Origin of the sequence: Rhizobium sp. BG4 (assembly GCF_016864575.1) — a bacterium.
Taxonomy (GTDB): domain Bacteria; phylum Pseudomonadota; class Alphaproteobacteria; order Rhizobiales; family Rhizobiaceae; genus Rhizobium.
In genome coordinates, this window is record NZ_CP044125.1 from 1,507,980 (window position 1) to 1,564,136 (window position 56,157).

The window sequence follows — 56,157 nt, forward strand, 5'->3', positions numbered from 1 at the left end:
CAAGGGCTACAAGCTGATCCTGACCATGCCGGAGACGATGTCGGTCGAGCGCCGCAAGATGCTGGCGCTGCTCGGCGCCGAGCTGGTGCTGACCGAGGGGCCGAAGGGCATGAAGGGTGCGATCGCCAAGGCCGAAGAACTGGCCGCGACGCTGCCTGACGCGATCATTCCGCAGCAGTTCGAAAATCCTGCCAACCCCGAGATCCACCGCAAGACGACGGCCGAGGAAATCTGGAACGATACCGACGGCAGCGTCGACATTCTCGTTTCCGGCATCGGCACCGGCGGCACGATCACCGGCGCGGGCCAGGTGTTGAAGTCGAAGAAGGCCAGCATCAAGGTGATCGCCGTCGAGCCGGAAGAATCCCCGGTTCTCTCCGGCGGCCAGCCAGGCCCGCACAAGATCCAGGGCATCGGCGCCGGCTTTGCGCCCGCCATCCTCGACACCAAGATCTACGACGAGGTCGTCACCATCAACAGCGGAACGGCGATGGAAACCGCCCGTCTGGTTGCCAAGCTCGAAGGCGTGCCGGTCGGCATCTCCTCGGGTGCTGCACTTGCCGCAGCCATCAAGGTGGGCAGCCGCGAAGAAAACGCCGGCAAGAACATCGTGGTGATCATCCCGTCCTTCGCCGAGCGCTACCTGTCGACGGCGCTGTTCGATGGGCTTGGGGGCTGATCAGCGAATAGCGAATAGCGAATAGCGAATAGCGAATAGCGAATAGCGAATAGCGAATAGCGAAGCTTGCTCGGCGTCACCGTCTGGCAAGCTTTTCTTTTTCTATTCGCTATTCGCTACAAACTATTCGCTCTTTCACGCTGCCGCGGTCAGCCGCTCTCCTGCGATGCGATAGGAAATCGCTTCGGCGAGATGGATGCGGCCGACGGTTGGCTTGCCGTCGAGATCTGCGAGTGTGCGCGCCACTTTCAGGACCCGGTGATAGCCGCGGGCGGAGAAGCGCATCTTCTCGGCGGCATCGCGCAACAGCTGGAGACCTCCGGCATCCGGCTCGGCATATTTCTCGATCAGTGATGTCGAGCAGCGGGCGTTGGTGGTGATTGTATTGAGGCCTGCAGCGATGAAGCGGTCGGCCTGCAATTCGCGGGCGCGGGCGACGCGGGCGGCGATCGTGCTGCTTGCCTCGGCCGGCATCGGGCGGATCAGGTCCGCCGCGGAGACGGCCGGGACATCGATGCGGATATCGATGCGGTCCATCAGGGGGCCCGAGATGCGCGCCTGATAATCGGCCTGGCAACGGGGACCGCGGGCGCAGCTATGGCCGGGCTCGCCCGCCATACCACAGCGGCAAGGGTTCATGGCGGCGACCAGCTGGATGTTGGCGGGATATGTCACGCGGTGATTGGCGCGGGCGATGATGCATTCGCCGGTTTCCAGCGGCTGGCGCAGGGCATCGAGCGCTTGCGGCGAGAATTCCGGGAACTCATCGAGGAAGAGAATGCCGTGATGGGCGAGCGAAGCCTCGCCGGGACGGGCGCGGAGCCCGCCGCCGACCATGGCGGCCATCGTTGCCGAATGGTGCGGGGTGCGGAACGGGCGCCGGTCCGAAAGCTTGCCGCCGGAGAGCTGACCGGCGATCGAATGGATCATCGACACTTCGAGCAGCTCGGCCGCCGACAGCGGCGGCAGGATCGAGGGCAGACGGGCGGCAAGCATCGACTTGCCGGAACCGGGCGGCCCGACCATCAGGAGATGTTGTTAACCCGTAGCTCATCTGGTCACATAGTTTCACCCTCACGAACCTGACATGTTTTATTCAATATCGTTAGAGATATTTTTGACCCGATCGTCGCCTCCAAAGAGCTGTGCCAGTTGCCTCACAATCGTCTCGATATGCGCAGCTTGACTTATCGGCTCCCGAGCGACCAGCAGCGCGCTACTTATGATAATTTCACGGCAATAATCGAGCAAATCTTGATTACTTGCGACATGCCCGAGTAATTCAGTGAGTAGTAGAGAGCAATCTACTTTACTTGCCGACAGATCAATCCACTGCAATGATCGCCGAGCGACAAGGATTTGTAGTTCTGCGTCGGCATTTCCAGTCCAGCAACACGGCGCAAGAGCCCGACACAAATCTCTTGTAACGGAGTGATCTTGCGACCTCGAAATCCATTCAACCGCTGAGAGGATAATGCTGGAGTGTCCTCTGTTTTTGTTTAGCATATTCCGCAGCAGATTTCCGCACACCGCATATTGCTTGTTATGCGAAATCCAATCTAATGAAAAAGAAATAAGCTTTGTGCTGTTCGGAGATTCTTTCAGTAATGTCTCGAGCAAACTCGCCACCGCTCTCGAATTATAATTGGCCTCTATCCAAATATATGAAGCGTCCTGAACCTCCACATCAGCGGGAAAAACTCTGAGTGCAGTATTTAATATTTGAGAGCACGATAATGTTTTTGGATGTCGGCTTACCCATTTCATCGCCTGTGAGAGATTATTTCTGCCGCCGCCATCGCTCAACTCAAGTATCGACTGCAATACGTTGCCGCAGGAAGAATGGTGGTATCTGTCAACCCAATCAAGTGCGAGTGCCACTATCTCCGGACTTCCCTTTGTGACCCCGATCAATCCAGCAAAAATATTGGCACATCCTGCTAGGTGATCATTTAACTTGAGCCAATTCATAGCCTCAGCAATAACCGAAGTGGTCCCACCGACAACACTAAGAAGCGTCGCGAAAACGTTACTTGAACTCACAGCATAAGGATTTTCCGCAACCCATGACAGTGCTAGAGCAACGATATCATACCTACCGTTTGTAGCGCGCAGAGCTGCGGAGAGAATGCCTCCGCAATACTTGGAGTTCCAATTGACCTCGATCCACTCGACGGCAAGCGCGACAACTTCATTCTGCCGCTCCTGAGTCGATATTAGCGAATTTAGTAGAAAGCCTAAGTTTAAGACATGTTCATGGGTCTGAGCGATAAGAATCGAAAGGTCTATTACTCGTGGTTCCTTTTGGAAACGAGCAACGATCTGCACGGCGGCATCCACCTTTTGCGCATAAGGTGGCGAGCTTTCCATCCAATTTATAAGCTTGTCTAAATATTCTCGGGGCATACCCTGTGCGAAACGAGACAAAGCGCCCAATGTCTGCTCAGGTTCACGAGCCAGAAGCTCCATAAATCTCTCAGCATACATTTCTTGTTCATGTTTGGCTAAGAGTGGACAGTAGATCAGATACGCGTATATAGCGCTCTTTTGTGCCGTCTTGGTCTCCTCTGCTTCAATTTCAATTTTTGCAGCTTCTATAATACGTTCGTTTGCTTCCGAAATATCTTTACGTTGGCTTGCTGCCATCTTTGGATGGTTTAGAAGATGAAGTGAACGCTGAATAATATAGGATCGACTGTCGGAATTCGACCTTATCAAGTATACCAATTTAGACATTATTAAAATAGACATGGATATGTCATTTTTTTTGTCGCCACCTCCAGTTTTAGTCAAAAGCGTTTGTTCAATGGAATTGAGAACTGCCCTTATATAGTTGACGTTCCGTTTCGGAACCGCTTCAATGAGTGTTGCCAAGTGTTCTGCTAGAAAATCTACGATAGAGTGCGATGTTCCTCCCATCGCCCAGATTTCGAAAAGCCGCCATGCGATGCGGCCATGAACGATTCGAAAGCCAGCGACTTCAAGCGAATTGCCGAACTCGAAATGCAGGTGATCAACTTCCGCCATTTGCCGAATGAGTGCGATCTGTCGAGCATTTTTGAGCAAGGTGTTTGGTGCGAACAAGTCCAAGATGTTTGCAACTAATGCGGAGGATACACCCTCAAGTAAGCCGACGCTTCTAAGGCGCTCGCCAAATTTTCGGGCGAAGTTGGAAATCGGCTCGCCGATGCTCAATTCAAACAAAAACTCGACCAAAAGGGAATTATCTGCAACTTCGATTTTGCTGTCTTCGTGCCCGAACCAAATGGCCAACTCCGTCCTGTCCGTGCTCGACACGGACGGCACCATGCATCGAGTTATTTTGGTCGATGGGCTCCGATTCTCGAACTCTTTACTCTCCGGTGTTGTGCCACAAGCCAGAAAGGCAAAGCGCAGGGTTCCGGCAGTCGCGCAAGCCGTAATTGCCTGATTCCAAGACTCGGTATCAACGAGTCGATGAGGATCGTCGACCACAATCAGGTTAAGCGTTTGCGCTGGCTGGGCGTGGGTGAGAAAGTGAAGGAGGTCGGATATTCTTTCTGGAGTTGCAAGCTGAAATAACTTTCTGTCTGGGCCTTCACTTAGTAAATGATGAGCCAACTGCAGCAAGGCAACAGATTTTCCGTCGCCGGACCTTCCATCAACCCAGAAAACGGGTGCATCGCCTAGAGCGAGCGCTGAGTCGATCGTCTCGCTCCAAGCTTTGAATTCTGTTAACAAATGCATAAGAACGTGTGGTCTCGGGGCATACGTTCCAGCCGACATGCGCTTCCAAGTTACCAAGCCGCCAACGTTTGTAAGTCGATCTGGCACTGCGCATAGGGCGATCGGTGCGAAGGAGAGTTGGCTCCCAATCTGGGGATTCAGAATTTCGTCGGATGCGCGGAGCAAGCGGCTTGCTTCGTTATTTGAATCACGTTCAGCTTGGGCTCTGCAGTTAGCAATCTCACCTGGGGTGATCCCTAAAGCTCGAGCGTATTTGCGAATGGTGACGGCCTGAGGATTCGCGGTGCTGCCGCTCTCTAGTGCGCTGATCTCGGTTCGCCTAGAAGCTGGATCATGATCTTCGTCAGCGATCCGAGACTTCCGATTAGAGGTTAATTTGCCTTCTTTTTCGCGAGCGAAAACCTTGGCCGCTAGCTTTTCCTGCGACCAACCCCTCTCCACGCGCCGAAGGTACACCAGACGTCCGAAATATGAACCGAAATTTCCCATATAATTGATAACACTACATTTTATTGAGGGTTCGCTACATTTCACTACGTTTGAGCACGCCTCAATGTGCTCGGCAAAGTCCAAAAGATCGTCACACCCGCTGATGGGTGAAGATGAAAGGGAATGGACATGATCAACATACCGCACCTCTACCTCTATCTCAGCATCGGCATCGCCTATGCAAGCGCGTACCTGCCTTTTGAAAACTTCCTGCTGCACGGCGAACTTGCACTTCTGTATGTGCTGCTAGCAATCACTAAGGCATAACTGTTCAAGAATACTATCGCTCAAAGCCCGGCTCAAGCCGGGCTTTCTATTTCTGGCCTGTACAGCCGCAAGCCACTGGACGGGCCTCGGCTCACGGAAACTCATAGCGGGTTCAAAACGCCGTATTGGTCTCCATCGTGGCAACTCCCCTCGATGTCTTTATGTCGAGATTCCAGCATATTAATGTAGCACAATGTTAGCAGGTTGTGGCTGCCGGCAGCCGCCACCTCCAGCGCGCGCTTGGCGCTTTCCTGGCCCTTGATGTCGGCGAGGTCAGGAAGGTTTGCGGCATTGGCGCGGATCGACGGCTCCGGCCGCGAGAGAACCTGCGTGCCGCGGAAGTGGTTGGCGAGCGCGATTAGGCTCCGCGGCGCGAGGATATCGAGTTGCGTTCCGGCCCAGGCGGCTTCCGGGCCGCTTTCGGCCGGGCAGATCAGCCCCTTGCCGAGCGCATTGGCGCCGATCGCCGCAGGCAGCGCACCGGCAACGGGTGCGATCGTGCCATCGAGATTGAGCTCGCCGAGAACGACATAATCAGAGAGCGCATCCGCCGGAATGGCGCCGAGAGCGGCCATCAGGCCGAGCGCGATCGGAAGATCGAAATGCGAGCCTTCCTTGGGAAGATCGGCGGGTGCCAGATTGACGGTGACCCGCTTGGCCGGAAGTGCCAGCCCGGATGCGTGGAGCGCTGCCTGCACCCGCTCGCGGCTTTCCGCAACCGCCTTGTCGGGAAGCCCAACGATCTGCATGCCGATCTTGCCGGGAGCGACCATCACCTGGACCTCGACCGGAACGCCTTCAATGCCGTGGAATGCAACCGTACTGACGCGTGCGACCATGCCCCTGCCCCCGCAACCAACTACATCGCGTATTGCGACCCTTCATGGCCGCGGATTGCAATCTGGCATAGTAAATAGAATAAAACAAGAACAATAAATGAACAGATTCACGTCCCCGCTGCACTCAGGTTGCAGCGGGTTGTATCAGGCCCTCAAATGAGAACAAAAGTCCTGAAAAATCAGGCGCGCTTGCGCTCGATCGCATCCCAGAGGAGGCTGGCGATATCGGCGCCGCCGAACTTCTTGACCTCGCGGATGCCAGTCGGAGAGGTGACGTTGATCTCGGTCATGTAGTCACCGATGACATCGATGCCGACGAGCAGGAAGCCGCGTTCGCGCAGGGCCGGGCCGATGCGCTTGCAGATTTCCTGCTCGCGTGCGGTCAGTTCGGTCGCCTCGGCGCGGCCGCCGACATGCATGTTCGAGCGGCTGTCGTGCTCTGCCGGGACGCGGTTAATGGCGCCAACGGGTTCGCCATCGACGAGGATGATGCGCTTGTCGCCCTTGCGCACGTCAGGCAGGTACTGCTGGGCAATGAAGGGCTCACGGAAGAGCTGGCCGAACATTTCGAGCAGGGAGGAAAGGTTGCGGTCGTCCTTGGTCGAATGGAAGACGCCGGCGCCGCCATTGCCGTAGAGCGGCTTCAGGATGATGTCGCCCATCTCCTCGCGGAAGCGGCGGATTTCGGCGGCATCCTTGGTGATTAGCGTCTTCGGCATCAGGTCGGCGAATTCGGTGACGAAGATCTTCTCCGGCGAATTGCGGACCCAGGCCGGATCGTTGACGACGAGCGTCTTCGGATGAATGCGCTCGAGAAGATGGGTCGAGGTGATGTAGGACATGTCGAAGGGCGGATCCTGGCGGAGCAGGACGACATCCATGGTCGAGAGATCGACACGCTCGGGCGCGCCGAGCTCGAAATGATCGCCCTTGACGTCGCGCAGGATCATCGGCTCGACGGAGGCGAAGACCTGGCCGTCGCGAAAGCTCAGGCGATCGGGCGTATAGTGGAAGAGCTTGTAGCCCCGGGTCTGCGCCTCAAGGCTCATGGCGAAGGTGGAATCGCCTGCGATGTTGATGCCCGAAACATGGTCCATCTGGACCGCTACGTTCTTGATCTTGGCCATTTCCGTCCCTCACTGAATGCCGGACAGATGTAGGTCGCAAGAGGGTCGAACGCAACGGCCAATCAAGGACTTCGCAGCATCGCGATCAAGGATTTTTCAAGCGGCGAGGCCCTGCTGGCCGCTATTGCGCAGCATGTTGCGAAGACGATAGGCGAGCGCCACGGGCTTCGGGAAGGGCTTGCGCAGGAAGGCCACCTTGCGGACGTAGGTGTCGACACGCCAGCTGGCCCAGGTGCCACCGGCGAAGAAGGCGACGTCGCCGGCGCGAAGTGTGCGCTCGGTTCCGTCTTCAGCGGTGATATGCACTTCGCCTTCGAGGATCATCACCGTTTCGTCCCAGCCGAAGAACCAACGGAATTCGCCTGCCGTGCAGTCCCAGATCGCCGTCAGCGAAGCTTCGTCGTGGCCGCGGGAATGCTCGGCGGTGCGCGCCTGCGGGTCGCCGCTGACGATCCAGTCCGGATTGATGGGCGTCGATTTCATCGGCAGGTGATCGCTCGAATGCGCGATGAAGGATTTGCCGCGCGGCATCGCCACGGCATACGGCACCGTGCGCGCAGCCATCGCGACCGCACTTGCAAGCATAAGCTTCCAGGCCATGAAACACCCCGTTTACTACCCCAATGTTCGGGCAATAACAGAGGAGTCGTAAGAGAGGCGTTCAAGCGGCCGCTAAAATTTTAACAGATCCTGTCGATGCCTATTGCACGGCTTCAGCGGCAACAGCCACATTCGCCGACTGCGCAACACCATTGCCGATCCGCTTGCCGGTATCTGCGGCAAAGAAATGGAGCTTTTCCGGCGGGATGACGAAGCGCATTTCAGCGGTCATCGGCGTTTCCGGAGAGACGACCGCGGTCAGCTGCTGGTCGCCGAGCAGGCCGTGGACGAGACGCTGCGAACCGAGCTCTTCGACATATTCGACGGTGAGCGGCATGGCGTATTCATCCGGCTTGGCGAGGCGCAGATCTTCGGCGCGCATGCCGATGGTGACCGGGCCGGATGTCGGCGCATTGCCTGCGAGATCGATCAGGCTCGGGCCGATCGCCAGCTTGTCGCCGTGCAGCTCACCCTTCAGCAGGTTCATGGCGGGCGAGCCGATGAAGCTCGCGACAAAGGTCGAGGCGGGCGTGTGATAGACTTCGAGCGGCGCGCCGATCTGCTCGATATGGCCGCCGTTCAGAACGACGAGGCGGTCCGCCAGCGTCATCGCTTCCAGCTGGTCGTGGGTGACGTAGATCGACGTCGTGCCGAGACGGCGCTGCAGGCGCTTGATCTCGCCGCGCATGGAGACGCGCAGCTTCGCATCGAGGTTCGACAGCGGTTCATCGAACAGGAAGACGGCGGGCTTGCGGACGATGGCGCGGCCCATGGCAACGCGCTGGCGCTGTCCGCCGGAAAGAGCCTTCGGCTTGCGCTCGAGATACTGCTCGATCTGCAGCATACGGGCGGCTTCGGCGACGCGGGCATCGATCTCCGCCCGCGGCGTCCCGCGGTTCTTCAGGCCGTATTCGAGATTCTGGCGCACCGACATATGCGGATAGAGCGCGTAATTCTGGAACACCATGGCGATATCGCGGTCAGCCGGCTCGACATTGTTGACGACGCGGCTGCCGATCTTCACCTGTCCTTCGGAGATGCTCTCGAGACCGGCGATCATGCGCAACAGCGTGGACTTGCCACAGCCGGACGGGCCGACGAGGACGATGAACTCGCCATCGCGGATGTTGATGCCGACATCCGAAACGGCCTTGACGCCGCCCTGATAGATCTTGCCGACGCCTTCTACATCGATAGAGGCCATTGTCACTTCTCCGTTTCGACCAGGCCTTTGACGAAAAGGCGCTGCATGACGATGATGATGAGGACCGGCGGCAGGGCGGCGAGAATGACGCCTGCCATGACGAGGTTCCATTGGGTGTCGCCGTCCAGGACCGAGGCCAGGCGCTTGATGCCCATGACCGCGGTGTAATAGCCGGGATCGGTGGTGATCAGCATCGGCCAAAGATACTGGTTCCAGCCATAGATGAAGAGGATGATGAATAGCGCCGCGATATTGGTGCGCGACAGCGGCAACAGGATATCCCTGAAGAATTTCATGGCGCCGGCGCCATCGACGCGAGCCGCTTCCATCAGCTCTTCCGGGATCGTCAGGAAGAACTGACGGAACAGGAAGGTTGCCGTCGCCGAGGCGATCAGCGGGATGACGAGGCCCGGATAGGAATTCAGCATGCCGAGATCGGCGACGACCTTATAGGTCGGCAGGATGCGGACTTCGACCGGCAGCATCAGCGTCAGGAAGATGATCCAGAAGGCGACCATGCGCAGCGGGAAGCGGAAATAGACGATCGCAAATGCGGAAATGATCGAGATGGCGATCTTGCCGACGGCGATCAGCACCGCCATCAGCAGGCTGTTTGCCAGCATCAGCGCGAAAGGCGGCGCACCGGCCACCGAATTTCCGGCGCTCAGCAGCTGGTCGAAATTGGCAACCAGCTGGTCGCCCGGAAGCAGCGGCGTGAGGCCGCTCATGAAGTCGGTCGGACCATGGGTGGCTGCGATGAAGGCGAGGTAGACGGGGAAGACCACCGTGACGACGCCGACGATCAGGATGAAGTGCGTGAGGACGTTCAGAAAGGGGCGGTTCTCGATCATCGCTCGGGCCTCAATACTGTACTTTTTTCTCGATCCAGCGGAACTGGACGACGGTGAGGACGACGACGATCAACATCAGCACGACGGACTGCGCGGCCGAAGGGCCAAGGTTCAGACCGACGAAGCCATCGGCATAGACCTTGTAAACAAGCGTGTTCGTCGATTGCGACGGGCCGCCAGAGGTCGTGGAGTCGACGATCGGGAAGGTGTCGAACAGCGCATAGGTGACGTTGATGACAGCCAGGAAGAACGTCGTCGGCGAAATCAGCGGGAAGACGACCGTCCAGAAACGCTTGAACGGACCGGCGCCATCGATCGACGCGGCCTCGATCACCGACTGTGGGACGGATTGCAGGCCGGCGACGAAGAACAGGAAATTGTAGGAAATCTGCTTCCATGCCGAGGCGATGACGATGAGGATCATTGCGTCATTGCCATCGAGGCGATGGTTCCAGTCATAGCCGAATTGGCGAAGGATATAGGGCAGGATGCCGATGCTGGGGTTGAACATGAACCACCAGAGGAGACCGGCGGCCGCAGGCGCCACCGCATAGGGCCAGACGAGCAACGTCGTATAGATGCGGCCGCTCTTCAGCACGCGATTGACGCAGACGGCGAAAAGCAGCGACACGCCCATCGACAGAACGGTGACGGAGACCGAGAAGATCAGCGTCACCCAGAGCGCGTTCATGTAATCGCTGCTGCCGAACAGCTTCGTGTAATTGGCGAACCAGACGAAGGTGGTCTTCATGCCGAATGGATCTTCGCGCAGGAATGACTGGCGAAAGGCCTGGAAAGCCGGCCAGATGAAGAAGACCAACGTGACTGCGAGCTGCGGCGCCAGAAGGAAATATGGCAGGACGCGGTTCGAGAAGATTGTGCGCTTTGTCTGCATGGCTCGCCCGATATGGAAAGGCCCTCCCCGGAGCGGGGAGGGCTTGGCTTCAGCCTCGAAAGCTTAGTTCGAGTTTGCTTCTTCGAATTCGCGCAGGATGGCGTTGCCTTCCTTGACGGCTTCGTCGAGCGCCTGCTGGGCGGTCTGCTTGCCGGACAGCACGGTTTCGAACTGCTGGTCGATGACGTCACGGATCTGCGTCAGGTTGCCGAAACGAACGCCCTTGGAGTTGTCGGACGGCGTGCCGCGCAGGATCTGCCTGAGGCCAACGTCGGAGCCCGGGTTCTTTTCGTAGTAACCCTGCGACTTGCCGAGGTCGTAAGCAGCAGTGGTGATCGGCAGGTAGCCAGAGAACTGGTGCCAATCAGCCTGAACTTCCGGCTGGCTGAGGTAGGTGTAGAACTTGGCAACGCCCTTGTAGACTTCCGGCTTCTGGCCGTTCAGCGTCCAGAGCGTCGCGCCGCCGATGATCGAGTTCTTCGGATCCTTGGTGACGTCGTCGTAGTAGGGCAGCGTCGAGAAGCCGACCTGGAAGGCCTTGGCGTTGTTGATGACGCCAGCGCGCGAACCCGAGGAGCCCATATAGATGGCGCATTCCTGCGAGTAGAACTTCGGAGCTGCATCGGGGCCGCCGCCCGGGCCGCCGTACTGGAAGTAACCGGCATCCTGCCACTTCTTCAGGTCGGTCCAGAGACGAGCCTGGTTCGGGCCATTGAAGCTGAGCTCAGCCTTGGTGCCGCCGAAGCCGTTCTGCAGCGTGCCGTAAGGCAGGTCGTGGATGGCCGAGAAGTTCTCGAGGCCGAGCCAGGTTGCAGCGTAGGTGATGGTGAAGCCACACTTGGCAGCGCCGGAATCGACGATCTTCTTCGAGAATTCTGCCAGTTCGGCATAGGTCTTCGGAGCGACTTCCGGATCAAGACCAGCCTTCTTGAAGACGTCCTTGTTGTAATAGAGGATCGGCGTCGAGGAGTTGAACGGGAAGGAGAGGATGTTGCCTTCCGGGTCGGAATAGTAACCGACGACGGGAGCGATGAACTTCGACGGATCCCACGGCTCGCCTTCATCGGCCATCAGCTTGTAGACCGGATAAACGGCGCCCTTGGCGGCCATCATCGTGCCGGTGCCGACTTCGAAGACCTGAACGATAGCCGGCTGCTGACCTGCACGGAAAGCAGCGATAGCGGCCGTCAGGGTTTCCGGATAGGTGCCCTTAAAGACCGGGGTGACGTGGTATTCGGTCTGGCTGTCGTTGAACTTCTGAACGATCTGCTCGAGCTTCTGGCCGAGCTCGCCGCCCATGGCGTGCCACCAGGTGATTTCGGTTGCGGCAAAGGATGCCGACGAAGACAATACGACCGCAGCGGCGGCCAGAGAAAACGTCTTGAACATGGATAAACCCTCTCCACCAGTTATTGGGGTGAGGAAGCCAATAGAGGCCTTCCGTGACGTCTCCTTTACATTTGTATGACAGAAAAATTACAAATGCACGCCTATGCAAGACCGCTAAAAGGCATTGGGGAAATGCCGGGGCAGCCGGCCCGGAAGCACTGCAACGATATCGTAACGCTGCGACAGCAGGTGGCTATTGGCCTGACGGGCGAGCCAGAGATCACTCGCATCGCGAATGCGTTTCTGAGCCGCATAAGAAACGGCATCGACCGCGACCCGCTCTTCACGCCGGGCTTTAACCTCGACGAAAACGGCAAGATCGCCCTTGCGGGCGATGATGTCGATCTCGCCGAGCTTGGTGCGATAGCGGAAAGCGGCGATGCGGTAGCCCTTCATCAGCAGGTAGAGCGCCGCCACATATTCGGAGAAATGTCCGCGGCGGAGCGCCTTCTGTCTTCTGACGCTCGTGCCGCTATCGCTCATCAGGCGCCCTTCATGTCGAGGAGGCGCTGATAGAGTTCCTTGCGCGGCAGACCGGTGAGCCGCGCCGCCTCGGCCGCCGCCTTTGCCGTTGGCATGGTGCCGGAGAGATCGGCAAGGATCGCGTCGACATCAGCAGCGTCAGCCGGTTTTTCCTCCGCGGGCGCGACAACGAGAACGATCTCGCCTTTCACATTATCATGCTCGGCATAATGGGCGGCGAGATCGGCAAGCGTGCCGCGGCGAAACTCCTCGTAGGTTTTCGTCAGCTCGCGGCAGACGGAGGCCATGCGATCGCCGCCGAGCACGTCGGCGGCCGCCGAAAGCGTCGCGCCGATGCGGTGGGGCGATTCAAAGAAGAGTAGCGTAGCGGGGGTCGTCGCGAACTCGCCGAGCCGGTCACGCCGCGCCTTGTCCTTGGCAGGAAGAAACCCGGCAAAGAGGAAGGCGTCATTCGGAAGACCTGAACCGACGAGTGCGGCGAGCGGCGCCGAGGCGCCGGGGATCGGGATGACGCGGTATCCGCTGTCGATTGCCGTCTGCGCCAGACGGTAACCGGGATCGGAAACCAGCGGCGTTCCGGCATCGGAAACAAGTGCGACGGACTTTCCGGCCTCCAGCGCCTGCAGAAGGCGCGGCCCGGCCTCGTCGGCATTATGTTCGTGATAGGCGAAAGGGCGGTTCTGAATGCAGTAGCGATCGAGCAGCACGCGAGTGACGCGCGTATCCTCGCAGGCGAGCACATCGGCACCGGCAAGCGTTTCGAGCGCGCGAAGCGTGATATCGCCGAGATTGCCGATCGGCGTTGCGACCAGATAGAGCGCCGCCTCAAGCGGGCGCGCGGGTATGCTGACATTGTGCAGGCGGTAGGTGCGATGCTTGCCGCCCTCGCCCGCCGTCTCTTCATGACTCAATTTCAAAGGCCCTCTCTGGCGTCGGCCCTTTATGCGCGCAGGCTTCGTTCGCGGCAAGGGTTCGGATTTCTGTGAGGATCATCGTGTAAAACCACCTTTGCAGCCGCGCAAAGCCTTGCACCCCTTGCAATGCCCGGCAAAGTTCTGCCATTTTGCCCGTCCACTCCTCCGGCCATGGAGCCGGAAAGGCATTTTCTGGCGCGCCTGCGCGCCCGGACAGTCACGGTCGAAAGCGGTAGCATCCCATGCGTATTACTATTGAGCGTTCCAATCTCCTGAAGTCGCTGAACCACGTTCACCGCGTCGTCGAACGCCGGAACACGATCCCGATCCTGTCCAACATCCTGCTGCGTGCCGACGGCCAGAACCTCGACATGAAGGCGACCGACCTTGATCTCGAAGTCACGGAAGCGACGCCCGCCAATGTCGAACAGGCCGGCGCGACCACCGTTCCCGCCCATCTTCTTTACGACATCGTCCGCAAGCTGCCCGACGGCTCGGAAGTTCTGCTTGCGACATCGACGGATGGCGGCTCGATGACCGTGCAGTCCGGCCGCTCGAAGTTCTCGCTGCAGTGCCTGCCGCAATCCGACTTCCCGGATCTGACCGCCGGCACCTTCACGCATTCCTTCAAGCTGAAGGCAACGGATCTCAAGATGCTGATCGATCGCACCCAGTTTGCGATCTCGACCGAAGAGACCCGCTATTACCTGAACGGCATCTTCTTCCACACGATCGAGAGCGAAGGCGACCTGAAGCTGCGCGCCGTTGCGACCGACGGTCACCGTCTCGCCCGCGCCGACGTCAAGGCGCCGTCGGGCTCCGAGGGAATGCCGGGCATCATCATTCCGCGCAAGACCGTTGGCGAGTTGCAGAAGCTGGTCGACAATCCCGAGGCGATGGTCACCGTCGAAGTTTCCGACGCCAAGATTCGCCTCAGCATCGGCTCGATCGTCATGACATCGAAGCTGATTGACGGCACTTTCCCCGATTATCAGCGCGTCATCCCGACCGGCAACGATAAGGAAATGCGCGTCGATTGCACGACGTTCGCACAGGCCGTCGACCGCGTCTCGACCATTTCTTCCGAGCGCGGCCGTGCCGTGAAGCTGGCGCTTTCCGAAGGACAGCTGCTGCTCACCGTCAACAACCCGGACTCCGGCAGCGCGACGGAAGAAGTCGCAGTCGGATACGACACGGACGCGATGGAAATCGGCTTCAACGCCAAATATCTGCTCGACATCACTGCGCAGCTTTCCGGCGATCAGGCCGTGTTTCTGCTGGCCGATGCCGGTTCGCCGACGCTCATTCGCGACACGGCCGGTGATGATGCGCTCTACGTTCTGATGCCGATGCGCGTGTAAACGCGCGTCGCATTTGGCGGGCAAAGTTTTCAGATTGCGACGTTTGGTCTTGTTTTACTGCTGGATGATTGCAATTAGATAGCCAGCGGTTTGTTGCTTGACGAGGAGGATGGCATGGCGTTGCGGCTGAAAGAACGGTTCGGCAAAAAGTTCGATGAGGAAATTCGCTTCTTCAAGGGCATGATGCAGGGGCCGAAAACCGTCGGCTCCATCGTCCCTACCTCCTCCATTACCGCCAAGAAGATGGCGAGCGTCATCAACCTCAATTCCGGACTGCCGGTGCTTGAGCTTGGGCCGGGAACCGGCGCCATCACCAAGGCTATTCTCGGTCGCGGCGTGAAGCCGGAGCGGCTGGTCGCCGTCGAGTATTCGACAGACTTCTATAATCACCTGGTTCGCCTCTACCCCGGCGTCCACTTCATCAACGGCGACGCCTTCGATCTCGATACGACGCTTGGGGCGCTGAAGGGACAGACCTTCGATTCCGTCGTTTCGGCCGTGCCGCTTCTGAATTTCCCGATGCAGGCGCGCATCGCGCTGCTGGAAAGCCTGCTCGACCGCATGCCGGCCGGCCGGCCGGTGGTGCAGATCTCCTACGGTCCGGTTTCGCCGATCATCGCCCGGCCGGAGCGCTATCACATCCAGCATTTCGACTTCATCGTCCGCAACATCCCGCCAGCCCAGCTGTGGATCTATCGCCGCGGCTGATGTTCGCGCTCTATATTACCCACCCGCAGGTCAGGATCGATCCGGATGTCCCCGTTCCGCAATGGGGACTGTCGGAAACCGGTGCGGCGCGCGCCAGACAGGCAGCAGAGCTCCCCTGGGCGCCGCAGCTGCAGCGGATCGTCTCCAGTGACGAGACGAAGGCGATCGAGACCGCGGAGATACTCGCGGCCTCGGCCGGGATCGGTATCGAGATCGTCCACGGCATGCACGAAAACGACAGATCGGCGACCGGCTTCCTGCCGCCGCCGGAGTTCGAGCAGGCGGCCGACTGGTTTTTTGCCCACCCCGACGAGAGCTTCAAGGGATGGGAACGGGCGCGCGATGCGCAGGCGCGTATCGTCTCGGCCGTCGATCGGATCCTCGCGACCCATGACCAGGGCAAGCCGATCGCCTTTGTCGGCCATGGCGGTGTCGGGACATTATTGAAGTGCCACCTTGAGGGGCGGCCGATCGGGCGCGATCGCGATCAGCCCGGCGGTGGCGGCAATCTCTATGCTTTCGCTCTTGCGGACAGGCGCCTATCGTGCGACTGGACGCCCATCGAAAGCTGGCAGGGGTGGATGAAATGAACGCACGCGAACGGTTGATCGTCGGGCTCGATGTTCCGACACTTGGCGAAGCGGAAAAGATCGTTTCGACGCTCGGCGATGACGTCCTCTTCTACAAGATCGGCTACCAGCTGGTGTTTGCCGGCGGGCTGGAATTTGCCCGCGAGCTCGCCCAGAGCGGCAAGAAGATCTTCCTCGACATGAAGCTCCTCGATATCGACAACACCATCGCATCCGGCGTCGAGAACATCGTTAAGATGGGCATGTCGATGCTGACGCTGCACGCCTATCCGAAGGCGATGAAGGCTGCCGTCGAAGCCGCCAGGGGTTCCGACCTCTGCCTGCTCGGCGTGACGGTACTGACCTCGATGGACGAGCAGGACCTGATTTCGGCCGGCTACGAATACGACCCGCATACGCTGGTGCTGCGCCGCGCCGAACAGGCGCTCGCCGCCGGCATGGGCGGCATCGTTTGCTCTGCCGAAGAATCCTCCGCCGTCCGCAAGATCGTCGGCCCCAACATGGCCGTCGTCACCCCGGGCATCCGCCCGGCCGGCAGCGAAAAGGGCGACCAAAAGCGCGTCATGACGCCGGCTGATGCCCTGAAGGCAGGCTCCAGCCACCTCGTCGTCGCCCGCCCGATCGTCAAGGCTGCCGATCCGCGCGAGGCCGCGCGGGCGATCCTGTCGGAAATGGATGCGGCACTCTCCGCCTAACGGTTGCCGCTGACCTGATTGTCGGCATCATTATTGACGATCAGCGACGGGCTACCTCCAGGCAGCAGGTTTTGCGTCACCGAATTATGCTCCGCAAAGTCCCGGGAATTCAGGCTGCTGCCGAATGGGTAAGCGGCATCGTTGAAGCAATAGCGGCTGTTGCCCTGTCTGCTGCCGATCCAGACCGCGGGCTTGGCGCCCGATGCGCTCTTGTAGCGAAACGTGTTGCCGATGATGACGTTTCGCTGCGGCGCCTGATGGCGGATCGTTCCGCCCTCCCCACAATTGCGATAGAGGAAGATGCCGCCATTGACCGGATCGGTGAATGTATTGCCGGCGATCCTGTTATCGGCCGAACCATCGAGCGCAATCTGCTCGCGGCTTTTTGTTCTGATGTTGAAGACATTGTCTTCGACGATGTTACCGGCGGACTCAGCATCGAAATAGATGACGACGCTGTTCGTGCTGCCGATGAACTGGGACCCGGATACATCGAGCCCCGTCGTTCCCGGCCCGGCATAGAGCGGTATCCGGCCATTGGCGATGAAGGTCACGTTGCTGACGGTGATCTTGGCAGGAGCAGCCGCCTGCGCGCGGGCGGTATGCCCCTCCGAGATTGACGACTGCTTGAGCCAGGTGCCCTGACCATTCTCGGCCATACCAATGATCCTGAGGTCGCCTTTGATCGTGCAGTTTCGAACCGTGACGTTGTGGGGCACATCCCAGCTGCCATCCGTCTGGCGGATCGACCGGATCGCCAGCGTGTGTGCCTTGTAGCCGGTGCCATCCAGCGTCCCGCCGCCGCAATCGATGGTGACGTTGGAGGCCTTGCTTCCCGATAGTTCGATCGGCGCCCTGACGACATCTCCGGCATCGAGCCGCAGATCGCAGGAAATCGCGACAGCCTTCGCTGCGGCATCTGCGGCTTTCAAATCGGAAACGGTCTTCACCGGACAGGCTTTCGCATTTGCGGGCGAGCCCGGCAGGACGAGCAGCGGCGCAGCAAGGAAGGCGGCGTGAAGTCCGATGGCGGCCTCGCGTTTCATCTTGCTCCCTCCGGCCCCGTGCTATCACCCGCCATTGACCCTTGCGCCAATTTGTCTGAAGACAGACGCCAACGTCAATCGGAGGAAGATCATGGCCAAGGGATACTGGATTGCGCGCGTCGATGTTCGCGATGCCGAGCGCTACAAGGATTACGTCGCGGCGGCGAAGCCTGCCTTCGAGAAGTACGGCGCCAACTTCCTGGCGCGTGGCGGGGCGATTACCGAGCTCGAGGGCAAGGCGCGGGCGCGCAATGTGGTGATCGAGTTCCCGTCGATGCAGGCTGCGGTCGATTGCTACAACTCGCCGGAATACCAGATCGCCGCCAAGATCCGCCAGGAAGTGGCGGATGCCGAAATGGTGGTTGTCGAAGGCATCTGAAAGCGCTTTCGCAGATGCGAAACTCGGCTGCGATGGGCCTTTCCGTCGCCGCCGGATTCGGCTAATACGGGAGCCAACAACTACTCCTTCCCAAGCCTTTCGAGGAAACTGCCATGACCCTTGCCAACCTGCCGCCGCTCGTTACCGTGTTCGGAGGCTCCGGCTTCGTCGGCAGGCATGTGGTTCGTGCGCTTGCCAAGCGCGGCTATCGCATCCGCGTCGCCGTCCGCCGTCCGGATCTCGCCGGCTTCCTGCAGCCGCTCGGCAATGTCGGCCAGATTTCCTTCGTCCAGGCAAACCTGCGCTACCGTCAGTCGGTCGAGCGCGCCGTCGAGGGTTCCGACTGCGTCGTCAACTGCGTCGGCATCCTGCTGGAGACCGGCCGCAACACTTTCGACGCCGTCCAGGATTTCGGCGCCCGCGCCGTGGCTGAAGCCGCCAAGAATGCCAAGGCCCGCCTGGTCCACGTTTCGGCAATCGGCGCCGACGAGAAGTCGGAATCGCACTATGCCCGCAGCAAGGGCCGCGCCGAAGCCGCGGTACTGTCGATCAAGAAGGACGCGGTGATCTTCCGTCCGTCGATCGTTTTCGGACCCGAGGACAGCTTCTTCAACAAGTTCGCCGACATGGCCCGCCTCTCGCCGGTTCTGCCGGTCATCGGCGGCGGCACGACCAAGCTGCAGCCGGTTTACGTCGAAGACGTCGCTGAAGCCGTTGCCCGCGCCGTCGATGGCAAGGCCGTTGCAGGCAAGATCTACGAACTCGGCGGCCCCGAGGTCCTCAGCTTCCGCGAATGTCTTCAGACGATGCTGAAGGTAACGGCGCGCAAGAACCCGCTGGTTTCGATGCCGGCCGGTATTGCTTCGCTGATCGGCAGCATCGCCTCGCTGATCCCCTTCGTTTCGCCGCCGATCACGCCGGACCAGGTTCGCCTGCTGAAATACGACAACGTCGTCTCCGCCAAGGCTGAGAAGGACGAGCGCACGCTGAAGGGCCTCGGCATCACGCCGACGATGGTAACCTCGGTTCTGCCGTCCTACCTCGTGCATTACCGCCCGCACGGCCAGTACACGGGAACCGGCAAAGCCGCCTGATTCGTCCGTTAGGATTAACTGAAGCGCCGCCTGAGGATTTCCACAGGCGGCGTTTCTGTTTTGGGCGAAGTGTCAAATCTGGCGCAAGTTTCGCGTGTTTTTCTGCGCCCCGAACCGGATTGGCGTTGCATAAAAGACGCATGAAAAAATTAGTGAAATTAACGTCACATTTAGCAGGAACATTTATTGCTATTTGCCATTCCACTGACTACACACCCGGCGCGCAGGTAGCGGCTCACGAGGCTTGGCAGGCGCGTTCAATCGATTTGAAAGGCTTTATAGCGATGGGCAAGTCAATCGCGCTTCTCTTTGCGTGTGCGGCACTGGTTATCCTGGCGGGCTCCTTCATCGCGCCCGGTTCGGTCGCGGCTGTTAAGGAAGGCTGTGCGCCGGCTTACGGCGTCGATCCCTGCTCGACGGCAAGCATCCCCAACTAAGCGGGATTATTCCCGCGCGGCGCGCATGAGCGCCGCTTTCACGGGATCAGCTTCTTTTCCATTTCCAGATTGGTATCCAGCCCTCTGCCCGCAGGCAAAGGGCTGTTTTTCGTTCAGGCTCAGGCGATCATGCCGGCATAGGCCATGCCGAGCAGGATTGCGCCGAGGATGATGCGGTAGATCGCAAAGAGGGTGAAGCGGTTGCTCTGGATATAGGAGAGCAGCCATTTGACGGCGATGAAGGCAACGATCGTCGAGACGACGAAGGCAATGCCGAGGGCAGTCCAGTCTTCGTTGGCGGCACCGCCATCCTTGACGGTTTTCAGCAGCTGGTAGGCGCTTGCCGCATACATGGTCGGGATGCCGACGAGGAAGGCGAATTCGGTCGCGGCGGCGCGATTGGCGGTTCCGGCGAGCATGGCAACGAAGATCGTTGCGCCGGAGCGCGAGGTGCCCGGGAAGATACCAGCCACGACCTGGGCGATGCCAACGAGAATGGCGACCATCCAGGTGATGTCCTTATAGGGAGGCTTCTTGGCGGCTGCCCATTCGGCAAAGATCATCCAGAAGCCGCCGATAATCAGCGCCCAGGCGATCGGCGTGGCGTTTTCAGGCAGTTCGAAGCCCAGCTTCTTGACGATCAGGCCGAGGACGGCGGTGATCAGGAAGGCGACGATCAGCCTCGAGGCATAACGGCGGTTCTTCGGTTCGCGCCAGCCGATCACGAGATCGACGAGGCGGCGCCAGTAGATGATCGTGACTGCCAGAATGGCGCCTGCCTGAATGACAATATTAAACGTGTCGGACCGGGCTCCGAGCCACTGCTCGGCAATGATGAGGTGGCCGGTGCTGGAGATCGGCAAAAATTCCGTAATCCCCTCGATAATACCCAGGATGATCGCGTTTATATATTCCATCTATGGTCTCCGGTTAAAACTCCAGGCCGCCGAATCAGGATCCGCGCGGGTTTCGGCAGCGGGCACTCATTCGTCATCAGGATGGCGGAAAAAGGCCGGATCCTCCAAAGGTCATGAAAAATCCATCATTGGCCGCGCTTAGAGGCGCTTCAAACCTGCTTCACGGTTGAAGCCGCCATCCAATCCTATATCTTTCTTAAACTGTAATTGTTAGGAGTTTGAGAAGGACACAATGTCGCCGAAACGCGGGCGGACCGAAAACTCATAATGCCAGTACTTTATCATCACCCCATGTCGACATCCTCCCGGTTCATCCGGCTGGTGCTTGCAGAATACGGCTATCAGGTCGATCTCGTTGAAGAGCAGACCTGGGACAAGCGCCGTGACTTTCTGGCGCTCAACCCCGCCGGGACGCTGCCTGTCTACGTGGACGACAGCATGCGGGCGCTCTGCGGCGCGACTGTCATTTCCGAATATCTCGACGAAACCCATGGTGTGCTGAAGCGCGACCGGCGGCTGCTTGCCGAAGACCCGTTCCAGCGTGCGGAAATCCGCCGTCTCGTCGAATGGTTCATGCAGAAGATGGAGACCGACGTGACGCGGCCGCTGGCCCGCGAGCGGGTCTACAAGCTGCAGATGACCGCCGAACAGGGCGGCGGCGCACCTGACTCCAAGATGCTGCGCACGGCGCGCAACAACATTCGCCAGCATATGAAATATGTGACCTGGCTTGCCGGTTCGCGCCAGTGGCTGGCAGGCGAGCGGATGAGTTATGCGGATCTCGCCGCGGCGGCCTCGATCTCGATCCTCGACTATCTCGGCGAGATCGAATGGACGGAAGCGCCGATCGTCAAGGACTGGTACCAGCGCATCAAGTCACGCCCGTCTTTCCGGCCGCTGCTCAACGAGCGCGTTCGCGGGCTGACGCCCGTTTCCCATTACGCCGACCTGGATTTCTGACGGGGGCCCTCGATGCCCGTACGATCAGAGGAAGACAAAGAGCGAAAGAAGCGCGAAAGCCTGACGGCTTTCGTGCGCGCCGAAGCGGCTGCTCTCGGCTTCGAGCTCTGTCGCGTCACCCGGCCGGACACCATTCCCGAAGCGAAGGCTCGGCTCGGTGAATTCGTCGATGCCGGACGTCACGGCACGATGGAATGGATGGCCGAGACGCTGGAGAGGCGCGGCGATCCGCGCACGCTCTGGAGCGATGTGCGCTCGATCGTGGTTTTCGGGCTGAACTACGGCCCGGAAGAGGATCCGCGCGGCATCCTTGCCAAGCCGGAAAAGGCTGCGATCTCCGTCTACGCACGCAACCGCGACTATCACGACGTCATCAAGGGCCGTCTCAAGGAGATCGCGACGCGCTTTGCGGCACGGTCGGGTGCCGATGTGAAAGTCTTCGTCGATACCGCGCCGGTGATGGAGAAGCCGCTCGCCGCCGCTGCCGGGCTTGGCTGGCAGGGCAAGCATACGAACCTCGTCAGCCGCACACATGGATCCTGGCTGTTTCTCGGCTCGATGTTCACCACCGCCGACCTCGATATCGACGCGGCGGAGAGCGATCACTGTGGCTCCTGCCGAGCCTGCCTCGATGCCTGCCCAACCGATGCCTTTCCGGCGCCCTATCAAATCGATGCGCGGCGCTGCATTTCCTATCTGACGATCGAGCACAAGGGGCCGATCGCTGCCGAATTCCGGCCGCTGATCGGCAACCGCATCTATGGCTGCGACGATTGTCTGGCCGCCTGTCCGTGGAACAAGTTTGCCGCCTCGGCATCCGAGATGAAGCTCCAGGCGCGCGAAGACCTGAAAGAGCCGTCGATCGCTTTCCTGCTGAGCCTCGATGATCCCACATTCCGCACATTCTTCAGCGGCTCTCCAGTCAAGCGGATCGGGCGGGACCGCTTCATCCGCAATGTGTTGATCGCCGCGGGCAATTCAGGGGATCGCGAATTCATCGGCGCCTGCCGCGATCTCAGCGCCGATCCCGCACCCGCCGTTCGCGGCATGGCGATATGGGCGCTGTCGCGGCTGATGAGCGCTGGCGAATTTTCTTCATTTGCGGCAGAAAGGCCCAATGAGGAGGACGCCGATGTCCTCGACGAATGGCGCATGGCGGGAGAAATGGCATGAAACTGGTGATCTTCGGCTGCGGTTACTCCGGAATGGCGATCGCCAAGGCTTTTGCTGCGGCAGGCGCACATGTCTGCGGAACGACGCGCAGCGCCGAGAAACTCGACCACCTCACCGCAGCCGGTATCGAAGGCTTCATCTTCGATGGCGAGACGTTGAGCCCCGAGCTTGCAGCGGCCATGCGCGGCACAACCCATCTCGTGCAATCGATCGCCCCCCGCGAGAGCGGCGATCCGCTCATCAATATCGCCGGTTCAGAGCTCGCGACGCTGATGCCGGAGCTGCAATGGATCGGCTATCTCTCGACGGTCGGAGTCTATGGCGATCACCAGGGTGCCTGGGTTGGCGAGGATACAGTCTGCGTTCCGGTTTCCGGGCGCTCGAAGGAACGGCTGGAGGCCGAGCAGGCCTGGGCCGATACCGGCGCGGCACTCGGCATCCCGGCAGCGATCCTGCGTCTCTCCGGCATCTACGGGCCGGGACGCAACGCTTTCGTCAATCTGGAGCGCGGCACGGCGCGGCGGCTGATCAAGAAGGACCAGGTCTTCAACCGGATCCGTGTCGAGGATATCGGCGGTTCCGCCCTGTTCCTGTCCAAGGAGAAGCTCGGCGGCATCTATAATGTCACCGACGATCTTCCGGGTCCGCCGCAGGATGTGATCGTCGAGGCGGCCCGCCTGATGGGCGTCGAGCCGCCGCCAGAACAGGCCTTCGAGACTGCCGAACTGACGCCGATGGCACGCTCTTTCTATGGAGAGAACAAGCGGGTCTCCAACGCCAAACTGAAGGCCGCCGGCTTCGCTTTCGCCTTCCCGAACTATCCGATGTCCCTCGCCCAGATGTGGCAGGACCGGCGCTGGAAAACTAACACTTCCGAATTAGCAAAATAACCCTTCAAAGAGCAGAAAATTCCTACTTCCGAATTTTCTCAATCAAAATTTCGCGCCGATTTATGGTTAACGGCCTCTAAATTTGCGCAAATACGGCAATAAATATGGCGGTCCGGCAAAATTATTTTTGTGATCACCGTAACATTCCGTGAGCAGACTCTGGTCGCGAAAAATTGTTCTAATTTTACCTGATTCTATTATCTTTTTTCCATGATTGCGGCAGCAAGACTTTATTGACCTTAACGCCGGCGGAATCACGAATATTACAATCTGTAACATTCCGTGATCGGCGGTGGCACTTTTTCGCCACTTTTGGACGGATTCAAGCCCTCACCGCCCCCAAGGCGCAAGTTCAATAGTTGAGGGATACTCCGTTTTGAGGAAAATCAGCCGTTCTCTAATCACTGCCGCGGCAATTGCAGCCTGTTCTTTCATCCTTCCCGCCGAAGGATTTGCTGCAGCTGGATGTGGTGGTGCTTCGTGGTACGCACTGCACTCCAAAACTGCTTCCGGCGAACGTATGAACCCCGCCACCCTGACTGCCGCACACCGCTCTCTGAAATTCGGCACCAAGCTCAAGGTCACCAACCGCAACAATGGCCGTAGCGTCATCGTTCGCGTCAACGATCGCGGTCCGTTCATCCGCGGCCGGGTTCTCGACCTGTCGCGCGCTGCCGCTCAGAACATCGGCATGGTCAGCACCGGCACCGCCAAGGTGTGCTACGAAGTCGTCGCCTCCCGCTAAGGCGTCCATATGCTTGCGCCGTTGAGCGCTTGCTCTTGCCGTCAATCGCGTTTACCACGCGCTTGAGACTTGTGAATTATCCGCTGCATCTGTCTTCCTTCCCGCGGATCGTTCACAAGCCGTTGGCAACAGGAGACTTGTGAATGCGTTTGGGCGGCCGCCTCGAAGGGGCGATTTCGGTTCTTGCTGACATCGAGCAGCGAAAGAGACCTGTCGCCGACGCGCTCAAGGACTGGGGCCTTGCCCACCGCTTTGCCGGATCCGGCGACCGCGCCGCAATCGGCAACATCGTCTACGACGCGCTTCGCATGCGCCTGTCGCACGCTTTCCTGATGGATGACGACAGCCCGCTGACGCTCGCCTATGCCGTCATGCTGCGCCAGTGGGGCTTCACCCTGGAAAGCCTGGCCGCCGAGCTTTCCGGTGACAAATTTGCACCGCCCGAACTTCCGGCCAGTGCCGCCGCGGCCTTTGCCGAGCGCGACCTCGCAGACGCACTTCCCTATATTCAGGGCGATATCCCGGAATGGGTACAGCCGTCCTTCGAAACTGCCTTTGGCGACAGCTGGCTTGCGGAGGCGCAGGCGCTTGCCACGCGGCCGACGCTCGACCTGCGCGCCAACATCCTCAAGGCCAGCCGCGAAAAGGCCGTGAAGGCGCTGGAGCGCTCGGGAGCGCATGAGGCGAAGATCGCGCGATACGGCATGCGCATACCGGCCGGCGAAGGCGCCTCACGACTTCCAAACGTCACGGCCGAGCTTTCGTTCCAAAAAGGCTGGTTCGAAGTTCAGGACGAAGGATCGCAGATCGTTGCCGATCTGGTGCTGCCGAAGGACGGTGAGCAGGTTCTCGACTATTGCGCCGGTGGCGGCGGCAAGACGCTCGCCATGGCAGCCGCGATGCACAACAAGGGCCAGGTTCACGCCTATGACGCCGACCGCAAGCGGCTGGCGCCGATCATCGAGCGCCTCAAGCGTGCGGGCACGCGCAACGTCCAGGTTCACGACGATGCCAAGGCGCTTGCTGCGCTGACGGACCGCTGCGACAAGGTGCTGGTCGATGCGCCCTGCACCGGCACCGGCACATGGCGCCGCCGCCCGGATACCAAGTGGCGGCTGACGGCCAAGAATCTCGACGAGCGCACCAGCCAGCAGCAGGATGCGCTGACGCAGGCAAGCGCCTTCGTGCGTCCCGGCGGCGAGCTGATCTACGTGACCTGCTCGGTCCTGCCGCAGGAGAACGAGGAACAGGTCCGCAAGTTCACGGCCGATCATCCGGAATTTGCGATCGTCAGCGCCCTGCCCGCCTGGAACGGCCTGTTCGGCGCCGGCGCGCCGCAGCCGCGCTCCTCCGACCAGGCAACGATCACGCTGACCCCGGCATCGACCGACACCGACGGCTTCTTTTTCTGCCGGATGCAGCGCAAGGCTTGAAGCTTTTCTGCCGCCGATCGCTGGGGTCGATCCGCTTTTTGGAAACGTCAGCGTTTTGGCGTTTCCGGTCCTTAAAACCATTCCAAACTAGAGTGTTTGACACAAGTTTGCTTTTGGGCGATGAGACTCCGGCATTTCAGACGGAGATCCGTCACAGGAGAGGACCATGAAGCTCAACAAGAATGTCTGCGTAGCATTGGCGCTGGCGGTAGCCCCCCTATCCGCCGCACCGGCTTTCGCAGCCGCCCCGAAGGCCGCTGACGTCGTCAAGCACTATGCCGACGTCGGGCATGCGAAATACGAAGACTCGCTGACCACCGCAAAGGCGCTCGACGCCGCCATCGACGCCTTCCTGAAGGCACCGACCGACGAGACGCTGAAGGCTGCCCGCGACGCCTGGATCAAGGCCCGCGTTCCCTACCAGCAGACCGAAGTCTACCGCTTCGGCAACCCGATCGTCGATGACTGGGAAGGCAAGGTCAACGCCTGGCCGCTCGACGAAGGCCTGATCGATTATGTCGACGCCTCCTACGGCACCGAGAGCGACGAGAACTCTCTCTATGTCGCCAATGTCATCGCCAACAAGACGATCAAGATCGATGGCAAGGATGTCGACGCTTCCAAGCTGACGCCCGAATTCCTCTCCGGCACGCTGGCTGAAGCAGGCGGCGTCGAAGCCAACGTTGCGACCGGCTACCACGCCATCGAGTTCCTGCTCTGGGGCCAGGACCTGAACGGCACCGGCCCGGGCGCAGGCAATCGCCCGGCAACCGACTACGATCTCAAGAATTGCACGCACGGCAATTGCGACCGCCGCGCCGAATACCTGAAGTCGGCCTCCACGCTGCTCGTTTCCGACCTGCAGGAAATGACCGACAACTGGGCTCCCGGCGGCGCTGCGACCAAGCATGTCGAGGAAAATGCCAAGGCTGGCCTCACCGCCATCCTGACCGGCATGGGTTCGCTCTCCTACGGCGAGCTCGCCGGCGAGCGCATGAAGCTCGGCCTGCTGCTGCACGATCCGGAAGAAGAACACGATTGCTTCTCCGACAACACCTACAACTCGCACCTCAACGATGCGATCGGCATTGCCGCTGCCTACACGGGCGAATACACCCGCGTCGACGGCACCAAGATGACCGGGCCGTCGCTGCACGACCTCGTCGCCGCCAAGGACAAGAAGCTCGACAAGGAAGTTGCAGGCAAGCTGAAGACGACGCTCGACGCCATGCACGCCATGGCCAAGCGCGGCGAGACGGTCGAGAAGTACGACCAGATGATCGGCGAAGGCAACAAGGAAGGCAACGCTGTCGTCCAGGCCGCCATCGACGGCCTCGTCGACCAGACCAAGTCGATCCAGCGCGTTATTGCCGCACTCGACCTCGGCAAGGTTGAGCTTGAAGGTTCGGACAGCCTGGATAATCCTAACGCTGTCTTCAAATAAGCAATAAAGGCGGGCCGTCCTGCAGAAGGGCGGCCCGAACTCCGAAATGCCAGATCAACGGGCTCGCCGTCTCTATTTCAGCGTCGCGCTTCTCGCCACGCTTGCCGGCCTTCCCGTCGCGCTCGCCGCCAATTTCGATCTGCCGCTGAAGCGCACCGATCTTTCCGACGCCGACCTGAAGCGGGTCGCCGATGTGACGCGGCCGGCGACGGATTTCTCGAAAGCCGAGCCCTACGAAGCGATGCAGGCGGGTGCGGCGACCTCGATCGACCCTGTTACCGAAGACAGCTTCTCGCATATCTCTGCCAATATTCCCTTCGAGGAAGAGCAGAACTTCAAGCTCGGCAACGCGCTGTTCAAGAAGCTCTGGGTGTCCGCGCCCTCCTCCACACAAGCTTCCGACGGCCTCGGGCCGCTGTTCAATGCGCGCTCCTGCATGAGCTGCCACGTCAATGACGGCCGCGGCAAGCCGCCGGAAGGCGGCGTCAGCACTACGTCGATGTTCCTGCGGCTGGCACGCACGCCGAAGACGCCGGACGAGGAAAAGGCGATCGCCGACGCTGAGACCGTCAACTTACCCGACCCCGTCTACGGTCACCAACTGCAGGACCTCGCTGTGCCCGGGCTTGCGGCCGAGGGACGGATGAAGATCAGCTACGCCGAAAAACCGGTGACGCTTGCCGGCGGCGAAGTCGTGTCGCTGCGCGTGCCCAGCTACTCCGTGACCGATCTTGCCTATGGCCCTCTCGACCCGGCGACGACGATCTCTCCGCGCGTCGCGCCTGCGATGATCGGCCTCGGCCTCATCGAGGCGATCCCGGCTGCCGATATCCTGGCGCATGCCGATCCCGACGATCGCGATGGCGACGGCATATCGGGCAAGGCTGCAATCGTGCGCGATCACCTGACCGGGCAGATTGCGCTCGGCCGCTTCGGCTGGAAAGCGCAGAACGCCACCGTGCGCGATCAAAGCGCCGATGCCTTCTCGAACGATATCGGCATCTCCACCCCCGACCGCCCGGACGCCCATGGCGACTGCACCGATGCCGAGACCAAATGCCGCAAGATGCCGACCGGCGTACAGAAGCGGCTTGGCAACGAAGAGGCGCCGGGGCCGGTTCTCGATCTCGTGACCTTCTACTCCGCCAATCTGGCGGTGCCCGCCCGGCGCAAGGCGAGCTTTGCCGATACGCTGCGCGGCAAGCAGCTTTTCTACCAGTCGGGATGCGTCGCCTGCCACGTGCCAAAATTCGTGACGCGCCGCGACACGGCTGAAAAAGCTCAATCTTTTCAGCTTATCTGGCCCTATTCCGATTTCCTGCTGCATGACATGGGAGACGGGCTTGCCGACGGGCAACAGGTCGGTCTTGCAAGTGGACGTGAATGGCGCACGCCGCCGCTATGGGGTATAGGACTGACCCGGACTGTCAGCGGACACAGCTTTTTCCTGCATGACGGCCGCGCCAGGAACCTCACCGAAGCAATCCTCTGGCATGGCGGCGAAGCAGAAAAAGCCCGCGATGCATTCTCCTCTCTGCCGAAAGACGATAGAGAGGCCCTGATCAGATTCCTGGAGTCCCTGTAATGCGCCTTTGGCAACCTCTCGTTCTCTCGCTTGCCCTTGCCGGTCAGGCTGCCGCCCAGACGGCGCCGGCGCCCTCGGGCCTCAACGAAGACGCGGTGCCGCAGGTGATGGCGCGCGCCGTCGACGAGGTGATCCGTCCGGGTTACCGCAACATGCAGCAGTCCGCCGCCCGCCTGACGACGGCGATGAAGGACCTTTGCGCCGATGGCACGCAGCAGACGCTCGACAAGGCGAAATCGACCTTCGACGACACGATCCGCTACTGGTCGAATATCGAGATCGTCCAGACCGGACCGGTCATTCACGACAACCTCTTCGAACACATCCTGTTCTTCCCGGATCGCAAGGGCGTCGGCCTGAAGCAGGTCCAGGCGCTGATCGCCAAGGCCGATCCGCAGGATGCCACGGTCGACGCGATCGCCGGCAAGAGCGTCGCGCTGCAGGGACTGACGGCGCTGGAATATGTGCTCTACGGCAATGGTTCCGACGACCTGACCAAGCAGAAGAACGGCTTCCGCTGCCAGTATGGCGCGGCTGTTGCCGGAAACATCCAGCGCGAGGCCGGCGAAGTCGTCGCCGCCTGGGAAAAGCCCGATGGTGTCCAGGCGAGCTGGAAGCATCCCGGCCCGGATAGCGAAGACTTCATGGACAACAAGGAAGCGGTGACGGCTCTCCTCGGCATCCTCGTCCATGGTGCCGAGACGGTTCGCGACCAGCGCCTGGAACAGTTCTACAAGGGCAAGGATGCGGCTCCGCGCCCGCGCATGGCGATCTACTGGCGTTCGAAGAACACCTGGAAATCGATGGCCGCCAATATCGAGGGACTGCGCACGCTCTGGCAGAAGGCCGGTATGGCCGACCTGCTGCCCGCCGACAAGAAGCCGATAGCCGATGCGATCGAAGCCAACTTCAAGACGCTGCTCGATACGGTGCCGAAGCTCAATCCTGATATCGATGTCGCGACCAGCGATGCCGAAAGGGCCAAGCTCGATGCGTTTCTGGCGACCAGCCGCGACCTGATTACCAAGATCAGCGACGATTACGGCGGCGCGATCGGCCTTTCGGCCGGCTTCTCCTTCTCCGACGGGGACTGAGCCCGATGTGGCGCAGCGCGGCGATCGACCGGCGCGGTTTCGTGAAGGCCGCAGGCGTGACCTTCCTCGCCGCCCTGCAGCCGCGCAGCCTCTTCGCGCTCGAGCGCGCCGACGCCGTCTATGCCTCCGGCATCCGTGCGGCGGATGGCTCTTTTGCCGTTGCGACCGTCACCGAACGCGGCGAGATCATCGATCAGGTCGAGCTGCCCGCCCGTGCCCATGGCATGGCATTCAGCAAGGCGACCGGCAAGACCGTGGCCTTTGCCCGCCGCCCGGGCACATATGCGATGATCTTCGACCCCTGGAACAAGGGCGAGCCCATCGTCATCACCTCGATCGAGGGGCGGCATTTCTACGGGCATGGGAGTTTCTCGCCCGATGGCCGCATCCTCTATGCCAGCGAGAACGATTTCGACGGCAATCGCGGCATGATCGGACTCTACGACGCCACCAATCGCTTCGCCCGGATCGGCGAATACGAGACTTTCGGCGTCGGCCCCCATGACATGACCGTTTCCGATGACGGACGGATGCTGGTCGTTGCCAATGGCGGCATCGAGACCCATCCGGATTTCGGCCGCACCAAGCTCAATCTCGACGCCATGCAGCCATCGCTGGCACTGATCGACGCGGCGACCGGCGCGCTGATCGAGAAACGGACGCTGCCGCCGCAATGGGCGCAGGTCTCCACCCGCCACGTCGATCTCGATGCCGATGGCCGCGTCTGGTTTGCCTGCCAGTATGAGGGTTCGCGGCGCGATCTGCCGCCGCTCGTCGGGCATTTTTCGAAGGGCGAGGATCTGACTCTCATCGACCTGCCGGAGGAGACGACGCGCCGCCTCGGCAGCTATGTCGGCGCCATCGCAGTCAACCGCGCCGACCGGCTGATCGGCATCACCTCGCCGAAGGGGCTCTCGGTGACGATCGATGCCTGCACCGGCCGGATGGTCTCCGAGGATGCCCTGCCCGAGGCCGCCGGGATCGCACCGGCCGCACATGGCTTTGCCATTTCCTCTTATGACGGCGAGTTCCTCTCGGCCCATAGCGATGTGGCATGGGATCAACACATCGTGCGAATTGCGCGCCAGCGCACCTAGGCGCGCTGGACCACGGAATATGCCGCCCTAGCTCCGCGGCATGAGCAAAGCCCTCACCTATCTCGTCTTCATTGCCGTCTCGCTCGGAGGCGGGCTGCTGATCGGCACCAACAATCTTCCCGGCGAATGGTACCAGTCGCTGGCCAAGCCGGCCTTCAATCCGCCGAACTGGGTTTTCGGACCGGTCTGGTCGATCCTCTACATCCTGATTGGCATTGCCGGCGCACGAACCTGGATGCGTGGCCATCTTTCGGCGGCGATGCTGATCTGGGCGGTGCAGATGGTTTTCAACTTTCTCTGGTCACCCTTCTTCTTCGGCGCCGAAATGCCGCGGGCGGCCCTTTTTATCATCATCGTCCTGCTGGCATTGGTCATCGCCTTCATCGCTAATCGATGGCAGGCGGACCGGATCTCAGCCGCGCTTTTCCTGCCCTATGCCGTCTGGGTCGGCTTTGCGACAGTTCTCAACGCCTCGATCGCCTACCTGAACTGAATTGCCTTCCGCCATCCTTGTCGAATCCGGCGCGCCATGCCACTTTCGCCGCTCGAAGGGACAAGGTATGAGCGTCGGCAATAGCGGAGACTTCCGCGAACGGATCAGGCAGAGCTTCTCGCGCCAGGCGGCGATGGAGACGATCGGGGCGGAACTGACGCGTGTCGAACACGGCGTCGTCGAGATCGAGCTGCCGTTCGACGTGAAGCTGACGCAGCAGCACGGCATCCTGCATGCGGGCATCATCTCCGCCGCGCTCGACAGCGCCTGCGGTTTTGCCGCCTACACGATGATCGACGCGGATGCCTCGATCCTCACAATCGAATTCAAGGTCAACCTGATGTCTCCCGGCCGGGGCGATCGCTTCCTGTTCCGGGGAGAGATCACCAAGCCCGGCAGCAACATCATTGTCGCGGACGGCCGCGGCTACGCGATCGGCGACGGCCCCGCGAAACTGATTGCATCGATGACGGGCACGATGATGGTCGTGCGAGGAAGAGAGGGAATTACCGGATGAAGTTCGAGCTGAAATCCGTTGCCGGAAAATCGATCCTGTTCGTGATGGCAGCGGAGGCTGAATACGGCCCGTTCCTCAAGTCCCGCTTCGAACCACTGATGACCGGTATCGGCCCGGTCGAGGCCGCGATTGCGATGACGAAGACGCTGGCTAGGCTCGACGCGACCGACGATCTGCCGCAGCTCGTCGTCTCCCTCGGCTCGGCCGGTTCGGCAAAGCTCGAGCAGACCGAAGTCTATCAGGTCTCGTCCGTCTCCTACCGCGATATGGACGCCTCGCCGCTCGGTTTCGAGAAAGGCAAGACGCCTTTCCTCGACCTGCCGGCGACGCTCGACCTGCCGCTACGCATTCCCGGTATTCCCGAGGCTACGCTTTCCACGGGCGGCAACGTGATCTCAGGTCCCGCCTATGCCGAGATCGCCGCCGATATGGTCGACATGGAAACCTTTGCGATCCTGCGCGCCTGCCAGGGATATAATCTGCCGCTGATTGGCCTGCGCGGCATTTCCGACGGCGTCGAGGAGCTGCAGCATATTTCCGGCTGGACCGAGTATCTTCACGTCGTCGACCGCAAGCTTTCCTATGCCGTGGACAGCCTGTTTACGGCGCTGGAAGACGGCGTATTCTGGTTCTGAAAGCCTTGATAGCAGGGACAATCGGGACAATAAAATCCGCCACGCCCCGATTTCCCGCATTGCAAGAACGGGTGCTTTTCATTAAAGGCTCGCCATGACCCAGACAGCACATCCCGACAGCGTTCTCATCGTCGATTTCGGCAGCCAGGTAACCCAGCTGATCGCGCGCCGCGTGCGCGAAGCGGGGGTCTACTGCGAGATCGTTCCCTTCCAATCCGCCGAAGAGGGCTTCAAGCGCCTCCAGCCGAAAGCCGTGATCCTGTCCGGCAGCCCGGCCTCGACGGTCGATGAGGGATCGCCCCGTGCGCCGCAGATCATCTTCGACAGCGGCCTGCCGATCTTCGGTATCTGCTACGGCCAGCAGACGATGTGCATGCAGCTCGGCGGCAAGGTCGAGAGCGGCCATCACCGCGAATTCGGCCGCGCCTTCCTCGAGGTCGACGAAGACAGCAAGCTGTTCGAAGGCCTCTGGTCGAAGGGTTCGCGCCACCAGGTCTGGATGAGCCACGGCGACCGCGTCACGGCGCTGCCTGAAGGCTTCAAGGTCGTGGCGACCTCGCCGAACGCGCCCTACGCCTTCATCGCCGACGAGAAGCGCAAGTATTACGGCGTGCAGTTTCACCCGGAAGTGGTGCACACGCCCGATGGCGCCAAGCTGATCGGCAACTTCATTCACAACATCGCCGGCATCAAGGGCGACTGGTCTATGTCGGCATACCGCCAGAAGGCGGTCGACGAGATCCGCAAGCAAGTCGGCGACAAGCGCGTCCTCTGCGCGCTCTCGGGCGGCGTCGACAGCTCGGTTGCGGCCCTGCTGATCCACGAGGCCATCGGCGACAAGCTCACCTGCGTGCTCGTCGATCACGGCCTGATGCGCAAGGACGAGGCGGCCAATGTCGTCGCCATGTTCCGCGAACACTACAATCTGCACCTGATCCATGTCGATGCCTCCGACAAGTTCATCGGCGAACTCGAAGGCGTTTCCGACCCGGAGACCAAGCGCAAGATCATCGGCCGCCTGTTCATCGAGACCTTCGAGGAAGAGGCCAAGAAGCTCGGCGGCGCCGATTTCCTCGGTCAGGGCACGCTGTACCCTGATGTCATCGAAAGCGTTTCCTTCACCGGCGGCCCCTCGGTGACGATCAAGTCGCACCACAATGTCGGCGGTCTGCCGGAGCGCATGAACATGCAGCTCGTCGAGCCGCTGCGCGAACTCTTCAAGGACGAAGTACGCGTACTCGGCAAGGAGCTCGGCCTGCCCGATAGCTTCATCGGCCGCCACCCCTTCCCGGGTCCGGGTCTCGCGATCCGCTGCCCGGGCGGCATCACCCGCGAAAAGCTGGAGATCCTGCGCGAAGCTGATGCCATCTATCTTGACGAGATCCGCAAGGCCGGCCTCTACGACGCGATCTGGCAGGCATTCGCCGTGCTGCTGCCGGTCCAGACCGTCGGCGTCATGGGCGACGGCCGCACCTACGAATTCGTCTGCGCGCTGCGCGCTGTGACCTCGGTCGATGGCATGACGGCGGATTTCTATCACTACGACATGGAATTCCTCGGCCGTGCCGCCACCCGCATCATCAACGAAGTGCGCGGCATCAACCGCGTGGTCTACGACGTGACGAGCAAGCCGCCCGGCACGATCGAGTGGGAGTGATCCTCACTCCCACGGCCTAGAAGCCAAGCGACTGCTGGGCCGGCTCGGGCGACCCGAGGTGAACGCCCTCCAGCTCCAGCATCCTTGCCTTCGAATTCGAGCCACCAGGGGCCGAGAAGCCGCCGAGCTTGCCGCCAGCGGCGAGGACGCGGTGGCAGGGGATGATCAGTGCGACCGGGTTCTTGGCCATGGCCTGGCCGACGTCGCGGGCCGCTTCCGAGCCGCGGCCGAGTTCCTTAGCGAGCGTGCCATAGGTCGTCGTCCGGCCCCAGCCGACGCGGCGGGCGGCGGCATAGATTTCCCGGAAGAACTCGTCCTGATTGGACAGATCCACCACCACATCCGAGAAGTCCACGGTCTCTCCGGCGAAGTAGCGTTTGACGGACTCGATCGTCGCTGCGACCGCGGCTGGCGGATCGGCGCTCACGCCTGACGACAGGCGTCTTAGCAAGAGCTGCTCGGTCGAGCTTTCAGCCTTCGTCGGCAGCTGGAAGCGGGTGATTCCGGCCGCATTCCAGGCGATGCCGCAATAGCCGCCAGCGGTCTTGAATATGCAGTAGTGATGCGTTGCCTCGCTCATGACGCAACCTCCATGATTGACTGTTCTCAACATCGTATGCGCACGGCGGTGCTTCAACCCGTTTCTTGCCTGATGCACAGGGGCAGCGTTGGAGTGATTATTTGTTCTCTTTTTGTTCTTGTCAACCACGGTCCAGCTTGCTAGCCTTTTGACCTTCACGAGGAGGCGGCGAAGGCCGATTGACGATGGGAGCACAAAACCAGAGCGAATTCGCATTCGGGCCGCAGGCGGATGGAGTGCCGCCAAGCCGTGGCGGTGGACCGGCGCACAAGCCCTGCAATGTCTATTTCGCGCTGCGCCCAGACGAGCGCGCCGCCGAACAGGCAAGGCGGCTGGCAGGCGAGCTGCGGCGCCGCTTCGGTCTGCGCGAGAGAGCGCGGCCGAAGCGGCTTCTCCATGTCTCGCTCTGCCATCTCGGCGAATGGGACGAGATTCCGCCGAGCATGCTTTTTGACGGGCTGGCGGCGGCAGCGGCCGTTCGGATGCGGCCTTTCAGGCTGACCTTTCGCCGTGCGGTCAGCTTCCGTCAGGGCAAACCGGCGCTCGTGCTGCGGGCCGACGAAGGACGGCAGGAGATCCTGGCACTTCATGCGCAGCTGGCGCTGGCGCTGATGAACCGCGGTGTCAGCGTTCGGGTTCAGCCGAAACTTGAGCCACATATGACGCTGCTCTACGACTATCGCAGCGTGCCGGAAACGATCCTGGCGGAGCCGATCGCCTGGATGGCAAAGTCCTTCGTGCTGATCAACAGCCTCACCGGCGAGGGCCGGCATGTGGACATCGAGGAATGGCCGCTGCTGGGCTAGCCTCCATTGGCGCTTGCGCGGTGCCGGTGGAGTTGCTTAAAGCTCCTGCACAGAGAATTTGGGAGTGCTGAACAGTGGATATTCGCGAAATCATCATTCCCGGCGATACGCCGGGTATCGAGTGGCGCCTGCCGGTGCTGCATTTCAAGGGCAACGATCCGCAGGCACCGAAGATCTATCTGCAGGCAGCACTCCATTCCAACGAACTGCCAGGAACGGCCGTGCTGCACTTTCTCTGCGGCAAGCTGCGCAAGGCGGAGAGCGAGGGACGGATCGCAAGCGACATCACCGTCGTGCCGCAGGCCAATCCGATCGGCGCCGCGCAGTCACATTTCGGCGAGATGCAGGGCCGCTTCGACTTGGGCACGCGCACCAATTTCAATCGCGATTTCCCGCTGATTTCGCTGCGCGACCGCGCCGGCCTGATCGAAAGCCTTGACCGCTACCGCGCCGCAGACCGCCTGAAGCGCGAGCTGATCCATATGGCACTCGGCGCCGATCTGGTGCTTGACCTGCATTGCGATGACGAGTCGCTGCAATATGCCTATATCGACGAGGCCTTCTGGCCGGAGGCGAGCGATCTGGCGAGCGCGCTGTCGATGGATGCCGTGCTGCTGTCGGATGGCGAAAGCTCGGCCTTCGAGGAGGCTGTCGGCTTTGCCTGGAAATACGAAGTTCCCGGTGAGAAGCGCAGCCGTCTGCCGGGCAAGCTTTCGACCACGCTCGAGCTGCGCGGCCGCCGCGACGTCTATCCCGGCATGGCAAGCGCCGATGCGGATGGGCTCTATGCCTTCCTCGCCGCGCGTGGCGCGGTGACGGGCGAAACTGAGCCGCTCGCCGCCTTTGCCGGTCCAGCTGCACCGCTCGATAATATCGAGATGATCCGCACGCCGGTGGCCGGCACCGTGCTCTTCCACCGCAATATCGGCGAGACGGTTGCGACCGGCGACCTGCTGGCGACCATCGTGACGAAGCCCGGCATGGCGGATGGCGAAGTCGAAATCCGTGCGCCGCAAGCTGGCCTGATCGTCACACGCATCTCCGACCGCCTGGTGCGCCGCCGCGGCGACCTGATGAAGATTGCCTGCGACGCCCCGAGCACGGCGCTGCGCAAGGCCGGAACGCTGGAAGACTGATCATGGCAACAACGATTTACGGCATCAAGAACTGCGACACGATGAAGAAGGCCCGCACCTGGCTCGACGAGCATGATGCAGCCTACGACTTCCACGACTACAAGGCCTCCGGCATCGACCGGGCGCATCTGGAAGCCTGGATCGACAAGGCCGGTTGGGAAACGGTGCTCAATCGCGCCGGAACGACCTTCCGCAAACTGCCGGATGCCGAGCGCGAAAACCTGACGCGCGAGAAGGCGATTGCCCTGATGCTGGCGCAGCCGTCGATGATCAAGCGCCCGGTGCTGGAGCATGGCGGCAAGCTGCTGATCGGCTTCAAGCCTGAGGCCTATGCCGCGGAATTCGGACAGTAGTCATGTCTAAGACGACGCGCGCCACGCAGGTTCTAGCAAAGTCCGGCGTGCAATTCACCGTGCATACCTATGACTACGATCCGAATGCCGAGCGCGTCGGCCTGCAGGCGGCAGAGGCGCTCGGCGAAGAGCCGCACCGCGTGTTGAAAACGCTGATGGCCGAAGTCGACGGCAAGCCGGTCTGCGTCGTCGTGCCGTCGGACCGCGAAGTCAGCATGAAGAAGCTTGCTGCCGCATTTGGCGGCAAGGCTGCAAACATGATGAAGCCCGCCGATGCCGAGCGCCTGACCGGCTATCACGTCGGCGGCATCAGCCCTTTCGGCCAGAAGAAGCTTGTTCCCACCGCCTTCGAGGAAGCGGCGCTTGCCGAGCCGCTGGTTTACATGAATGGCGGACAGCGCGGGCTGCAGGTGAGGCTTGCGCCGGCGGATGCAGTGAAGGCACTGAGCGCCAAAGCAGCTTCGCTGATCGCTTAGGCAAACCTCTTCAGAAGCCTCGAGATCGCGCCCGCAGAGGCATCGTCGAGCTTCGAGCCGACATGCCTGTCGATCGCCTTCCCATAGATGGTCCACATCCGCTCCCGAAGGGCGCGACCGCTGTCCGTCACGGCAACCCATCGGCCGCGGCCATCGTCCGCAAATGTCTCGCGGATCACCAAGCCCTCGCGCTCGAGACGATCGATCAGACGGGAGAGATTATATTGCGCCAGCAGCGTCCGCTCTTCGATTTCGAAGGGGCGCAAGCGGCCATCCTGCGCGCGATCAAGCTCCCACAGAACATCGTACCACCCGAGCGGCGGCATCCCCGCCTTCTTCAGGTCGGTCTCGATGGCCTGCAGCAGTTTCTGCTGGGCGCGCATGATGCCGATCCAGGCTTGGGTGACGGCATCTGAGGGAATGGTTTCTTCGGACATGAATGCAATTACATCTATCTTGACAGAAGCTGCAATCCTATTTATATGCACTTACATCTATTGTGGAGAACCCAATGCAAAAGCTTACTCTGATCTCCCATCATCTCTGCCCCTATGTGCAACGCGCGGCGATCGCGCTCGGCGAGAAAGGCGCGCCCTTCGAGCGGATACTGATCGACCTCGCCAACAAGCCGGACTGGTTCCTGAAGATCTCGCCGCTCGGCAAGGTTCCGCTGCTGGTCATAGAAGAGGACGGCGAAAAAGCCGTGCTCTTCGAGAGTGCGGCGATCTGCGAATATCTGGACGAGGCGCAACCGGGTCCAAAGCTGCATCCCGCAGATGCGCTGTCGCGCGCCCGGCATCGTGGCTGGATGGAGTTCGGCTCCTCCATACTCGCCGATCTCTGGACCTATGAGACCACAAGCGATGCGGCGCAGCTTGAGGACAAGCGCAAGATCATTGCCGGAAAGTTCCGGACGTTCGAGGCAGAGCTTTCGGCGGGGCCATTCTTCGCGGGAGAAGACTTCAGCCTCGTCGACGCCGTCTTTGCACCGATCTTCCGCTATTTCGACGTCTTCGACATGCTGGCCGAAAGCCATATCTTCGACGGGTTACCGAAGGTTCAGGCGTGGCGGCGCGAACTTGCGCAGCGACCGAGCGTGCGTGCGGCCGCCTCCCCGGATTATCCGGAACGGCTGATGACCTTTCTCGAAAAGCACCAATCCGTTCTGCTCCGGCGGAATGCGGCCTGAGCATTTGTTCCGGCGCGGCGAATCCGAAGCGTCGAGCTTCAATTTCGCCGCAAACGGGTCTAAGTCTGCTGCCTGCAATTCTATCAGGAGGTAGCGACCATGAACTTCATGCCACAGGGCCATTCCGTCGATCCGGTGAAGCTGGACAAGCTTGCGGAGGTGGCGGTGAAGGTGGGTCTGCAGCTGCAGAAGGGCCAGGACCTGGTGATCACCGCGCCGGTGGTTGCCATACCGCTCGTCCGTTTGATCACCAAGCACGCCTATCAGGCGGGTGCGGGCCTGGTGAACTCCTTCTATTCCGACGAGGAATCGACGCTGGCGCGCTATCAATATGGCAGCGACGAGAGCTTCGATCGGGCATCCGGCTGGCTCTACGACGGCATGGCGAAAGCCTATGCCAACAATGCCGCGCGCCTGGCGATCGCCGGCGACAATCCCATGCTGCTGTCGGAGCAGGATCCAGGCAAGGTGAGCCGCGCCAACCGCGCCAATTCGACCGCCTACAAGCCGGCGCTCGAGAAGATCTCGAATTTCGACATCAACTGGAACATCGTTTCCTACCCGAATCCTTCCTGGGCCAAGCTGGTCTTCCCGAACGATCCGGAAGCGATCGCCGTTGCGAAACTCGCCAAGGCAATCTTTGCCGCATCGCGTGTCGATCTGGACGATCCGATCGCCGCCTGGGCCGAGCATAATGCCAATCTGCGCAAGCGTTCGGCCTGGCTGAACGGCCAGCGCTTCTCGGCGCTGCATTTCCAGGGACCGGGCACCGACCTGACCGTCGGCCTCGCTGACGGCCACGAGTGGCATGGCGGCGCTTCGATGGCAAAGAACGGCATTACCTGCAACCCGAATATCCCGACCGAGGAAGTGTTCACCACGCCGCATGCGCTGCGCGTCGAGGGCCATGTGTCGAGCACCAAGCCGCTGTCGCACCAGGGCACGCTGATCGACAACATCCAGGTGCATTTCGAGGGCGGCCGCATCGTCGAGGCGAAGGCAACGCGCGGCGCAGAAGTGCTGAACAAGGTGCTCGATACCGACGAAGGCGCACGCCGCCTCGGCGAAGTGGCACTGGTGCCGCATTCATCGCCGATTTCGGCGAGCGGCATCCTGTTCTACAACACGCTGTTCGACGAAAATGCCTCGTGCCACATCGCGCTCGGCCAGTGCTATTCGAAATGCTTCCTTGATGGCGCCAACCTGACCCAGGATCAGCTCAAGGCGCAGGGTGGCAATTCCAGCCTGATCCATATCGACTGGATGATCGGCTCCGACAAGGTCGATATCGACGGCATCAACCCGGATGGATCGCGCGTGCCTGTCATGCGCAAGGGCGAGTGGGCCTGAGCGGCCCGGCGTCATACCTCCGATAATGCCTTGCGGACGCGCTCCAGGTGGGCGCGCCGCTTCTCTGCTGTTGCACGGTCCATATCGTGCAGGCTGAGCATCCGGAAATCGAGCCGTTTCGAGCAGAAATTGGCGATGCCGCGCTTCAGCAGCCGGCGCACCGGATTGCCCATATAGAAATGCACCAGCCACCAAGGCGACCCTGTCGTCGTCAGCGCCCAGAGCAGCTTGATATTGGTCAGTTGCGGAACGATCCGCCCGCCGGCAGGATCATGCGTGAACGCGACGCCGGGCACGAAGACGCGATCGAAGAAGCCCTTGAGGACCGCCGGAAAATTGAACCACCATTGCGGAAAGACGAGGATCAGGCCATCGGCCGCTTTCAGCCTTTCGACCAGGCCCGCGACGGCTGATGTATCATAGGGATCGTCGAAATATCCGCCGCGCTCACTACGGCTGAGCCGCGGATCGAAATCCTCCTCATAGAGATCGAGAAGATCGACCGTATGTCCGCCACTGGCGAGCGTCGCCTGCGCTTCCGCTGCGACCGATGCGGCGAAGCTGTCTCTGAGCGGATGGGCAAGAACGAGCAGGATGCGCATCGAGGCTCCCTAGAACAGGCTGCCCTGTTTCGGCGGCGTTGCCGGCTCGTCCGGCTTAGCCGAGCGTTTCTTCGCAGGCTGTGGCGGGCCTCCGTCGGTGGTGACGGCGCCGATACGGCCATCCGAGAACTCGATCGAAATCCCGGCACCGGCCGACAGCATCGCGGCCTGCGAGACCGGCCGGTTCTCATCGTCCCGGATCACGGCATAGCCGCGCTTCAGGACGTTCTTGTAGGACAGCGACTGCAGCACGCGGTCCTGAGCTGCTAGTTCTCCCCTCGCCCGCGTCAGCTGGTGGCGTACGGCGGTATCGCCGTGACGGGAGAGATTTGCCAGGTGGTCGCGCATGCGGGCGGTCTGGGTGATCAGGCGCGCGGGGACCGAAGAGAGCGTGACGCCGAAGCGCTCGACGCGGCCCTTCAGGGCATCGAAACGGCGCTCGACGATCCGTTCGGCACGGGTCATCCGCTCGGCGAGCATCTGCCGCCGCTCGGTAATGCGATTGGAGAGCACATCCGGACGCAGATGCGATGCCGCCCGCTCGAAGCTGCGGCGCTTGTTTATGGTGTTAAGTTCCAGACCACGGCCGAGACCCGATGCCGCTTCATCGAACCGGCGGCGCGGCAGGGCGAGCAGCTGATCGAGCGACGGCAGCGCACGCATGAGCGCACGCACCGACTGGCGGCGATGATCCATCTGGCGGCTGACGCAGCCCTGAAGACGGGCCGAGAGACCGGCAAGCTGCGCCTCAAGCTCGGCGCGAACAGGCACGGCCATTTCGGCGGCACCCGTCGGCGTCGGCGCGCGCACGTCGGCGGCGTAGTCGATCAGCGTCCAGTCGGTTTCGTGGCCGACGGCCGATATCAGCGGGATGGTGCTTTCAGCGGCGGCGCGCACGACGATTTCGTCGTTGAAGCTCCAGAGATCCTCAAGGCTGCCGCCACCGCGCGCAACGATCAGCACATCCGGCCGTGGGATTTCGCCGCCGGGTCCGAAGGCATTGAAACCGCGGATGGCATTTGCCACCTCCTCGCCCGAACCATCGCCCTGCACCTTCACCGGCCAGACGAGAACGTGGACGGGGAAGCGATCGGAAATGCGGTGCAGGATATCGCGGATGACGGCGCCGGTCGGCGAGGTCACGACGCCGATCACCTTCGGCATATAGGGCAGACGCCGCTTGCGGGCCTGATCGAACAGGCCTTCGGCGCCGAGCTTGCGCTTGCGCTCCTCGATCAGCGCCATCAGCGCGCCGGCACCGGCAGGCTCCAGCGTTTCGATGACGATCTGATATTTCGATGAGCCCGGGAAGGTGGTGACCTTGCCGGTGGCGATGACTTCCATGCCCTCTTCCGGGCGGAAGCGCAGACGCGAGAACACGCCCTTCCAGATGACGGCATCTATACGCGCCCGGTCATCCTTCAGCGAGAAATAAGCATGCCCCGAGGAATGTGGCCCGCGATAACCGGAAATCTCGCCACGCACCCGCACCTGATCGAAGGCGGTCTCGACCGTACGCTTGATCGAGCCGGAAAGCTCCGAGACCGAATATTCGGCGAGATTGGTTGGCGAATCGCTGTCGAAGACATTGCTCATGCCTTCGTTCTATCCGAAGTACCGAAAAAGATCAGCCCGAAGATCGCGCCTCGACGCGCTGCTTGGCTTCAATCCACCGGCTTGAAGAGGAAATACTCGACCCCACTCGCCGTCGCATAAGGCTGCAGGTAATTTGGGATGTTGCCCTTGGCGAGCTGGGCGTAGAGGCCGTCTGGTTTCAGGCGCTGGAGCTGTTGCGACGAGATATCATCCTTGCAGAAAGCCAGGGTCGCAACGCCAGCGCCTCGCATGAAAGCTTCGGCTTCCTTCGGTTTGGCTAGCCCAATATGCAGTTCTGTCAGCATTCCGCGTGGATTGCGATGGTACGGCGCCGTGAGCACATGCTGGGCGCTGAAGCGCAGGATGGGCACGCCCATTTCATACGAGGCAACAACCATGCCCGGCGGTAAATTGGTCAATGGGGCGATAGCCTCACGCGACTTGCAGGCGGCCTCCGGATCGCTGTCATCGACGACCAGACCTTTTGCTCTGTTCGCCTGCATGGCGATGAGATCGCCGCCCACGGCCCAGGCTGCCGGAACGCTCGCGATGACCACGAGTATGTAGCAGAGCGCAGCGGCAATATTCTCGCTATCGGCGTTGGAGACCTTCCTCACGTCGACGATAAGCAGTGCCAGTGGCAGGATCGAGAGCATGTTGGAATAGGCCGCGCCCCGTACCTGGACCAGAGCGATCGCCAAATTCACGCCAAGCATGAAAAACAAGATCAGATGAATTTCGACCCGGTCGCGCTGAATGATGCGGAAAATGCATGCTGCGAGGCCGAGGAAGCCAGTCGCGTAGAATGCGCCCAGGATATATGCCTCCGATCGCGACATCTCGACGAAGGAGCGCGCCTCGGAAATCGTGTTCAGCCACAATTCGACAAGCATCGGATCAAGCGTGCTCAGTGGGCTGCGCAAGCATTGCGGCGCGATGAGGAGAGCGGAGACGCCAATGCAGGCACCGACGGCGGCAAGCACAACGAAGCGTGTGCGGCGAGAGGCCTTGCTAAAAAATGCGGCTGAAACGAACAGAAGCCCGCCGCCGATCGCCGAAAGGCTGTAAAAGCCGAGCGAGAGGTTGTCGCATGTTACCGCTGAATATTGGCTTGGCGGCACGGTGCCGAAGAAGAAGATGCTGACAAAGACCGCAATTGATAACCCGAAGGCCTTCGCCGCCCCGGCATAGATTTCGCCGTGCCAAGCCCAAGCGGTGGCCACGATGATGCAGACTGACGCGACCGCCGGCGTGGTTTCGGCGCCGACGGCGATAGCCACAGCAGCACAGAAGCCGGCGACAGCCAGGCTTGAGGCTCGATACTTGTCATCAAGGAGCATGGCCAGCATCATCGCAACCAAGCCCATCTGGGCATTGTGATGATCGATGGCGCCCGGAAGAAACCGGCCGCTCGTCATGATCATGAGAAAGCTGAGGGCGAGCGATATATGCATCGCTAGCGCACCACCAATCCGGCGCCCGGCGATTGCCATCGCAAGCATCAGCGGAAGCACGAGCGAGACTGGCCACACCGCCAATGCCAAGGCTTCCGCACGCTCACCAGCGACAAACAAACCGAAAAACTTGATCAGTGCCGCGATCGGCAGGTCAATGAGCCTGGACCAATGCATGAGCGTACCGCCGACCCCAAGACGATACTGCATGAGATCGAACCAACCTTGCCCCGCCAGGAAGTCGCGAACTTCTATGAGACGCATACCGTCATCGTTGTCAGGACCGACATAGTCCTTGGCGGAAGGGAGCTTGATAAACAGAACCGCAACGATCAGCACCGCACTATAGGCAAGCACCGATGGCCACAGACGTGAGAACAGCGCCTGGAGTTTTGCGAGCTTGCTTTCCGAAGGTGAATTGGCAGTCATCTCTGCGGCGTTCGTCATTGCGGGAATCCGTTGCCAGTTCGCGCGAGTTTATTCGAAGCCGATCAAGAAAGAGTAAAACGTCCCATCCCAGTGCATAGACCTGCCTGCGTCATAGCGTCTTATTAACACTGGCTGACTTATATTGCGCCCCGGTCAAACCCGGTGAGAAGAACATGAACAGATCGCAGAACGATACTCCGACCATTGCCGTCCTCCTCCCCTGCTATAACGAGGCGGCGACGATCGGGGCCGTTGTGCGCGGGTTCAAGGCAGCGCTGCCCGAAGCGCAGATCTATGTCTATGACAACAATTCCACCGATGGTACGGCGCTGCATGCGATGCTGGCAGGCGCCAGCGTGGTGCGTGAACGGCGCCAGGGCAAAGGCCATGTTGTGCGCCGGATGTTTGCCGATATCGATGCCGATATCTATCTGATGGCCGATGGCGACGGCACCTATGCGCCCGAAGACGGCGAAGACCTGATCCGCACGCTGCTGACCGAACGCGCCGATATGGTCGTTGGCACACGCCGCAACGTCAAGGCAGATGCCGGGCGACAGGGCCATGCCTTCGGCAACCGCATTTTCAACGTGCTTTACCGGACGATCTTCGGTCCCGATTTCACCGATATCTTCTCCGGCTACCGCGCCTTCTCGCGCCGGTTCGTCAAGAGCTTCCCGGCGGTCTCCGGCGGTTTCGAGATCGAGACTGAAATGTCCGTCCATGCCTCCCGCCTGAAGCTGCCGGTCAGCGAGCTCGAGCTCGATTACGGCCGCCGCCCGGAAGGCTCGCATTCCAAGCTTTCGACCTTCAAGGATGGCGGCAAGATTCTCTGGATGTTTGCGATGCTGATGAAGGAAACCCGGCCGTTTGCCTTCTTCGGCATAGTCAGCGCGTTCTTCATGCTGGCGAGCATGGGCTTCATGACGCCGGTGCTTGCCGAATATTTCGCAACCGGACTTGTCAGCCGCATGCCGACATGGGTGCTTTCGATGGCGCTGATGATGATCTCGTTCATGCTGTTTACGGCAGGAACGATCCTCGATTCCGTTGCCCGCTCGCGTGCGGAACAGCTGCGTATCCATTACATGGCCGCAGGTAAGGTGGCCCGCCAGGTGGATACCGCCGCCAAGGCCGCCCCCGATGTCATCACCACGCCGCGCAGACCGGCGCAGCGCAAGGCAGGTGTGGCGTGAAGAAGCTGCTGCGCTTCGGTATTGCCGGTGGCATCGGCTTTGTCGTCGATGCCGGGCTGCTGACGCTGCTCCTGCATTTCACGCCGCTCGGCCCCTTCATCGCGCGGCTGATCGCCATCGCCGTCGCGATGGTGGCGACCTGGATTTTCAACCGGACCTTCACCTTCGACCGCTCGCCGCATTCGCTTGCGGTCGAGGGCTTTCGTTACGGCTCGGTCGGCATCACCTCCGCACTCGTCAACTACGGCCTCTACGCCGCCCTGCTGCTGACCATTCCGGCGCTGCAGCCGCTCGCGGCGCTGGTGCTTGCCACCGCCGCGTCGATGTTCTTCAGCTTTTTCGGCTATTCCCGCTTCGTCTTCCGCAGCGAGTGATCAGACCGGCTCCCAGCCGTCCTTCTCGCTGGCGCGATAGATCGCATCGATCACCTTCTGGTTCAGCCTGGAATTTTCCAGTGTGACGATCTCCTCCTGCTCGCCCTTGGCAGCGCGGGCGAAGGCTTCGGCCTGCTTGCGGTACTGGCGGCTGTCCTGGAAGCGGAAGATGGTGGACTGGTTGTGGCCGCGATTGCTGAGTTCGATCTCCTCTGGGCCCCAGCGGTCGGCGTTGAAGGGCGACTTCACCTCGATGAAGCCTTCGGTGCCATGGAAAACCATCAGCTGGCGATTGGCCATCTGCGTCGAGATGTAGAAGCTCAGTTCGAAGTCACCGAAGTCGGCCTTGACGCTCGAATAGATGTCGGTGCCGAATTCCGGGTCGCGCTCGGTGACGGCCTGGATGCGCAGCGGCTCCTTGCCGGTGGAGAAGCGGGTGCTGATTGTGGGGTAGACGCCAATGTCAGGCAGACCGCCACCGCCGAGCTCGGGAATGTTGCGCATGTTGCCGGGTCGCGGTTGAAGTAAGTGAAGACGCCCTGAACGTGGCGCAGCTTGCCGATCGCGCCTTCGGCGATCAGCGAGCGCACCTTCCGCCAGACGGGAGCGTAGGTGACCATGAAGGCTTCCGAAATGATCACCTTGTTGCGATCGCGCGCGGCGATCAGGCCGTCGATTTCTCCCGCCTTCAGAGCAATCGGCTTTTCGCAGAGCACATGCTTGCCGGCATCGGCAGCCTTGATGGCCCATTCGATATGTTGCGAGGTCGGCAGCGGAATGTAGACGGCATCAATCTTGTCGGATGCCAGCATCTCCTCGTAGGACCCGAAGGCATGCGGTGCTGAGAAGCGGTCCGCCATCTCGCGGGCGCGCGCCAGATCGCGGCTGGCGACGGCGGCAACGACGCAGTTCTCGGCGTCCTGAATGGCCGGCACGACCGCGTCGCGGCCGATCTTTGCGGTGGAAATGATGCCAAAACGCAGCATGGATGAAGCCTCCCGAATGTTGATTGCGGGCACATTATTCACCCCGGGCCGGGCAGGCAATGGCGCGGCGAAAGATCACGAAAGTTTGGTTTCCTTCAGCCGGAAGCTGCACTAGTTTATCTGACGGTGGCGTTCTGCCGCGTCCGCACTTTCAAATAAATCAGCACTTTAGGAGAGCGCCATGAATATGCGTCGGCTTGGAAAAACAGGTCTTTCCGTCTCCCCGATCGTCTTCGGCGGCAACGTTTTCGGCTGGACCGCAGACGAGAAGACGTCCTTCGACATTCTGGATGCCTTCTTCGATGCGGGTCTCAACACCATCGATACGGCGGATGTCTATTCGGCCTGGGTTCCCGGCAACAAGGGTGGCGATTCCGAAGAGATCATCGGCCGCTGGCTGAAGAAGGGCAAGGTTTCGCGCGACAAGGCCGTCATCATCACCAAGGTCGGCTCGGACATGGGCCAGGGCAAGACGCTGAAGGAACAATACATCCTGAAGGCGGTGGAAGACTCCCTGCGCCGCCTGCAGACCGATTACATCGACGTCTATCTCTCGCATTGGCCGGATGCCGATACACCGCATGAGGAAAGCCTCACCGCCTATGCCAAGCTGAAGCAGCAGGGCAAGATCCGCTCCTTCGGTTGCTCCAACTATGATGCCGCGCTGCTGCAGGCATCCTTCGATGCCGCAGAGAAAGCCGGACTGCCGCGTTACGATGTACTGCAGCCGGAATATAACCTCTATGAACGCGCCAGCTTCGAAGGGCCGCTTGCCGATCTTTGCGTCAAGGAAGATATCGGTGTCATCACCTATTTCAGCCTGGCGGCAGGCTTCCTGACCGGCAAATATCGCAGCAAGGCCGATACCGAGGGCCGGGCGCGCGAAGGCCGAGTGTCGCAATATCTCGATGCCAAGGGCATGAACATTCTCGATGCGCTGGACAAGGTTTCAGCCGAGACCGGCGCCAAGCCGGCCGAGATCGCGCTTGCCTGGCTTCTCAACAAGAAGGGCGTGACGGCGCCGATCGCCAGTGCTACCAGCCTGTCGCAACTGGAAAGCCTTGCGAAGGCTGCCAAGCTCACGCTGTCAGGCGAAGCGATGGCGCTGCTCGACAAGGCCGGAGCCTGAGGAGAGCACCGATGACCGTGACCATCCGGGACGCGAGACCCGAAGACGAGACCCGCTGGCGGGCGCTCTGGAAGGATTATCTCGATTTCTACGACGTCACGGTCGACGAGAGCATCAGCGATTCCACCTGGCGCCGGGTTTTCGATCCGGCGTCGGCGATCTTCATGCGCGTCGCAGAGATCGACGGCAATGTCGTGGGCTTCACGCTGTCGCTAACCCATGAGGGAACGTGGATCCACGGCAAGGATTGCTATCTCGAAGATCTCTTCGTCGATGGCACCATCCGCGGCAAAGGCGTTGGCCGGGCGCTGCTCGACGATCTCGTTGCGCTCTGCAAGGCCAATGGCTGGTCGCGGCTCTACTGGCATACGAGCGAGAGCAATGCCCGGGCACGGTCGCTCTACGATAGCTATGTCGAGAATGACGGGCACATCCGCTATCGCATCAATTTCTGAGCGGCGGGAAATCCGGGTAGAATTCCGAGTGATCGCCATCCCAGTTTGCCATGCCCCGCTTGGTCAGGATGCCGCGCGGGCGGACATAGCTCTGGATGATACGGCGCGGGCGCTCATGCCACTGGATGTTGAAAGCCCATAGTTTCGGGAAGAAACAGAGCGCCGCATAAGGCAGATGGTCGTGGATCCACCAGGCGAGGCGCTGCCAATCGCTTTCATCGCTGTAGCGGTCAACAAGCCAGGGAACGGCGACACAGGCGGTTGCGCCCATGCAGCCGTCGAAATCCCTGAGATCCCATATGTGGTCGGCGGCCGTTGCGGCGTTCGAGGAGCAGTTGAGCTTGTTCCTGTTGCCGAACTCGTTGACAGCGGCGGAGCGGTAGCCGGAGCGGATGTGCAGCCGGCCGAAGGTCGCCTGCAGCGGCTCCAGCAGCTCTTCGCAGAGCCTCTTGCCTGCTTCGATCGCCAAGTCCGGATCGTCAGGGATATTGGGTATGCGGTAGAAGTCGGCGATCTCGGAATGCAGGAAGTCGCGAAAGAAGAAATTCTTGGAGAGCCGGGCGCGGCCCATGTCTTCCAGCGCTTTCATCGATCCCGGTTTTTTCATCGGTTTCCTCCCTTGATATCGGAGAGCATCGGCGGATTCGCCGGAGGACGCCACCCGATTTCTTGGAACGACCGGCTGACCCCACGCTTCGGAAATCATCAAGCCCGGGTATAACTTTGGGCCGAACGACCCAAAGTAAATCACTCGCAACTTACAATGTAAGTTTCGGTTTCATTTTCGCACAACCCGCCTTCTCATTGCTTACATTAGCTCTAGTTAAACTTCCCAGTGAGAAGGGGAGTTGCCCATGCCTTTGGCAAGACGGGACGGGAAGAACAATACTGCGGCAAGCCTGGCCGAGATCGAAGGACGCATGCTGGTACTCGAGGTCGTGGCAATGACGTCTCTGGCGATGGTGCTCGATACATCCGAGCCCGAGAAGGCCGATATCGGCCGGGGCGTGCTTTATCTGATCCGCGAGGCGGTCGAGAACAAATGCGCGGAGATGGACCTCTCCGAGGATGCCACTTCGACGGCGCGCGACTATGTCGATGAACTGTTGAACACGGCGATGCACTCGCTGTTTCCAGAGAGGCATTAAAAAAACCCGCGGCGAGCGCGGGTTTTTCTTTTCCGTTCTGATGGTCTTAGCTGCGAAGCACGCCACCGGTGAACTTTGTCACGCTGGCGATGATCTTCTGCGTCAGCGCCTCGAAATCCTCGTCGGTCAGCGTACGCTCGACCGGCTGGATCTGAACTTCGATCGCCACAGACTTCTTGCCCTCACCCAGCGAGGCGCCTTCGAAGATGTCGAAGACGTTGACGCCGGTGATCAGCTTGCGGTCGATGCCGCTTGCGGCCTTCAGGATCGCGCCGGCTTCCACCGACTTGTCGACGACGAAAGCGAAATCGCGCTTCACCGCCTGGAAGGCCGAAAGCTCCAGCGCCGGCTTGGTGCGCGTCGCCTTCTTCTTCGGCTCGGGCATGGCATCGACATAGACTTCGAAGCCGCAGAGGGCGCCGGAGACATCAAGCGCTTCGAGCGTCGAGGGATGGAACTCGCCGAAATAGCCGAGAACGACCTTCGGACCCATCTTGATCGTGCCGGAACGGCCCGGGTGATACCATTCGGGACCGCCCTGCTCGATCTGGATATTGCCCATCGGCAGGCCGCAGGCTTCGATCACGGCGAGCGCATCGGCCTTGGCCTCGAAAACGTCGACCGGCTTGCCGCCACCCTTCGAAGCGTTCGACCACATGCGGCCGGCACCCGCCATCGTTGCCGTGCCGCGGCGGATACCGCCGGCGACGCGGCGCTGGCCTTCCGGCCGGTCGTTTTCATAGGTGCCGGAGACTTCGAAGATCGCGACGTCGCCATAGCCTTTGTCGGCATTGCGCTGGGCAGCGGTCAGCAGGCCCGGCAGCAGCGAGGGGCGCATGTCGGACATTTCGGCAGCGATCGGATTGGCGAGCTTCAGCGCCGGCAAACCGCCGCCGAAGAGCTTCGCCTGATCTTCGGAAATGAAGGACCAGGTGACGGCTTCCAGCATGCCGCGCGAGGCGAGCGCCCGCTTGGCAACGCGGGTGCGGATCTGCAGCGTCGTCAGGATGCGGCCGTTGACTGCCGCGTGACTTTCCAGCGGCGCCGGCTTGATCTTGTCGACGCCGTGGATGCGCATGATTTCCTCGACGAGATCGGCCTTGCCATCGACGTCAGGACGCCATGAGGGAACGGCAACCGAAACGCGCTCGCCGGAACCCGAAACCCTGAAGCCAAGGCGGGTCAGGATAGCGTTGCTTTCCTCGGTCGAGACTTCCAGGCCGGTCAGGCGCTTGACTTCCGCATAGGGGAAATCGACCACCTTCGGCTGGTAACCCTTATAGCCCACGACTTCAGCCTTAGCCGGCTTACCACCGCAGAGTTCCAGCACCAGTTCGGTGGTGCGTTCGAGACCCGGGATCATGTATTCCGGGTCGACGCCGCGCTCAAAGCGGTAACGGGCATCGGTAATGATGCCGAGGCCGCGGCCGGATTTCGCGATGTTCATCGGATCCCAGAGTGCGGATTCGATCAGCACGTCGACGGTGTTCTCGTCGCAGCCGGAATGTTCGCCGCCCATGATGCCGCCGATCGACTCGACGCCGGCCTCATCGGCGATGACGACATTGTTGCTGCCGAGCTTGTATTCGCGCTGGTCGAGCGCCAGCACCGTCTCGCCATCCTTGGCGCGGCGGACCGTCAGGTTGCCCTTGACCTTGGCGGCGTCGAAGACGTGCATCGGACGGCCCTGGTCGAAAGTCATGTAGTTGGTGATATCGACGAGCGAGTTGATAGGGCGCAGGCCGATGGCGAGCAGTCGCTGCTGCATCCACTTCGGGCTCGGACCGTTCTTCACGCCACGCACGATGCGCAGGCCGAATCCCGGGCAGAGCTTCTCGTCATCGAGATCGAGCGTCAGCTTGACCGGCGTCTCACCTTCGACCGCGAAAGATGGCGCGGGGCGGGTCTTCAGCGTACCGAGGCCTGAGGCGGCCAGATCGCGGGCGATGCCGTAGATCGAGGTGCAGTCCGGACGGTTCGGCGTGAGATTGATCTCGATGACCGGATCATCGAGATGGGCGTAAGCGGCGAAGGAAGTTCCGACCGGTGCATCCGCAGGCAGATCGATGATGCCGTCGTGATCGTCGGACATGTTGAGCTCCTTTTCGGAGCACATCATGCCGTGGCTTTCGACGCCACGGATCTTGCCGACGCCGAGCGTCACGTCGATGCCGGGGACATAATCGCCCGGCCGTGCCAGCGCGCCGACGAGACCGGCGCGCGCATTCGGCGCACCGCAGACGATCTGCAGCGGCTTGCCGCCGTTGACGTCAGGGCCGGCATCGACCGACAGCACCTTCAGGCGATCGGCTTCCGGATGCTTTTCAGCCGACAGAACCCTGGCGATGACGAAGGGCTTGTAAGCCGCCTTGTCATCGACATCCTCGACCTCAAGGCCGATTTCCGTCAGGCGGGTGCAGATTTCATCGAGCGTGGCATCCGTTTCCAGATGATCCTTGAGCCAGGAGAGCGTGAATTTCATAGGTCCAATCCTCCCTTACGCGCTCAGACCGCCGAACAGCGTCGGCATGTCGAGCGGGCGGAAGCCATAGTGGTTCATCCAGCGGACATCGGCGTTGAAGAAGTCGCGCAGGTCCGGCATGCCGTATTTCAGCATGGCGATGCGATCGAGGCCCATGCCCCAGGCAAAGCCCTGATACTCGTCCGGATCGAGGCCGCCATAGCGCAGCACGTTCGGGTGGACCATGCCGCAGCCGAGGATTTCCATCCAGTCGGTGCCTTCGCCGAACTTGACGATCGGGCCGGAGCGGTCGCACTGAATATCAACTTCGAAGGACGGTTCCGTGAACGGGAAGAAGGACGGGCGGAAACGCATCGTCACGCTGTCGACCTCGAAGAAGGCCTTGCAAAACTCTTCGAGCACCCAGCGGATGTTGGCGACATTCGCCTTCTTGTCGATGACCAGGCCCTCGACCTGATGGAACATCGGCGAGTGCGTGGCGTCGGAGTCCTGGCGATAGGTCTTGCCCGGGATGATGATGCGGATCGGCGGCTTCTGCGCTTCCATGGTGCGCACCTGGACCGGCGAGGTATGCGTGCGCAGAACCTTGCGCTCGCCCTTCTCATCCGGATTGAAGAAGAAGGTGTCGTGCATCTCGCGGGCTGGATGGCCCTCAGGGAAGTTCAGGGCTGTGAAATTGTAATAGTCGGTTTCGACATCCGGGCCTTCGGCGATCGAGAAACCCATGTCGCCGAAGATCGCGGTGATTTCATCAACGATCTGGCTGATCGGATGGATGCGGCCGCGCTCGGCCGGCGAGGAACGGACCGGCAGGCTGACATCGACCGTCTCGGCCTTCAGGCGGGCGTCGATCGCCACGCGCTTCAGGTCCGCCTTGCGGCTGGTGATCGCGTCGGTCACAACGGTCTTCAGCGCGTTGATGGCGGCGCCGCGCGTCTGGCGCTCTTCCGGCGAGATGGTGCCGAGCGTCTTCAGGAGCTCGGAGACGGAGCCCTTCTTGCCGAGCGCTGCAACGCGCACCGCTTCGATAGCAGGCTCGTCCGCGGCGGCGGCGACATCGGCCAGGAGTTGCTTTTCCAGAGTTTCGAGTTCGGTCATCTTTTCCTGCCTTGCGGGCGTCAATTGCTTCAGGAAGCGTGTTTCAAATAGCTGGTTGCCATGATGAACTGCCGCAGATCACTACCCATGTGAACGCGGCCAATCAACCGGGCTAACCATAAAAAGGCGCCCAGAAATCCAGTGAGTTTGCGCAGTTCTGCCGCAGCGTCGGCTGGAGCGGTGCCAGACCATGCCTCGAAGGCCCGATCATGGGTCTCCTTGCCGAGACGGGCGCGGCTGGCGAGCTGCAGAAAGAGCAACCAGATGTCGCGCGCCTGCGCCGTTGCGAGCGGCATGACGCTATCCGGCTCTTCCTCGAAATCCATGAAGCCGATGCGGCTTTCCCTCACGAACATGTCACGCGGGAACGGGCGTCCGTGGCAGAGGCCCTTGGCGTGCAGCCGGCCGAGCTCGGTGGCGCAGAGTACGAGAAGTTCGTCATGCGCCTTGGGATCCTGTCGCGCCAGCGCTTTGAGCTGCTGAGCGACGGTGAAGCCGACATCGCCGAATACGACGGCCGAACCGGAGGCGTAGATAATCGGCGCCGTCGGGATGCCGTTGTTGGAAAATTGCCCGTTTCGTCGCACTTCGCGATCCGCCATCGCCTCGTCGTCGACAGCAGGAGACGGACGCAGGAAGGGCGCGCCGATCAGATTGGCGATCATCCGCTGCAGAACAATCCAGCGCGAGGTCCGCTCGGTGCCGTAGCGCTTGATCCAGACGGCACAGCACGACAACGGCACGCGCTCCACTCTCCGCGAGCCGGATAGCAGGGCGGCGAGCAGGACCGGGATGTCCTCCTCGCTCAGACCGCTTCCGGCTTTCAGATTGTCGATCGCATCTGCCACGTTCCCGTGACTCCCGCTGTCAAAACCACAAATAAAAACCCGCGCCAGCTAGCCAGCGCGGGTTTGAAAACATCGAAACTGAAGTTCGATAGCGCCGGCTTACTTGACCGTCGCTTCAAACTCGTTCGTGGTACCGGCTTCCTTGAGGTACTCGAGGGCCTTCTTGGAGGCCTTGACGAGCGCGCCGAATGCTTCCGGCTCATGGATTGCCATGTCGGAGAGAACCTTACGGTCAACTTCGATGCCAGCCTTGTTCAGGCCGTCGATGAAGCGGCCGTAGGTCAGGCCGAATTCGCGGACAGCAGCGTTGATACGCTGGATCCAGAGCGCACGGAAGTTGCGCTTGTTGACCTTGCGGTCGCGGTAAGCGTACTGCTTGGCGCGGTCAACGGCAGCCTTTGCGGTACGGATGGTGTTCTTGCGGCGGCCGTAAAAGCCCTTTGCTGCCTTCAGAACCTTCTTGTGCTTGGCATGGGCGGTAACGCCTCTTTTTACACGTGCCATTTCATGATCTCCTTAAATCTAAAGCGTTCGCGGAATAGTCTTAGAGACCGTTCGGCAGGTAGTTCTTCACGACCTTGCGGCCATCGGGTTCAGCCAGAACCATCGTGCCACGTGCATCGCGAATGAACTTGTTGCTACGCTTGATCATGCCATGGCGCTTGCCAGCAGCGGCAGCCTTGACCTTGCCAGTTGCGGTGATCTTGAACCGCTTCTTGGCAGCAGACTTCGTCTTCATCTTGGGCATTTTGCTACTCCGTTTCTGTCCTCCCTGCGTGTTTCAAAGAAACCCTCAAGCGATGCCCGGAAACCGGCCGTCGCAACAAGGTGCGGGAGCGTTTGTTGTTGATCTGCGGCACCGGTGACGAAACCTGTCCGCAAGCATTCGAAACTGCCACGGCATGCCCTGCCGGTCAGTTCGGACGCGCGCTTATACCCGCAGTGTCATGAAAGTGCAACGGGGCGGCCTGCGGAATCTTGCGCTTCGGTTGCCGGGGCCAAATTCTTCGGCGCAGGCAGGGCTAGCGCCACTTCCAGGCCGCCGAGATCAGACCGAGACAGGACGATCTTGCCGCCATAAGCTTCGGCGATATCACCCGATATGGCAAGCCCCAGGCCCGAGCCGGCATGGGCGTCATCGACGCTGACACCGCGCTTCAGCATCATCGCATAGTTTTCGGGTGCGGCACCAGGGCCATCGTCGCCGACGCGCAGGATGATGGCTTCGCCCTCCTTCGCCGCGGAAACATCGATGCGCGAGCGGGCGAAGCGGACGGCATTGTCGAGAATATTGCCCATCGCCTCGGCCACATCCGCGGGGTCCGCCTCGATCGTCAGGGCGGGATCGATATCGACCTTCCAGCCGATCCCCTTGCCGTCGGTGACCGGAGAGAGGACGCTGACAAGCTTTCCTGAAATGCCGAGAAGCGAAGTCGTCGCCATGCGCTCAACGCCCATGCGCGCTGCCTGCAGCTGGCGGTCGGCGCGCTGGCGGACGAGCTCGATCTGCTGCAGGGCCGTGTCCCTCTTATCCTCGGGCAGGCTTTCCACGAGATGCGAGAGCACCGTCAGCGGCGTCTTCAATCCATGCGCCAGGTCGCTTGCCCGGGAGCGGGCACGTTCGACGGCGGTTTCGCGTTCGGCAAGCAGCAGATTGATTTCGTTGACGAGCGGGCGGACCTCGCTCGGCCCCTCGGAGCCAATGTGAGCGCTGCGGCCGGCACGGATATTTGCGACTTCATTGCGCAGCCGCACCAGCGGCTTCAGGCCGATCAGACCCTGCAGGAAAGCGGCTGCGAGCAGCAGCAGACCGGTCGCGGCCAACATCAGCTGAAGCGGACGATGATAATTCGAGAGCGAGCTCTCCATCTCGTCCTTCGAGAAGGCGGTATAGATAGTGAAGCTCTTGCGGGCATCGCCCTCGCCCACCGACATCGCCTTCACCGTCACCAGGATCGTCGCGCCATCCGGTCCCTCGGCTTCGTGGAAGCCGCAATAGAGATCCTTGGAAAGGCTGACCTTGGTCAGTTCTTCGTCCCACAGCGATCGCGATCTCA

At 60.9% G+C, this 56,157-nt stretch carries 56 protein-coding genes and 3 pseudogenes (2 of these 59 running past the window's edge); 33 read left to right on the forward strand and 26 right to left on the reverse strand.

From position 1 onward, the window contains the following. Positions 1–679, forward strand: the 3' portion of a protein-coding gene (gene cysK, locus F2982_RS07850; protein WP_112713846.1) for a cysteine synthase A. Its footprint begins 284 nt before the window's first position; 679 of the gene's 963 nt are visible here — the last part of the coding sequence; its start codon lies off the left edge, out of view; its stop codon occupies positions 677–679. A 135-nt stretch (positions 680–814) separates the two neighbouring features. Here cysK and F2982_RS07855 read toward each other — a convergent pair. Continuing rightward, positions 815–1,714 (reverse strand): annotated as a pseudogene (locus F2982_RS07855) (ATP-binding protein); the annotation flags it as partial. A 57-nt stretch (positions 1,715–1,771) separates the two neighbouring features. Beyond that, positions 1,772–4,861 (reverse strand): helix-turn-helix transcriptional regulator, encoded by a 3,090-nt coding sequence (locus F2982_RS07860; RefSeq protein ID WP_203429732.1) that lies wholly within the window; start codon positions 4,859–4,861, stop codon positions 1,772–1,774. Positions 4,862–5,017: 156 nt separating this feature from the next. On the opposite strand from F2982_RS07860, the gene F2982_RS07865 reads away from it, so the two are divergent. Then, the gene (locus tag F2982_RS07865) at positions 5,018–5,161 is read left to right on the forward strand and encodes a hypothetical protein (protein ID WP_203429733.1); all 144 of its coding nucleotides are present in this window, start codon (positions 5,018–5,020) and stop codon (positions 5,159–5,161) included. Positions 5,162–5,358: 197 nt separating this feature from the next. Here the strand turns inward: F2982_RS07865 and F2982_RS07870 are convergent. From F2982_RS07870 to rsmI, 9 genes and pseudogenes are all read right to left on the reverse strand, one after another. Next, positions 5,359–6,000: pseudogene (locus F2982_RS07870) on the reverse strand (magnesium chelatase domain-containing protein); the annotation flags it as partial. A 179-nt stretch (positions 6,001–6,179) separates the two neighbouring features. Beyond that, positions 6,180–7,127, reverse strand: coding sequence for a glutathione synthase (gene gshB, locus F2982_RS07875; RefSeq protein WP_203429734.1), 948 nt, complete (start codon positions 7,125–7,127; stop codon positions 6,180–6,182). A gap of 96 nt (positions 7,128–7,223) precedes the next feature. Continuing rightward, positions 7,224–7,727 (reverse strand): cupin domain-containing protein, encoded by a 504-nt coding sequence (locus F2982_RS07880; protein ID WP_130279257.1) that lies wholly within the window; start codon positions 7,725–7,727, stop codon positions 7,224–7,226. Between the two features lie 100 nt (positions 7,728–7,827). Next, entirely contained in the window at positions 7,828–8,931 is a 1,104-nt protein-coding gene (locus F2982_RS07885) for a sn-glycerol-3-phosphate import ATP-binding protein UgpC (protein ID WP_112713854.1), read from the reverse strand. A gap of 2 nt (positions 8,932–8,933) precedes the next feature. Continuing rightward, positions 8,934–9,782, reverse strand: coding sequence for a sn-glycerol-3-phosphate ABC transporter permease UgpE (gene ugpE, locus F2982_RS07890; RefSeq protein ID WP_112713856.1), 849 nt, complete (start codon positions 9,780–9,782; stop codon positions 8,934–8,936). Positions 9,783–9,792: 10 nt separating this feature from the next. Beyond that, positions 9,793–10,677: a sn-glycerol-3-phosphate ABC transporter permease UgpA gene (gene ugpA / locus F2982_RS07895; protein WP_112713858.1), complete on the reverse strand. Its 885-nt coding sequence runs from the start codon at positions 10,675–10,677 to the stop codon at positions 9,793–9,795. Positions 10,678–10,740: 63 nt separating this feature from the next. Continuing rightward, the gene (gene ugpB, locus F2982_RS07900; protein ID WP_203429735.1) at positions 10,741–12,066 is read right to left on the reverse strand and encodes a sn-glycerol-3-phosphate ABC transporter substrate-binding protein UgpB; all 1,326 of its coding nucleotides are present in this window, start codon (positions 12,064–12,066) and stop codon (positions 10,741–10,743) included. A 114-nt stretch (positions 12,067–12,180) separates the two neighbouring features. Next, the gene (locus F2982_RS07905; RefSeq protein ID WP_203429736.1) at positions 12,181–12,549 is read right to left on the reverse strand and encodes a YraN family protein; all 369 of its coding nucleotides are present in this window, start codon (positions 12,547–12,549) and stop codon (positions 12,181–12,183) included. Next, on the reverse strand, positions 12,549–13,460 hold the full coding sequence (gene rsmI / locus F2982_RS07910) for a 16S rRNA (cytidine(1402)-2'-O)-methyltransferase (protein WP_203430031.1): 912 nt from the start codon (positions 13,458–13,460) through the stop codon (positions 12,549–12,551). The genes F2982_RS07905 and rsmI overlap by 1 nt, the downstream gene beginning before the upstream one ends. A gap of 245 nt (positions 13,461–13,705) precedes the next feature. Between rsmI and dnaN the strand changes: the two genes are divergently transcribed. The 4 genes from dnaN to pyrF all read left to right on the forward strand — a co-directional run bounded on the left by dnaN (position 13,706) and on the right by pyrF (position 16,817). Beyond that, positions 13,706–14,824, forward strand: coding sequence for a DNA polymerase III subunit beta (gene dnaN, locus F2982_RS07915; protein WP_112713866.1), 1,119 nt, complete (start codon positions 13,706–13,708; stop codon positions 14,822–14,824). Positions 14,825–14,938: 114 nt separating this feature from the next. After that, positions 14,939–15,532: a phospholipid N-methyltransferase PmtA gene (gene pmtA / locus F2982_RS07920; RefSeq protein ID WP_203429737.1), complete on the forward strand. Its 594-nt coding sequence runs from the start codon at positions 14,939–14,941 to the stop codon at positions 15,530–15,532. Then, on the forward strand, positions 15,532–16,122 hold the full coding sequence (locus F2982_RS07925; protein WP_203429738.1) for a histidine phosphatase family protein: 591 nt from the start codon (positions 15,532–15,534) through the stop codon (positions 16,120–16,122). The genes pmtA and F2982_RS07925 overlap by 1 nt, the downstream gene beginning before the upstream one ends. Beyond that, positions 16,119–16,817: an orotidine-5'-phosphate decarboxylase gene (gene pyrF, locus F2982_RS07930; RefSeq protein ID WP_203429739.1), complete on the forward strand. Its 699-nt coding sequence runs from the start codon at positions 16,119–16,121 to the stop codon at positions 16,815–16,817. Before F2982_RS07925 ends, pyrF begins: the two co-directional genes overlap by 4 nt. On the opposite strand, the gene F2982_RS07935 is transcribed toward pyrF, so the two are convergent. After that, entirely contained in the window at positions 16,814–17,863 is a 1,050-nt protein-coding gene (locus tag F2982_RS07935; RefSeq protein ID WP_203429740.1) for a NosD domain-containing protein, read from the reverse strand. The two genes, pyrF and F2982_RS07935, sit on opposite strands and share 4 nt — an antisense overlap. A gap of 91 nt (positions 17,864–17,954) precedes the next feature. Between F2982_RS07935 and F2982_RS07940 the strand changes: the two genes are divergently transcribed. From F2982_RS07940 to F2982_RS07950, 3 genes are all read left to right on the forward strand, one after another. After that, positions 17,955–18,242: a DUF1330 domain-containing protein gene (locus tag F2982_RS07940; RefSeq protein ID WP_112514160.1), complete on the forward strand. Its 288-nt coding sequence runs from the start codon at positions 17,955–17,957 to the stop codon at positions 18,240–18,242. Between the two features lie 113 nt (positions 18,243–18,355). Next, positions 18,356–19,336 (forward strand): complex I NDUFA9 subunit family protein, encoded by a 981-nt coding sequence (locus F2982_RS07945; protein WP_112713878.1) that lies wholly within the window; start codon positions 18,356–18,358, stop codon positions 19,334–19,336. Between the two features lie 140 nt (positions 19,337–19,476). Next, entirely contained in the window at positions 19,477–19,773 is a 297-nt protein-coding gene (locus F2982_RS07950; protein ID WP_203430133.1) for a hypothetical protein, read from the forward strand. A gap of 119 nt (positions 19,774–19,892) precedes the next feature. On the opposite strand, the gene F2982_RS07955 is transcribed toward F2982_RS07950, so the two are convergent. Further along, a complete protein-coding gene (locus F2982_RS07955) occupies positions 19,893–20,690 on the reverse strand; it encodes an undecaprenyl-diphosphate phosphatase (protein WP_112713881.1) in 798 nt (265 codons plus the stop codon). A 267-nt stretch (positions 20,691–20,957) separates the two neighbouring features. Between F2982_RS07955 and F2982_RS07960 the strand changes: the two genes are divergently transcribed. From F2982_RS07960 to guaA, 13 genes are all read left to right on the forward strand, one after another. Further along, on the forward strand, positions 20,958–21,650 hold the full coding sequence (locus F2982_RS07960) for a glutathione S-transferase family protein (protein ID WP_130279268.1): 693 nt from the start codon (positions 20,958–20,960) through the stop codon (positions 21,648–21,650). Positions 21,651–21,662: 12 nt separating this feature from the next. After that, positions 21,663–22,823: a tRNA epoxyqueuosine(34) reductase QueG gene (queG, locus tag F2982_RS07965; protein ID WP_203429741.1), complete on the forward strand. Its 1,161-nt coding sequence runs from the start codon at positions 21,663–21,665 to the stop codon at positions 22,821–22,823. Continuing rightward, complete coding sequence (locus F2982_RS07970) at positions 22,820–23,713, forward strand: SDR family oxidoreductase (RefSeq protein ID WP_203429742.1); 894 nt, start codon at positions 22,820–22,822, stop codon at positions 23,711–23,713. The genes queG and F2982_RS07970 overlap by 4 nt, the downstream gene beginning before the upstream one ends. A gap of 376 nt (positions 23,714–24,089) precedes the next feature. After that, positions 24,090–24,458, forward strand: coding sequence for a septal ring lytic transglycosylase RlpA family protein (locus tag F2982_RS07975; RefSeq protein ID WP_203429743.1), 369 nt, complete (start codon positions 24,090–24,092; stop codon positions 24,456–24,458). 143 nt (positions 24,459–24,601) lie between these two features. After that, positions 24,602–25,891 carry an RsmB/NOP family class I SAM-dependent RNA methyltransferase gene (locus tag F2982_RS07980; protein WP_203429744.1) on the forward strand — a complete coding sequence of 430 codons (1,290 nt, stop codon included), beginning with the start codon at positions 24,602–24,604 and terminating at the stop codon, positions 25,889–25,891. 166 nt (positions 25,892–26,057) lie between these two features. Further along, the gene (locus F2982_RS07985) at positions 26,058–27,335 is read left to right on the forward strand and encodes an imelysin family protein (protein ID WP_112713894.1); all 1,278 of its coding nucleotides are present in this window, start codon (positions 26,058–26,060) and stop codon (positions 27,333–27,335) included. 46 nt (positions 27,336–27,381) lie between these two features. After that, positions 27,382–28,920, forward strand: coding sequence for a di-heme oxidoredictase family protein (locus tag F2982_RS07990; protein WP_203429745.1), 1,539 nt, complete (start codon positions 27,382–27,384; stop codon positions 28,918–28,920). Then, a complete protein-coding gene (locus F2982_RS07995) occupies positions 28,920–30,014 on the forward strand; it encodes an imelysin family protein (RefSeq protein WP_203429746.1) in 1,095 nt (364 codons plus the stop codon). The genes F2982_RS07990 and F2982_RS07995 overlap by 1 nt, the downstream gene beginning before the upstream one ends. Positions 30,015–30,019: 5 nt before the next feature. Then, on the forward strand, positions 30,020–31,111 hold the full coding sequence (locus F2982_RS08000) for a DUF1513 domain-containing protein (RefSeq protein WP_203429747.1): 1,092 nt from the start codon (positions 30,020–30,022) through the stop codon (positions 31,109–31,111). A gap of 40 nt (positions 31,112–31,151) precedes the next feature. After that, on the forward strand, positions 31,152–31,604 hold the full coding sequence (locus F2982_RS08005; RefSeq protein WP_203429748.1) for a TspO/MBR family protein: 453 nt from the start codon (positions 31,152–31,154) through the stop codon (positions 31,602–31,604). 67 nt (positions 31,605–31,671) lie between these two features. Further along, positions 31,672–32,121 (forward strand): PaaI family thioesterase, encoded by a 450-nt coding sequence (locus F2982_RS08010; protein ID WP_112713905.1) that lies wholly within the window; start codon positions 31,672–31,674, stop codon positions 32,119–32,121. Then, the gene (locus F2982_RS08015; protein ID WP_203429749.1) at positions 32,118–32,756 is read left to right on the forward strand and encodes a 5'-methylthioadenosine/S-adenosylhomocysteine nucleosidase; all 639 of its coding nucleotides are present in this window, start codon (positions 32,118–32,120) and stop codon (positions 32,754–32,756) included. The genes F2982_RS08010 and F2982_RS08015 overlap by 4 nt, the downstream gene beginning before the upstream one ends. Positions 32,757–32,850: 94 nt before the next feature. Further along, positions 32,851–34,413 carry a glutamine-hydrolyzing GMP synthase gene (gene guaA / locus F2982_RS08020; protein ID WP_203429750.1) on the forward strand — a complete coding sequence of 521 codons (1,563 nt, stop codon included), beginning with the start codon at positions 32,851–32,853 and terminating at the stop codon, positions 34,411–34,413. 16 nt (positions 34,414–34,429) lie between these two features. On the opposite strand, the gene F2982_RS08025 is transcribed toward guaA, so the two are convergent. Further along, on the reverse strand, positions 34,430–34,993 hold the full coding sequence (locus F2982_RS08025) for a methylated-DNA--[protein]-cysteine S-methyltransferase (RefSeq protein ID WP_203429751.1): 564 nt from the start codon (positions 34,991–34,993) through the stop codon (positions 34,430–34,432). A 236-nt stretch (positions 34,994–35,229) separates the two neighbouring features. Here F2982_RS08025 and F2982_RS08030 point away from each other — a divergent pair, with 236 nt between their 5' ends. The 4 genes from F2982_RS08030 to ybaK all read left to right on the forward strand — a co-directional run bounded on the left by F2982_RS08030 (position 35,230) and on the right by ybaK (position 37,764). After that, positions 35,230–35,799 carry a 2'-5' RNA ligase family protein gene (locus tag F2982_RS08030; RefSeq protein WP_203429752.1) on the forward strand — a complete coding sequence of 190 codons (570 nt, stop codon included), beginning with the start codon at positions 35,230–35,232 and terminating at the stop codon, positions 35,797–35,799. Positions 35,800–35,873: 74 nt separating this feature from the next. Beyond that, a complete protein-coding gene (locus tag F2982_RS08035) occupies positions 35,874–36,935 on the forward strand; it encodes a succinylglutamate desuccinylase/aspartoacylase family protein (protein WP_203429753.1) in 1,062 nt (353 codons plus the stop codon). A gap of 2 nt (positions 36,936–36,937) precedes the next feature. Continuing rightward, a complete protein-coding gene (locus F2982_RS08040; protein ID WP_130279281.1) occupies positions 36,938–37,288 on the forward strand; it encodes an ArsC family reductase in 351 nt (116 codons plus the stop codon). A gap of 2 nt (positions 37,289–37,290) precedes the next feature. Further along, positions 37,291–37,764 carry a Cys-tRNA(Pro) deacylase gene (ybaK, locus tag F2982_RS08045; protein WP_203429754.1) on the forward strand — a complete coding sequence of 158 codons (474 nt, stop codon included), beginning with the start codon at positions 37,291–37,293 and terminating at the stop codon, positions 37,762–37,764. On the opposite strand, the gene F2982_RS08050 is transcribed toward ybaK, so the two are convergent. Next, positions 37,761–38,201 carry a MarR family transcriptional regulator gene (locus F2982_RS08050; RefSeq protein ID WP_203429755.1) on the reverse strand — a complete coding sequence of 147 codons (441 nt, stop codon included), beginning with the start codon at positions 38,199–38,201 and terminating at the stop codon, positions 37,761–37,763. The two genes, ybaK and F2982_RS08050, sit on opposite strands and share 4 nt — an antisense overlap. A gap of 74 nt (positions 38,202–38,275) precedes the next feature. On the opposite strand from F2982_RS08050, the gene F2982_RS08055 reads away from it, so the two are divergent. Beyond that, positions 38,276–38,953, forward strand: coding sequence for a glutathione S-transferase family protein (locus F2982_RS08055; RefSeq protein ID WP_203429756.1), 678 nt, complete (start codon positions 38,276–38,278; stop codon positions 38,951–38,953). Between the two features lie 99 nt (positions 38,954–39,052). Continuing rightward, positions 39,053–40,303 carry an aminopeptidase gene (locus F2982_RS08060; protein ID WP_203429757.1) on the forward strand — a complete coding sequence of 417 codons (1,251 nt, stop codon included), beginning with the start codon at positions 39,053–39,055 and terminating at the stop codon, positions 40,301–40,303. 11 nt (positions 40,304–40,314) lie between these two features. Here the strand turns inward: F2982_RS08060 and F2982_RS08065 are convergent, their stop codons facing one another. From F2982_RS08065 to F2982_RS08075, 3 genes are all read right to left on the reverse strand, one after another. Beyond that, positions 40,315–40,905 (reverse strand): NAD(P)H-dependent oxidoreductase, encoded by a 591-nt coding sequence (locus tag F2982_RS08065; RefSeq protein ID WP_203429758.1) that lies wholly within the window; start codon positions 40,903–40,905, stop codon positions 40,315–40,317. Between the two features lie 9 nt (positions 40,906–40,914). Further along, positions 40,915–42,501 carry an exodeoxyribonuclease VII large subunit gene (gene xseA, locus F2982_RS08070; protein ID WP_203429759.1) on the reverse strand — a complete coding sequence of 529 codons (1,587 nt, stop codon included), beginning with the start codon at positions 42,499–42,501 and terminating at the stop codon, positions 40,915–40,917. Between the two features lie 68 nt (positions 42,502–42,569). Beyond that, entirely contained in the window at positions 42,570–44,402 is a 1,833-nt protein-coding gene (locus tag F2982_RS08075; protein WP_203429760.1) for a hypothetical protein, read from the reverse strand. A 155-nt stretch (positions 44,403–44,557) separates the two neighbouring features. On the opposite strand from F2982_RS08075, the gene F2982_RS08080 reads away from it, so the two are divergent. Then, positions 44,558–45,580: a glycosyltransferase gene (locus F2982_RS08080; protein ID WP_203429761.1), complete on the forward strand. Its 1,023-nt coding sequence runs from the start codon at positions 44,558–44,560 to the stop codon at positions 45,578–45,580. Beyond that, entirely contained in the window at positions 45,577–45,954 is a 378-nt protein-coding gene (locus tag F2982_RS08085; protein WP_112713935.1) for a GtrA family protein, read from the forward strand. The genes F2982_RS08080 and F2982_RS08085 overlap by 4 nt, the downstream gene beginning before the upstream one ends. On the opposite strand, the pseudogene F2982_RS08090 reads toward F2982_RS08085, so the two are convergent. Beyond that, a pseudogene (locus F2982_RS08090) lies at positions 45,955–46,940 on the reverse strand (Gfo/Idh/MocA family oxidoreductase). Between the two features lie 181 nt (positions 46,941–47,121). Here F2982_RS08090 and F2982_RS08095 point away from each other — a divergent pair. Then, complete coding sequence (locus tag F2982_RS08095; RefSeq protein ID WP_203429762.1) at positions 47,122–48,069, forward strand: aldo/keto reductase; 948 nt, start codon at positions 47,122–47,124, stop codon at positions 48,067–48,069. Between the two features lie 11 nt (positions 48,070–48,080). After that, positions 48,081–48,524 carry a GNAT family N-acetyltransferase gene (locus tag F2982_RS08100; RefSeq protein WP_112713941.1) on the forward strand — a complete coding sequence of 148 codons (444 nt, stop codon included), beginning with the start codon at positions 48,081–48,083 and terminating at the stop codon, positions 48,522–48,524. Here the strand turns inward: F2982_RS08100 and F2982_RS08105 are convergent. Then, positions 48,514–49,131, reverse strand: coding sequence for a hypothetical protein (locus F2982_RS08105; protein ID WP_203429763.1), 618 nt, complete (start codon positions 49,129–49,131; stop codon positions 48,514–48,516). The two genes, F2982_RS08100 and F2982_RS08105, sit on opposite strands and share 11 nt — an antisense overlap. Positions 49,132–49,378: 247 nt before the next feature. Between F2982_RS08105 and F2982_RS08110 the strand changes: the two genes are divergently transcribed. Then, positions 49,379–49,672 carry a hypothetical protein gene (locus F2982_RS08110; protein WP_199625971.1) on the forward strand — a complete coding sequence of 98 codons (294 nt, stop codon included), beginning with the start codon at positions 49,379–49,381 and terminating at the stop codon, positions 49,670–49,672. Positions 49,673–49,718: 46 nt separating this feature from the next. Here the strand turns inward: F2982_RS08110 and pheT are convergent, their stop codons facing one another. The 6 genes from pheT to F2982_RS08140 all read right to left on the reverse strand — a co-directional run. Next, a complete protein-coding gene (gene pheT, locus F2982_RS08115; protein ID WP_203429764.1) occupies positions 49,719–52,154 on the reverse strand; it encodes a phenylalanine--tRNA ligase subunit beta in 2,436 nt (811 codons plus the stop codon). Between the two features lie 15 nt (positions 52,155–52,169). Then, a complete protein-coding gene (gene pheS / locus F2982_RS08120; RefSeq protein ID WP_203429765.1) occupies positions 52,170–53,252 on the reverse strand; it encodes a phenylalanine--tRNA ligase subunit alpha in 1,083 nt (360 codons plus the stop codon). 29 nt (positions 53,253–53,281) lie between these two features. Next, positions 53,282–54,100, reverse strand: coding sequence for a serine/threonine protein phosphatase (locus F2982_RS08125; protein ID WP_246777527.1), 819 nt, complete (start codon positions 54,098–54,100; stop codon positions 53,282–53,284). Positions 54,101–54,199: 99 nt separating this feature from the next. Beyond that, entirely contained in the window at positions 54,200–54,604 is a 405-nt protein-coding gene (rplT, locus tag F2982_RS08130; protein ID WP_112713953.1) for a 50S ribosomal protein L20, read from the reverse strand. A 40-nt stretch (positions 54,605–54,644) separates the two neighbouring features. Next, entirely contained in the window at positions 54,645–54,848 is a 204-nt protein-coding gene (rpmI, locus tag F2982_RS08135; RefSeq protein ID WP_056816455.1) for a 50S ribosomal protein L35, read from the reverse strand. A gap of 197 nt (positions 54,849–55,045) precedes the next feature. Continuing rightward, on the reverse strand, positions 55,046–56,157 hold the 3' portion of the coding sequence (locus F2982_RS08140) for a HAMP domain-containing sensor histidine kinase (protein WP_203429766.1). 280 nt of this gene lie beyond the right edge of the window; the window shows 1,112 of its 1,392 coding nt (coding positions 281–1,392); the start codon falls outside the window, past its right edge; the stop codon is at positions 55,046–55,048.

Coding starts and splice junctions, on each gene's coding strand:
- F2982_RS07865 (WP_203429733.1), top strand. CDS start 5,018: ATGGACATGATCAACATACCGCACCTCTACCTCTATCTCAGCATCGGC.
- gshB (WP_203429734.1), bottom strand. CDS start 7,127: ATGGCCAAGATCAAGAACGTAGCGGTCCAGATGGACCATGTTTCGGGC.
- F2982_RS07880 (WP_130279257.1), bottom strand. CDS start 7,727: ATGGCCTGGAAGCTTATGCTTGCAAGTGCGGTCGCGATGGCTGCGCGC.
- F2982_RS07885 (WP_112713854.1), bottom strand. CDS start 8,931: ATGGCCTCTATCGATGTAGAAGGCGTCGGCAAGATCTATCAGGGCGGC.
- ugpE (WP_112713856.1), bottom strand. CDS start 9,782: ATGATCGAGAACCGCCCCTTTCTGAACGTCCTCACGCACTTCATCCTG.
- ugpA (WP_112713858.1), bottom strand. CDS start 10,677: ATGCAGACAAAGCGCACAATCTTCTCGAACCGCGTCCTGCCATATTTC.
- ugpB (WP_203429735.1), bottom strand. CDS start 12,066: ATGTTCAAGACGTTTTCTCTGGCCGCCGCTGCGGTCGTATTGTCTTCG.
- F2982_RS07905 (WP_203429736.1), bottom strand. CDS start 12,549: ATGAGCGATAGCGGCACGAGCGTCAGAAGACAGAAGGCGCTCCGCCGC.
- dnaN (WP_112713866.1), top strand. CDS start 13,706: ATGCGTATTACTATTGAGCGTTCCAATCTCCTGAAGTCGCTGAACCAC.
- pmtA (WP_203429737.1), top strand. CDS start 14,939: ATGGCGTTGCGGCTGAAAGAACGGTTCGGCAAAAAGTTCGATGAGGAA.
- F2982_RS07925 (WP_203429738.1), top strand. CDS start 15,532: ATGTTCGCGCTCTATATTACCCACCCGCAGGTCAGGATCGATCCGGAT.
- pyrF (WP_203429739.1), top strand. CDS start 16,119: ATGAACGCACGCGAACGGTTGATCGTCGGGCTCGATGTTCCGACACTT.
- F2982_RS07935 (WP_203429740.1), bottom strand. CDS start 17,863: ATGAAACGCGAGGCCGCCATCGGACTTCACGCCGCCTTCCTTGCTGCG.
- F2982_RS07940 (WP_112514160.1), top strand. CDS start 17,955: ATGGCCAAGGGATACTGGATTGCGCGCGTCGATGTTCGCGATGCCGAG.
- F2982_RS07945 (WP_112713878.1), top strand. CDS start 18,356: ATGACCCTTGCCAACCTGCCGCCGCTCGTTACCGTGTTCGGAGGCTCC.
- F2982_RS07950 (WP_203430133.1), top strand. CDS start 19,477: ATGAAAAAATTAGTGAAATTAACGTCACATTTAGCAGGAACATTTATT.
- F2982_RS07955 (WP_112713881.1), bottom strand. CDS start 20,690: ATGGAATATATAAACGCGATCATCCTGGGTATTATCGAGGGGATTACG.
- F2982_RS07960 (WP_130279268.1), top strand. CDS start 20,958: ATGCCAGTACTTTATCATCACCCCATGTCGACATCCTCCCGGTTCATC.
- queG (WP_203429741.1), top strand. CDS start 21,663: ATGCCCGTACGATCAGAGGAAGACAAAGAGCGAAAGAAGCGCGAAAGC.
- F2982_RS07970 (WP_203429742.1), top strand. CDS start 22,820: ATGAAACTGGTGATCTTCGGCTGCGGTTACTCCGGAATGGCGATCGCC.
- F2982_RS07980 (WP_203429744.1), top strand. CDS start 24,602: ATGCGTTTGGGCGGCCGCCTCGAAGGGGCGATTTCGGTTCTTGCTGAC.
- F2982_RS07985 (WP_112713894.1), top strand. CDS start 26,058: ATGAAGCTCAACAAGAATGTCTGCGTAGCATTGGCGCTGGCGGTAGCC.
- F2982_RS07990 (WP_203429745.1), top strand. CDS start 27,382: ATGCCAGATCAACGGGCTCGCCGTCTCTATTTCAGCGTCGCGCTTCTC.
- F2982_RS07995 (WP_203429746.1), top strand. CDS start 28,920: ATGCGCCTTTGGCAACCTCTCGTTCTCTCGCTTGCCCTTGCCGGTCAG.
- F2982_RS08000 (WP_203429747.1), top strand. CDS start 30,020: ATGTGGCGCAGCGCGGCGATCGACCGGCGCGGTTTCGTGAAGGCCGCA.
- F2982_RS08005 (WP_203429748.1), top strand. CDS start 31,152: ATGAGCAAAGCCCTCACCTATCTCGTCTTCATTGCCGTCTCGCTCGGA.
- F2982_RS08010 (WP_112713905.1), top strand. CDS start 31,672: ATGAGCGTCGGCAATAGCGGAGACTTCCGCGAACGGATCAGGCAGAGC.
- F2982_RS08015 (WP_203429749.1), top strand. CDS start 32,118: ATGAAGTTCGAGCTGAAATCCGTTGCCGGAAAATCGATCCTGTTCGTG.
- guaA (WP_203429750.1), top strand. CDS start 32,851: ATGACCCAGACAGCACATCCCGACAGCGTTCTCATCGTCGATTTCGGC.
- F2982_RS08025 (WP_203429751.1), bottom strand. CDS start 34,993: ATGAGCGAGGCAACGCATCACTACTGCATATTCAAGACCGCTGGCGGC.
- F2982_RS08040 (WP_130279281.1), top strand. CDS start 36,938: ATGGCAACAACGATTTACGGCATCAAGAACTGCGACACGATGAAGAAG.
- ybaK (WP_203429754.1), top strand. CDS start 37,291: ATGTCTAAGACGACGCGCGCCACGCAGGTTCTAGCAAAGTCCGGCGTG.
- F2982_RS08050 (WP_203429755.1), bottom strand. CDS start 38,201: ATGTCCGAAGAAACCATTCCCTCAGATGCCGTCACCCAAGCCTGGATC.
- F2982_RS08055 (WP_203429756.1), top strand. CDS start 38,276: ATGCAAAAGCTTACTCTGATCTCCCATCATCTCTGCCCCTATGTGCAA.
- F2982_RS08060 (WP_203429757.1), top strand. CDS start 39,053: ATGAACTTCATGCCACAGGGCCATTCCGTCGATCCGGTGAAGCTGGAC.
- F2982_RS08065 (WP_203429758.1), bottom strand. CDS start 40,905: ATGCGCATCCTGCTCGTTCTTGCCCATCCGCTCAGAGACAGCTTCGCC.
- xseA (WP_203429759.1), bottom strand. CDS start 42,501: ATGAGCAATGTCTTCGACAGCGATTCGCCAACCAATCTCGCCGAATAT.
- F2982_RS08075 (WP_203429760.1), bottom strand. CDS start 44,402: ATGACGAACGCCGCAGAGATGACTGCCAATTCACCTTCGGAAAGCAAG.
- F2982_RS08080 (WP_203429761.1), top strand. CDS start 44,558: ATGAACAGATCGCAGAACGATACTCCGACCATTGCCGTCCTCCTCCCC.
- F2982_RS08095 (WP_203429762.1), top strand. CDS start 47,122: ATGAATATGCGTCGGCTTGGAAAAACAGGTCTTTCCGTCTCCCCGATC.
- F2982_RS08100 (WP_112713941.1), top strand. CDS start 48,081: ATGACCGTGACCATCCGGGACGCGAGACCCGAAGACGAGACCCGCTGG.
- F2982_RS08105 (WP_203429763.1), bottom strand. CDS start 49,131: ATGAAAAAACCGGGATCGATGAAAGCGCTGGAAGACATGGGCCGCGCC.
- F2982_RS08110 (WP_199625971.1), top strand. CDS start 49,379: ATGCCTTTGGCAAGACGGGACGGGAAGAACAATACTGCGGCAAGCCTG.
- pheT (WP_203429764.1), bottom strand. CDS start 52,154: ATGAAATTCACGCTCTCCTGGCTCAAGGATCATCTGGAAACGGATGCC.
- pheS (WP_203429765.1), bottom strand. CDS start 53,252: ATGACCGAACTCGAAACTCTGGAAAAGCAACTCCTGGCCGATGTCGCC.
- rplT (WP_112713953.1), bottom strand. CDS start 54,604: ATGGCACGTGTAAAAAGAGGCGTTACCGCCCATGCCAAGCACAAGAAG.
- rpmI (WP_056816455.1), bottom strand. CDS start 54,848: ATGCCCAAGATGAAGACGAAGTCTGCTGCCAAGAAGCGGTTCAAGATC.